The sequence below is a fragment of the Paenibacillus sp. sgz302191 genome (genome assembly GCF_057749925.1).
This window is the reverse complement of sequence record NZ_JBYLHY010000041.1, coordinates 1-57291: the sequence shown is the minus strand read 5'-3', so window position 1 is coordinate 57291 and position 57291 is coordinate 1. Positions and strand designations below refer to the sequence as shown.

General features: G+C 53.7%; 55 protein-coding genes, 1 pseudogene and 1 riboswitch (1 of these 57 only partly in view). Of the genes and pseudogenes, 16 read left to right on the top strand and 40 right to left on the bottom strand.

Annotation, left to right across the window (positions count from 1 at the left end):
- On the bottom strand, positions 1-177 hold the 5' portion of the coding sequence (locus AC3G2T_RS34815) for a CpaE/TadZ family protein (protein ID WP_488438322.1). Its footprint begins 1059 nt before the window's first position; only the first 177 of its 1236 coding nucleotides appear in the window; its start codon is at positions 175-177; the stop codon falls past the left edge of the window.
- A 10-nt stretch (positions 178-187) separates the two neighbouring features.
- Positions 188-892, bottom strand: coding sequence for a CpaB family protein (locus tag AC3G2T_RS34810; protein WP_488438321.1), 705 nt, complete (start codon positions 890-892; stop codon positions 188-190).
- 375 nt (positions 893-1267) lie between these two features.
- Between AC3G2T_RS34810 and AC3G2T_RS34805 the strand changes: the two genes are divergently transcribed.
- Entirely contained in the window at positions 1268-3151 is a 1884-nt protein-coding gene (locus AC3G2T_RS34805; protein ID WP_488438320.1) for a bifunctional metallophosphatase/5'-nucleotidase, read from the top strand.
- A gap of 141 nt (positions 3152-3292) precedes the next feature.
- Here AC3G2T_RS34805 and AC3G2T_RS34800 read toward each other — a convergent pair whose 3' ends face one another.
- From AC3G2T_RS34800 to AC3G2T_RS34785, 4 genes are all read right to left on the bottom strand, one after another.
- Positions 3293-4267 carry a PfkB family carbohydrate kinase gene (locus AC3G2T_RS34800; RefSeq protein ID WP_488438319.1) on the bottom strand — a complete coding sequence of 325 codons (975 nt, stop codon included), beginning with the start codon at positions 4265-4267 and terminating at the stop codon, positions 3293-3295.
- Positions 4268-4645: 378 nt separating this feature from the next.
- Positions 4646-5461, bottom strand: coding sequence for a hypothetical protein (locus AC3G2T_RS34795; protein WP_474685233.1), 816 nt, complete (start codon positions 5459-5461; stop codon positions 4646-4648).
- 309 nt (positions 5462-5770) lie between these two features.
- Complete coding sequence (locus AC3G2T_RS34790) at positions 5771-6520, bottom strand: stalk domain-containing protein (RefSeq protein ID WP_488438318.1); 750 nt, start codon at positions 6518-6520, stop codon at positions 5771-5773.
- A gap of 171 nt (positions 6521-6691) precedes the next feature.
- Entirely contained in the window at positions 6692-6841 is a 150-nt protein-coding gene (locus tag AC3G2T_RS34785) for a hypothetical protein (RefSeq protein ID WP_474685231.1), read from the bottom strand.
- A 139-nt stretch (positions 6842-6980) separates the two neighbouring features.
- On the opposite strand from AC3G2T_RS34785, the gene AC3G2T_RS34780 reads away from it, so the two are divergent.
- A complete protein-coding gene (locus AC3G2T_RS34780) occupies positions 6981-7415 on the top strand; it encodes a hypothetical protein (protein WP_488438317.1) in 435 nt (144 codons plus the stop codon).
- 190 nt (positions 7416-7605) lie between these two features.
- Here the strand turns inward: AC3G2T_RS34780 and AC3G2T_RS34775 are convergent, their stop codons facing one another.
- The 4 genes from AC3G2T_RS34775 to uptA form a co-directional block, all read right to left on the bottom strand.
- Positions 7606-7950: a hypothetical protein gene (locus AC3G2T_RS34775; protein ID WP_488438316.1), complete on the bottom strand. Its 345-nt coding sequence runs from the start codon at positions 7948-7950 to the stop codon at positions 7606-7608.
- Positions 7951-8148: 198 nt separating this feature from the next.
- The gene (locus tag AC3G2T_RS34770; RefSeq protein WP_488438315.1) at positions 8149-8772 is read right to left on the bottom strand and encodes an MBL fold metallo-hydrolase; all 624 of its coding nucleotides are present in this window, start codon (positions 8770-8772) and stop codon (positions 8149-8151) included.
- Positions 8773-8808: 36 nt separating this feature from the next.
- A complete protein-coding gene (locus AC3G2T_RS34765; protein WP_474685227.1) occupies positions 8809-9375 on the bottom strand; it encodes a thioredoxin family protein in 567 nt (188 codons plus the stop codon).
- Between the two features lie 118 nt (positions 9376-9493).
- Complete coding sequence (gene uptA, locus AC3G2T_RS34760; RefSeq protein ID WP_474685226.1) at positions 9494-10099, bottom strand: undecaprenyl phosphate transporter UptA; 606 nt, start codon at positions 10097-10099, stop codon at positions 9494-9496.
- A 200-nt stretch (positions 10100-10299) separates the two neighbouring features.
- Here uptA and AC3G2T_RS34755 point away from each other — a divergent pair, with 200 nt between their 5' ends.
- The 3 genes from AC3G2T_RS34755 (at position 10300) to AC3G2T_RS34745 (ending at position 12168) form a co-directional block, all read left to right on the top strand.
- The gene (locus AC3G2T_RS34755; RefSeq protein ID WP_474685225.1) at positions 10300-10749 is read left to right on the top strand and encodes a cupredoxin domain-containing protein; all 450 of its coding nucleotides are present in this window, start codon (positions 10300-10302) and stop codon (positions 10747-10749) included.
- A gap of 280 nt (positions 10750-11029) precedes the next feature.
- A complete protein-coding gene (locus AC3G2T_RS34750) occupies positions 11030-11344 on the top strand; it encodes a dehydrogenase (protein ID WP_474685224.1) in 315 nt (104 codons plus the stop codon).
- A gap of 584 nt (positions 11345-11928) precedes the next feature.
- Positions 11929-12168, top strand: a complete 240-nt coding sequence (locus AC3G2T_RS34745) for a hypothetical protein (protein WP_488438314.1) — start codon at positions 11929-11931, stop codon at positions 12166-12168.
- Positions 12169-12600: 432 nt separating this feature from the next.
- On the opposite strand, the gene melA is transcribed toward AC3G2T_RS34745, so the two are convergent.
- On the bottom strand, positions 12601-13899 hold the full coding sequence (gene melA, locus AC3G2T_RS34740) for an alpha-galactosidase (protein ID WP_488438313.1): 1299 nt from the start codon (positions 13897-13899) through the stop codon (positions 12601-12603).
- Positions 13900-14046: 147 nt separating this feature from the next.
- On the opposite strand from melA, the gene AC3G2T_RS34735 reads away from it, so the two are divergent.
- Positions 14047-14904 (top strand): helix-turn-helix transcriptional regulator, encoded by an 858-nt coding sequence (locus AC3G2T_RS34735; protein WP_488438312.1) that lies wholly within the window; start codon positions 14047-14049, stop codon positions 14902-14904.
- A gap of 41 nt (positions 14905-14945) precedes the next feature.
- On the opposite strand, the gene AC3G2T_RS34730 is transcribed toward AC3G2T_RS34735, so the two are convergent.
- The 4 genes from AC3G2T_RS34730 to AC3G2T_RS34715 form a co-directional block, all read right to left on the bottom strand.
- On the bottom strand, positions 14946-15932 hold the full coding sequence (locus tag AC3G2T_RS34730; protein ID WP_488438311.1) for a glycoside hydrolase family 43 protein: 987 nt from the start codon (positions 15930-15932) through the stop codon (positions 14946-14948).
- Positions 15933-15978: 46 nt separating this feature from the next.
- Positions 15979-16824, bottom strand: a complete 846-nt coding sequence (locus tag AC3G2T_RS34725) for a carbohydrate ABC transporter permease (protein ID WP_488438310.1) — start codon at positions 16822-16824, stop codon at positions 15979-15981.
- A 4-nt stretch (positions 16825-16828) separates the two neighbouring features.
- Positions 16829-17746: a carbohydrate ABC transporter permease gene (locus AC3G2T_RS34720; RefSeq protein WP_488438326.1), complete on the bottom strand. Its 918-nt coding sequence runs from the start codon at positions 17744-17746 to the stop codon at positions 16829-16831.
- Between the two features lie 121 nt (positions 17747-17867).
- Positions 17868-19184 (bottom strand): ABC transporter substrate-binding protein, encoded by a 1317-nt coding sequence (locus AC3G2T_RS34715; protein WP_488438309.1) that lies wholly within the window; start codon positions 19182-19184, stop codon positions 17868-17870.
- Positions 19185-19483: 299 nt separating this feature from the next.
- On the opposite strand from AC3G2T_RS34715, the gene AC3G2T_RS34710 reads away from it, so the two are divergent.
- Positions 19484-20401, top strand: a complete 918-nt coding sequence (locus AC3G2T_RS34710; protein ID WP_474685217.1) for an ArsR/SmtB family transcription factor — start codon at positions 19484-19486, stop codon at positions 20399-20401.
- A gap of 666 nt (positions 20402-21067) precedes the next feature.
- On the opposite strand, the gene AC3G2T_RS34705 is transcribed toward AC3G2T_RS34710, so the two are convergent.
- Both AC3G2T_RS34705 and AC3G2T_RS34700 read right to left on the bottom strand, forming a co-directional pair.
- Positions 21068-21742, bottom strand: a complete 675-nt coding sequence (locus tag AC3G2T_RS34705; protein WP_488438308.1) for an oxidoreductase — start codon at positions 21740-21742, stop codon at positions 21068-21070.
- Between the two features lie 14 nt (positions 21743-21756).
- Positions 21757-22554, bottom strand: coding sequence for an RDD family protein (locus tag AC3G2T_RS34700; protein WP_488438307.1), 798 nt, complete (start codon positions 22552-22554; stop codon positions 21757-21759).
- Between the two features lie 59 nt (positions 22555-22613).
- Here AC3G2T_RS34700 and AC3G2T_RS34695 point away from each other — a divergent pair, with 59 nt between their 5' ends.
- Positions 22614-23591, top strand: coding sequence for a stage II sporulation protein M (locus AC3G2T_RS34695; protein WP_488438306.1), 978 nt, complete (start codon positions 22614-22616; stop codon positions 23589-23591).
- Here AC3G2T_RS34695 and AC3G2T_RS34690 read toward each other — a convergent pair.
- The 10 genes from AC3G2T_RS34690 to AC3G2T_RS34645 form a co-directional block, all read right to left on the bottom strand.
- Positions 23588-24961 carry a DUF58 domain-containing protein gene (locus AC3G2T_RS34690; protein WP_474685213.1) on the bottom strand — a complete coding sequence of 458 codons (1374 nt, stop codon included), beginning with the start codon at positions 24959-24961 and terminating at the stop codon, positions 23588-23590. The genes AC3G2T_RS34695 and AC3G2T_RS34690 overlap by 4 nt on opposite strands.
- The gene (locus tag AC3G2T_RS34685; protein WP_474685212.1) at positions 24912-25832 is read right to left on the bottom strand and encodes an AAA family ATPase; all 921 of its coding nucleotides are present in this window, start codon (positions 25830-25832) and stop codon (positions 24912-24914) included. The genes AC3G2T_RS34690 and AC3G2T_RS34685 overlap by 50 nt, the downstream gene beginning before the upstream one ends.
- 5 nt (positions 25833-25837) lie before the next feature.
- The gene (locus AC3G2T_RS34680; protein WP_488438305.1) at positions 25838-27010 is read right to left on the bottom strand and encodes a DUF4350 domain-containing protein; all 1173 of its coding nucleotides are present in this window, start codon (positions 27008-27010) and stop codon (positions 25838-25840) included.
- Complete coding sequence (locus AC3G2T_RS34675; RefSeq protein ID WP_474685210.1) at positions 26994-27635, bottom strand: DUF4129 domain-containing protein; 642 nt, start codon at positions 27633-27635, stop codon at positions 26994-26996. The genes AC3G2T_RS34680 and AC3G2T_RS34675 overlap by 17 nt, the downstream gene beginning before the upstream one ends.
- Positions 27628-28716 (bottom strand): hypothetical protein, encoded by a 1089-nt coding sequence (locus AC3G2T_RS34670; RefSeq protein ID WP_488438304.1) that lies wholly within the window; start codon positions 28714-28716, stop codon positions 27628-27630. Before AC3G2T_RS34670 ends, AC3G2T_RS34675 begins: the two co-directional genes overlap by 8 nt.
- Positions 28717-28795: 79 nt before the next feature.
- Positions 28796-30397, bottom strand: a complete 1602-nt coding sequence (locus AC3G2T_RS34665) for a diguanylate cyclase (protein WP_488438303.1) — start codon at positions 30395-30397, stop codon at positions 28796-28798.
- A gap of 169 nt (positions 30398-30566) precedes the next feature.
- Positions 30567-31214: a ThuA domain-containing protein gene (locus AC3G2T_RS34660; protein WP_488438302.1), complete on the bottom strand. Its 648-nt coding sequence runs from the start codon at positions 31212-31214 to the stop codon at positions 30567-30569.
- A gap of 31 nt (positions 31215-31245) precedes the next feature.
- Positions 31246-31944, bottom strand: a complete 699-nt coding sequence (locus tag AC3G2T_RS34655; protein WP_488438301.1) for an SDR family NAD(P)-dependent oxidoreductase — start codon at positions 31942-31944, stop codon at positions 31246-31248.
- Between the two features lie 72 nt (positions 31945-32016).
- On the bottom strand, positions 32017-32475 hold the full coding sequence (locus AC3G2T_RS34650) for a VOC family protein (RefSeq protein WP_488438300.1): 459 nt from the start codon (positions 32473-32475) through the stop codon (positions 32017-32019).
- Positions 32476-32516: 41 nt separating this feature from the next.
- The gene (locus tag AC3G2T_RS34645; protein ID WP_488438299.1) at positions 32517-33557 is read right to left on the bottom strand and encodes a LacI family DNA-binding transcriptional regulator; all 1041 of its coding nucleotides are present in this window, start codon (positions 33555-33557) and stop codon (positions 32517-32519) included.
- Positions 33558-33704: 147 nt separating this feature from the next.
- Between AC3G2T_RS34645 and AC3G2T_RS34640 the strand changes: the two genes are divergently transcribed.
- Together AC3G2T_RS34640 and AC3G2T_RS34635 are read left to right on the top strand one after the other, a co-directional pair.
- The gene (locus AC3G2T_RS34640; protein ID WP_488438325.1) at positions 33705-34475 is read left to right on the top strand and encodes a sulfite exporter TauE/SafE family protein; all 771 of its coding nucleotides are present in this window, start codon (positions 33705-33707) and stop codon (positions 34473-34475) included.
- Between the two features lie 39 nt (positions 34476-34514).
- Positions 34515-36662 carry a DNA topoisomerase III gene (locus AC3G2T_RS34635; RefSeq protein ID WP_488438298.1) on the top strand — a complete coding sequence of 716 codons (2148 nt, stop codon included), beginning with the start codon at positions 34515-34517 and terminating at the stop codon, positions 36660-36662.
- A 67-nt stretch (positions 36663-36729) separates the two neighbouring features.
- On the opposite strand, the gene AC3G2T_RS34630 is transcribed toward AC3G2T_RS34635, so the two are convergent.
- Positions 36730-37089 carry a hypothetical protein gene (locus AC3G2T_RS34630; protein ID WP_474685202.1) on the bottom strand — a complete coding sequence of 120 codons (360 nt, stop codon included), beginning with the start codon at positions 37087-37089 and terminating at the stop codon, positions 36730-36732.
- Positions 37090-37260: 171 nt separating this feature from the next.
- On the opposite strand from AC3G2T_RS34630, the gene AC3G2T_RS34625 reads away from it, so the two are divergent.
- Positions 37261-38142 (top strand): glycoside hydrolase family 43 protein, encoded by an 882-nt coding sequence (locus tag AC3G2T_RS34625; RefSeq protein ID WP_488438297.1) that lies wholly within the window; start codon positions 37261-37263, stop codon positions 38140-38142.
- A 149-nt stretch (positions 38143-38291) separates the two neighbouring features.
- Here AC3G2T_RS34625 and AC3G2T_RS34620 read toward each other — a convergent pair whose 3' ends face one another.
- The 6 genes from AC3G2T_RS34620 to AC3G2T_RS34595 all read right to left on the bottom strand — a co-directional run bounded on the left by AC3G2T_RS34620 (position 38292) and on the right by AC3G2T_RS34595 (position 46188).
- Positions 38292-38549 (bottom strand): hypothetical protein, encoded by a 258-nt coding sequence (locus AC3G2T_RS34620; RefSeq protein ID WP_474685200.1) that lies wholly within the window; start codon positions 38547-38549, stop codon positions 38292-38294.
- A gap of 11 nt (positions 38550-38560) precedes the next feature.
- Positions 38561-40252, bottom strand: coding sequence for a WXG100 family type VII secretion target (locus AC3G2T_RS34615; RefSeq protein WP_488438296.1), 1692 nt, complete (start codon positions 40250-40252; stop codon positions 38561-38563).
- A gap of 53 nt (positions 40253-40305) precedes the next feature.
- Positions 40306-40415, bottom strand: a riboswitch (cyclic di-GMP riboswitch).
- A gap of 558 nt (positions 40416-40973) precedes the next feature.
- Complete coding sequence (locus AC3G2T_RS34610; protein WP_488438295.1) at positions 40974-42338, bottom strand: MATE family efflux transporter; 1365 nt, start codon at positions 42336-42338, stop codon at positions 40974-40976.
- Positions 42339-42358: 20 nt separating this feature from the next.
- Entirely contained in the window at positions 42359-44725 is a 2367-nt protein-coding gene (locus AC3G2T_RS34605) for a beta-galactosidase (RefSeq protein ID WP_488438294.1), read from the bottom strand.
- Between the two features lie 131 nt (positions 44726-44856).
- A complete protein-coding gene (locus AC3G2T_RS34600) occupies positions 44857-45459 on the bottom strand; it encodes a methyltransferase domain-containing protein (RefSeq protein ID WP_474685196.1) in 603 nt (200 codons plus the stop codon).
- A gap of 108 nt (positions 45460-45567) precedes the next feature.
- Entirely contained in the window at positions 45568-46188 is a 621-nt protein-coding gene (locus AC3G2T_RS34595; protein WP_474685195.1) for an HAD-IA family hydrolase, read from the bottom strand.
- Between the two features lie 65 nt (positions 46189-46253).
- On the opposite strand from AC3G2T_RS34595, the gene AC3G2T_RS34590 reads away from it, so the two are divergent.
- From AC3G2T_RS34590 to AC3G2T_RS34580, 3 genes are all read left to right on the top strand, one after another.
- The gene (locus AC3G2T_RS34590) at positions 46254-46481 is read left to right on the top strand and encodes a hypothetical protein (protein ID WP_474685194.1); all 228 of its coding nucleotides are present in this window, start codon (positions 46254-46256) and stop codon (positions 46479-46481) included.
- A gap of 170 nt (positions 46482-46651) precedes the next feature.
- Complete coding sequence (locus AC3G2T_RS34585; RefSeq protein ID WP_474685193.1) at positions 46652-47200, top strand: CcdC protein domain-containing protein; 549 nt, start codon at positions 46652-46654, stop codon at positions 47198-47200.
- A 1307-nt stretch (positions 47201-48507) separates the two neighbouring features.
- Positions 48508-49968 (top strand): CoA-acylating methylmalonate-semialdehyde dehydrogenase, encoded by a 1461-nt coding sequence (locus tag AC3G2T_RS34580; RefSeq protein WP_474685192.1) that lies wholly within the window; start codon positions 48508-48510, stop codon positions 49966-49968.
- 26 nt (positions 49969-49994) lie between these two features.
- Here AC3G2T_RS34580 and AC3G2T_RS34575 read toward each other — a convergent pair whose 3' ends face one another.
- Positions 49995-51824 carry an ABC transporter ATP-binding protein gene (locus AC3G2T_RS34575; RefSeq protein ID WP_474685191.1) on the bottom strand — a complete coding sequence of 610 codons (1830 nt, stop codon included), beginning with the start codon at positions 51822-51824 and terminating at the stop codon, positions 49995-49997.
- 32 nt (positions 51825-51856) lie between these two features.
- Positions 51857-52402 carry a spore protease YyaC gene (gene yyaC, locus AC3G2T_RS34570; protein WP_488438293.1) on the bottom strand — a complete coding sequence of 182 codons (546 nt, stop codon included), beginning with the start codon at positions 52400-52402 and terminating at the stop codon, positions 51857-51859.
- A 73-nt stretch (positions 52403-52475) separates the two neighbouring features.
- Between yyaC and AC3G2T_RS34565 the strand changes: the two genes are divergently transcribed.
- Positions 52476-53663, top strand: coding sequence for a glycosyltransferase family 2 protein (locus AC3G2T_RS34565; protein WP_488438292.1), 1188 nt, complete (start codon positions 52476-52478; stop codon positions 53661-53663).
- A 310-nt stretch (positions 53664-53973) separates the two neighbouring features.
- Here the strand turns inward: AC3G2T_RS34565 and AC3G2T_RS34560 are convergent, their stop codons facing one another.
- On the bottom strand, positions 53974-54219 hold the full coding sequence (locus AC3G2T_RS34560; RefSeq protein ID WP_474685188.1) for a hypothetical protein: 246 nt from the start codon (positions 54217-54219) through the stop codon (positions 53974-53976).
- A gap of 12 nt (positions 54220-54231) precedes the next feature.
- Complete coding sequence (locus tag AC3G2T_RS34555; protein WP_488438291.1) at positions 54232-54513, bottom strand: recombinase family protein; 282 nt, start codon at positions 54511-54513, stop codon at positions 54232-54234.
- Positions 54514-54674: 161 nt separating this feature from the next.
- Between AC3G2T_RS34555 and AC3G2T_RS34550 the strand changes: the two genes are divergently transcribed.
- A complete protein-coding gene (locus AC3G2T_RS34550; RefSeq protein WP_488438290.1) occupies positions 54675-54881 on the top strand; it encodes a helix-turn-helix domain-containing protein in 207 nt (68 codons plus the stop codon).
- 325 nt (positions 54882-55206) lie between these two features.
- Here AC3G2T_RS34550 and AC3G2T_RS34545 read toward each other — a convergent pair whose 3' ends face one another.
- Both AC3G2T_RS34545 and AC3G2T_RS34540 read right to left on the bottom strand, forming a co-directional pair.
- Positions 55207-55830 carry a pentapeptide repeat-containing protein gene (locus AC3G2T_RS34545; protein WP_474685185.1) on the bottom strand — a complete coding sequence of 208 codons (624 nt, stop codon included), beginning with the start codon at positions 55828-55830 and terminating at the stop codon, positions 55207-55209.
- Positions 55831-55852: 22 nt separating this feature from the next.
- Positions 55853-57291: pseudogene (locus AC3G2T_RS34540) on the bottom strand (hypothetical protein); the annotation flags it as partial.

The following is a 57291-nucleotide window of genomic DNA, read 5'->3' as shown; positions in this document are numbered from 1 at the left end:
TCCGAAATCCATATGTCGGTCGGACACAATCAGGCGGGAGTAGGGCTGCTTAAGCAATTCCCGCTCCATCTCCTCCGCAGATGCGCATACCGTCCAGTCCAAATGCTCTTGAAACACCACATTCGTCAGTTCATCGATCAACCTTTCGTCCGTCGAATGCAAAATAGCTTGCATCATAATCCCCCCTTCATTCTACCGACAGAATCGAGGAGGAGCTGAACGCGATGACGAGCTTTGCTTTTTTGGTGCTGCAGAGCCGGTCCACTTCCAGCCACTCTTCCTCCGTCAAATTCAAATTAATTTGATCGATCGCCCCGTTGGCCTCAAGCCGGGACACGTACATTTTTTCCGCATCTCCCTCCGCTTTCGACAATAGATTGGAATTTTTGGGATTGTCGATTTCGACGTTAGCCGACGATTTCACGGAAGCGACAACGATTTCCTGATCAAAAAGCTTCCGCGGACTCCCGTCGGCAGACGACACAAAGAGGCGGACCAGATCCCCGGCCCGGATACCGTTGGAAACCGACAGCAAATATTCCTTCGGTATTTGAAAAGTCGCCTGACGCCGGGACGGCAGCAAATGATACCGGTTTACTTTCCATTTCAAAATCGGCTCGTGCGTACCTAGCGGGAGCAGCGATTCCTGACCGATCACCTCCTCCAAATCCGTAATCATATCGCTTGTAACACTTCCTTTCTGAACAGCTTTAAGCCCCACCATGTCACGGCTTATCAAAGTGCCTGTCCGGATAAAATCTTGAGGCACGACGACCTGAACAGTTTGCTGCAGCTCCACTTGATTCATTTGCAGCACATACACGGCATAGACAAGACAACCGGCGACAATCGCCGCCGTGAAACTGATGAACATGCTTCTCCTGCGATTCAATGCCGCTCCCCCTCTCCCTCTCAAGCAGTTAAAAAGCAAAAAAGAACGCAAACCCCGGACTCATGTCCGAAATCTGCGTTCTTCGCAAATCTAGCGATGTTTGTTGTGTTCATTCCAAATATTACACTAAATACACATATATGTAAATACCTTTTTTCTTTGCGAATGACAAACCGCCTGTCCATCCGTTTGGGAGACGAATGAAACAGGCGGTTCTTCCGCACCATGCTCAAGTAATTCTAAAGTACCATACTCTTTTAAAAGTTTCAACATATTCTTACAAATCCTTTATAAAAACTTTATAACAAGTTAACTCTATTAAAATGTGCATCCGTTATACTGATATGAAACAGAATTGAGAGGAGAATTTCTACGATGAAAAAGTTGAAATTATGCGGCGCCGTTATTTCAGGGGTTTTGATTTCGGTGCTAACCGCAGGCTCCGTTTTCGCTGCGCCGGTCAAACCGGTCTCTCACGTGGAGTGGATGCAAAAGAAATCGTGGGTAGAAGGAGATCTCGGCGGAAACCTGGCGCTGGATCGCCCGGTCACGCTGGCCGAAGTTGTTACCGTACTGGAAAGAGTACAGGGCTTGACCGGCATTACGACAGACAGCGCCGTCGCCAAGCGTCATTGGGCTGGGGGCCAGCTTTCTTTGGCTCAGTCCAAAGGTCTGATTACCGCCGACGAAGCCGCGTCTCCCGATCAACGGCCCACAGCTGCGCAAATCAAACAAATCGCGGCCAAATTAAACTACGACCTGACCCTTCCCGAGGAATCCACGGTGACACGCGGAAGCTTTCTGAACGCTCTTGGAGATGCGGTTACGCTCCACATCACAATCGGACATACGAACGACGTGCACGGGCACATCGAAGAAAACAAAAGCAACAAAGAATTCGGTTATGCGAAAATAGCGACGCTGATCAAACAGTGGCGCGGTGAGAATCCGAATTTCCTGCTGATGGACGCCGGCGATACGTTTCAAGGCACCGTTTTTGTCAATCAATTCAAAGGAGAATCCATCCTGCCTATCCTGAACGGGCTGAAATACAATGCGATGGCCGCAGGAAACCACGAGTTCGACTTCGGCTACAAGCAGCTGCTCAACCTTCGCGATCAGTTGAAATACCCGATAATTAACGCCAACGTCTTTACAAGCGACGGCAACAACCTGCTGGAACCGGTGTACTATGCGGAAATCGGCGGCAAAAAGTTTGCCTTCCTCGGCTTCGTAACGGAAGAAACGCCGATACTGACCCACCCGGACAACGTGCAGGGACTGACTTTCAAAAGTCCTGTCGAAATCGCCAAAAAAGTAGTGCCCGAATTGAAAAAGAAAGTGGACCGGGTCGTCGTCGTCTCCCACGTAGGCATCGAAACGGACCGGGAAATCGCCAAGCAAGTGCCCGGAATCGACCTGATTATCGGAGGCCACTCCCACACCCCGCTCCGCGATCCGGAAGTCGTTAACGGAACTTACATCGTGCAGGATTGGGAATACGGCAAATCGCTCGGACGCGCTGACTTATACTATTATAAAAACGAGCTGGTCAACTTTACCGGCGGCCTGCTGGAATATGACGAGAACGTCCAGCCCGATCCGGACGTCGCCAAACAAGTGGAAACGATTGTGAAACAAATCGATACCGCGTTAAACGTAGTCATCGCCAAAACCGATGTCGATCTGGACGGCGACCGCAACTTCGTCCGCAAACGCGAAACGAATCTGGGCGACTTCATCACAGACGTGATGGTGGAGCGCACCCAATCCATTCAAGGAAACAATGCCGATGTGGCGCTGACTAACGGCGGAGGCATCCGGACGCAGGTAAAAGCGGGCGACATCACGAAAAAAGCGCTCTACGACGTGCTGCCGTTCCCGAACACCGTCGTCATTCTCGATGCCAAAGGCAGCGAGCTGAAAGCAGCCCTTGAAAACGGCGTCAGTCAGGTGGAAAACGGCGCAGGCCGGTTCCCGCAAATCAGCGGCATGTCCTTCACCTACAATCCGGCCAAACCTGCCGGCCAGCGCGTCCTCGAAGTCAAAGTAGGCGGCCAGCCGCTTGACCCGGACAAAACATACAAGCTGGCAACCAACGATTTTATCGCAGCCGGCGGCGACGGGTACGAAATGTTCAAAGGCAAAAAGGCGCTGAACACCGGCATTACCCTCTATGAACTGGTAGAGGAAGCGCTCGGCAAACGCAAATCGATCAGCCCCAAAACAGACGGCCGCATCACGGAAGTGAAAGAATAACCGCTTGTATCGCTAAAATACAAAGGGGCTGTACGAAAAGAGGACCTCAATTCCACTTAGTAGTGGAATTTGAGGTCCTTTTGCCTGATTTTCGGGCTGTCCCGTACATTGCGAACGGGACAGCATCTTTGCGCGCCGCGGCTACGCCTGCACCTCGGCGAGCGTCGGCAGCGCCGGGATCGCGCCCCGGCGTGTCGTCGTGATCGCGCCCACGCGGTTCGCGAACGCGAATACCCGCTCCGCGGCTCCGGCTTCGCCGAGCGCGTCCGCGATCCCAGCCGGCGAAGCGCCGAGCGCCGCCAGCTGCAGCAGCATGGCGCCGACGAAGCTGTCGCCGGCGCCGGTCGTATCCACGGCCGCCGCAGGCTGGCCGGGGAAGGTCACATCCTGCCGTGCGGTCACGACACGGCAGCCCTGGGCGCCCAAAGTGATGACGATCACTTTGGGGCCTTGCGCCAGCAGCTGCTGCGCCCCTGTGGTCGCGTCGGTGCCGAGGAGGAATTCGATTTCCTCCTCGCTCACCTTGACCACATCGGCCAGCGGCAGCTGCGCGAGTATTTCCCGCCGAGCGGCGTCGGCGCTCGGCCACAGCGCGAGGCGCACATTGGGGTCGTACGACACCAATGCGCCAAGCTCGCGCGCGCGGCGCGCCGCATCGAGCGTCGCGGTGCGGCAGGGCTCGGCGATCAGCGACACCGAGCCGAAGTGATACACGGCCGCGTCCGCCAGCCACTGCGCCTCGACTTCGTCGGCGCGCAGCAGCATGTCCGCCGCCGGGTCGCGGAAAAACAAAAAGTCGCGCTCGCCGCCCGCCCGCAGCGACACAAAAGCCAGACCGGTCTTCGCCTCATCGGTCTGGATTACAGCCGCCTGCACGCCGACTTCCTCAAGCGTGCGCTTCAAATAATCGCCGAACGGGTCGCGGCCGATTTTGCCGATAAACCGCGCCTCGCCGCCCAGTTTGGCGACGGCTGCCGCCACATTGGCCGGCGCTCCGCCTGCCGCCCGCTGGAAGGCGGCCACATCCGCCAGTGCCTGCCCGTTCACGTCCGGCACAAAATCGATCAGCAGCTCGCCCAAACAAACAATGGTTTTATTTTCCTTTATTAACATCATAAAACATCTCCTTAGTAACCTAAACCATTCATCATGTAGCACTTAGCTTGACCAAAGCATCGGAATGCCAATACTATTTCGGTCCGAAAAGGCAAAATTCCTTTCAAATCCTTGCATAATTTTATGGCAGTGACCCGCTAATAAACGGTTTTCCTGGACATCCATCGACCGCTACAGCTTCGGAAAACCTGCGAAAGTGCAGGCTTTTTTTGCGAATATGACTCATTTTGGGAAAAGCCTGCGATTGCGCAGGAATTTCGGGTAAAAATGGGTCAGATCCCCTGTACCCACTGAAAAAGCTGCACTTTTGCAGGAATTTCCCGCACCAGGCTTCTCAACAGGCAAAAAGCTGCACTTTTGCAGGTTTTCTCCGCGTTGTCAAACAGATGTGCCGCCGGCTCTAGCGAGCGGCCACGCTTTTCGCAGCGCTTGCGCCCCTGCCGCTAACGAAATCAAAAAGCATCCGAGAACAACAAACGGAAGCGTCGACCATTCAAAAACGGAGCGGCCCAGATACGTTTGCCAGCCGAGCGCCAATAAGCCGAGCACGTAGGCGGTGCCTGCGGTATGAAGCAAACTGCTGCGGGCCTTGGCCGTCAGCGGGGTTCGTTTGGTCAGCCAGGCGACAATCGGCATGGCTTGCAGAGCGTGGAAGCCGAGACCGTGCAGCCAAATTATATTGCCATGAAGGCCAACGGTTCGGCCCATATTGAGAGAAATCCAGATACCGGCCGCAAACGAAAGCATGATTGCGACCATCGCATAGCGGATGCCCAGCACCAGCTCCGGTTGGAGCGCGATTGCTTTTCGGCGGAAATATTGAACTGCCAGGAATAGATAACTCAGAATCAACAGCAAAGCGACAAAAGCAAAAATAGAACCGACCATTGCATCAAAATGTGTGCCGCCCTTTACAAATCTCGGGTTGACCCCGCGGAAATTTTGAACGGTTTCAGCAAAGTAAGAATAAAGCGCCAGAATAATATAAAACCATCGAAAGAAAGCTCTGCCTCTGGTACCCAACTCGGAAAAAGGAGCGATTGCCGCCGTCGAAATCAAAAACATACCCAACGCAGCATTGAAGGAGAACGCATTTAGAACGTTGCCTTTAGGGGAAACGGGCCCTCCGTACAACAACACCCATACTGCACATATCCCTGCAAGCAGAAAGCCAAGCATTCCTGTAAGAACCAACCACTTTTCCCCTTGGAAAATTTTGCGATTTAAATTCGTTGTTTCAACCGAACTCCTCATTTTTGTATTACCCATCATATTCACTCCCCATCACCATCATCTTTGACTTTTCCATTATATGGTTCGGAGAATTTTTCAAAAACTTGCTCAAGTCCAGTCTTTTTCCCGGCCCCCAGACGGATACTTCCTCCGACTTAAGAAGTGAGATAAACCTCTATCGATGTCTTTCGAAGATGTGAGGGCCGCGTTTAGAGGCAGGTTTATTCGCTGGTAAAAAACCACTGACCCGCACGGTCAGTGGTTTTCATGTTATTTCACCTGTATTTGCATTTCTGCGCTTTCATCCCGGTCGTTTTCGACACCTTCGCCCTTCAAAAAGCTTGCGTACACTTTAATTGTATAAGTTCCGGGCGGCAAATACGCCGGGTTGGAGTCCGGATTTTCCAGGAACTTTTGGTAATCTGGCTTGCCGCTTTTCCGGAAATTAAATTCCAATATCGTGCTTAGGGGAAAGTTATGAGCGATCTCATTTCCCGGGTTCAACTCCACTTTGATTCCGGATGCTGCAACATAACCGCCCTCTCTAATCCCGTCTTGATCTGTAATAGAGAAGGTGAGCGACGGCAGTCCGTGTATAAAATCTGTTTTCTCAGCGCCCTGATAAGACAGCGTGGACCATACGTTTATTACTTCGTCCCGGGCGTAGACGCTTTTGCCTGAATGAAGCGCCAGTGTAAAGTCATCGAATTTTTTTATCGAGCTAACCGATGCGTATTTTTCGGAATTTTGGGGCTGATTGATTTCAATAGCTGCAGATTTTTGATCGTAATAGACGGCTCCGCCCAATTGATCCGCCACATACCTGAGGGGCACGTAAGTGCGGCCGTTAATGTTAAAAATCTGAAGTTCCCCGGGTAGATCTTTCTTAACGCCATTGACCTTTAGCGCTGCGGATGATTTGGTTATTTGCTCCGGGTTATCCGCATTTGTCGTTGAAATCATGGCAACGAACAAACCGCTTGCGATAAGTAAAATTTTACTGATCCTTGACTTCTGCACGCTTGCTCCTCCTTCAATTACAGCTAAGGCTTGACACGTCCCGAAAATTCCAATCAAATCATAAGATTGATGATATTTTCCATATTTTATTAATACACGCTGCATAACCAAACGTCAAGAAGAGGCCTTGCAAGGGCCGCACGCAAGCGCCCCCACAGGCCTCTTCTCTATTCAATCAACGAGCTTAAATGTTAACCCCGATAATTGCGCCTCCTCTTCCATCCCTTCGATCAAAAGAGCCACCCGATTCCCGCTTTCTTTGAACCAAGGCTTCGGAAGATAGAACAAGTTTTGGGCTCCGCCGGTCATATGAGGTCGCAAGCCGTCCCCCTAAACGGGGATCGGCAATTGAAAGACGCTCCGCCGGGCTCAGGGGCGAACACAAGCGTTCCGACGAGCCGACCGAGCAGCTTATTTGCGCCTTCGCTCCGCGGGGCACCGAAGGTCGGCGCAGCCGTTTGTGAAGCAGCCGGCCGGGCGGCAAAACTGCAACTGCGAGGCCGCTCGCTTACCCCGCGCAGCTCCCAGCGCGCGGGTTGCGCTGCATGACGGCGGGCGGGTAGCCGCACCCGCTGGCAACGCGGAAAAGCCTGCAAAAGTGCAGGCTTTTTTCGCAAAAATGGTTCATTTCGGCGAAAAGCCTGCGATTGTGCAGGAATTTTCAAGGAAAATGAACCTGAGCTCCTGTTCGCGGCAAAAAGCCTGCACAATTGCAGGAATTTGTCGTGGCCAGCGCATCCATCGGGCAAAAACTGTACTTTTGCAGGCTTTTTCCGCCCGCATTGCCGAGCAATTGCTGCCTCCTATCGCGCGAATTCCTGACTTTTGCAGGCTTTCTCCGCGCAAACAGGCAGATTGTGCGACTGGCTCCGGCGTACGGGTTTCTGGGACCTGATTATTTTCATTCTGTGGGGTCACGTTTTGTCCACGGCGCCATGAGAGTTTTTGCAGGTTTTCCGGCCTGCCAAGCCGCGGCTACATGAACAGTTGCGCAAGTTGCGGCGATAAAGCGAAAAGGGTCTGGCCCTCCGGCAGCCAACGCTGCGTTTGGGTCAGACCCTTTCCCATTCAGCTTGCAAATATGACTAGCATTTATGATGATGGAAAAAACCGCGGGTAATAATGATTAGCAGGATGAAGAGAACAAGAATGCTTCCGACGTTGTTGTAAGGAGCGACTGCTACCGGCTTCACATGATGCACGGGTTTCGGATACACTACAGCAGTTTGCTGGATCGCGTGCAAATGAATGTTATGATGAATCGGTTTAGGCGCGACAGGCGGCGCGTAGGCGGCCGGCATCACGTTCGGCATTGCATTCGGCATGGTGTAGGCCGGCATTACGTTTGGCATCATGTTTGGTCCCGTATGAATCGGCATCGTATAAGTCGGGAATACGGGAGCTGCGTTATTTGGTCTTAGATATTCCATGGAAAAGCACCTCCTTTATTTCGTTAGCTGAAGTTGGTGACGTGGTTGTTTAGGTGGTTAACTTACAACATCAGTCTATGGGAGCGCACCTATTCAGAACACGGTAAATACCCAGAAGAAATAAAATTGGTTTCCTGTCATGGATGACGAGCCGTCGCAAACGAAAAGACTGTCCGCTAATCGGACAGTCCCTCTCGGTTACACATATGGATTATTGTCGCGTTCGAAGCCGATCGTCGTTTTTGCGCCGTGTCCGGGGTACACGACGACATCGTCTTCCAGGACGAACAGCTTGTCCTGAATCGAGTCCAGCAGCGTGTTCGTGTCCCCGCCCGGAAGGTCGGTACGGCCTACCGAAAGCTTAAACAGCACGTCGCCGCCGAACAGGTGCTTGTCGTAGAGGAAGCTCACGCTTCCCGGCGAATGGCCCGGCGTGTGGAAAACTTTCAGCCGGATGCCGAGAAACTCCAGCACCTGGCCTTCGTCCAGCGCGTATTCCGCCGGATCGGTCACAATCTCCGCGCCCAGCTCCGGCCAGCGCGCAGAGCCGTTCTTCTTCGGATTGGTCAGCCAATCCGCTTCCAGGTCGTGTATGTATACCGGACAGCCTTTGAGCTTGCGGATCGCGTCCACGCCGCCGATATGGTCAAAATGCGCATGCGTCAGCAAAATCGCCTCGATGTCCAGATCGCCGATTTTGTTGATCAGCGGCTGCGGGTTCATGCCGGGATCGATAATGATCCCTTTTTTCGTATCCGGGTCGGACAGCAAGTATGCGTTGGTGCTGAGCGGACCCAGAGGGAACGTATCTATTTTGATCATCTTTATTCGCTCTCAATCTTTTAGAGATGCTTGCCCTTAAAACGTAGAAATCAAATCGCGAAGCTCTTTGACGATCACGGCGTGATAACCGTTGCCTTCGCCGTATTGACGGCCCATTTCCGCCCGGGCAACTTGAATTTTCTCGTTGTAATCCGCAGCCTCGCGGTCGGGGTTTTCCTGCTTGAATTTCGCCATTACCGCCTGTACATTTTGCGGACGAGGTCCCCATTGGCCTAATACGAAACCGCCTGTATCCGTGAAAATAACGATCGGAATCGCGCGGCCGCCCATCGTCAGGAATTGGTCCATCACGTCCATATTTTGCTCCTGGATCAGCACTTCCACAGGAATTCCGCTGTTTTCCAGCGCTTTGAACACGACCGGAACGTTGCGCACAACGTCTCCGCACCAGTCCGCGCACAGAATGAGGCAGCGCAGGTCGTCGCGGTTGTTCAAGGATTCGAAATACTCCTTGTCCTCGGCGTCAGCCCATTCGAAGCTTTCGTAGTAGGCGAGGAACTGCTCTTTATTTTTCTCCATACCGTCGATAAATTGCTGGGGCTTAATGCCTGTCCGCAGCTTGCTTGCGAGATTGATGCTCATCAATGCTCAGCCTCCTGTTACATATTTTTTATAAATGCGAGTAATGTTTCAGCTCTGCCTATATTGTAGCAAATGCTTGCGAAAGCTCCAACAGAATTGACTTCCAAGATTCAAGCGATTATTTGGCGCTTTTGTTTTTTCTTTTGATATAAAATTGATAGCCGACATACAGCACGGTCAGCACTACGGCTGCAATTATGAGAGGCTTAATATACGGGCCGGCAACCTGATCGATCGTTTCCCAGTTGTCTTTAAGCGCCATGCCGAGATACACGTACAGGAACGAATACGGTATTAACGCCAGACCGGTGTACAGGGTGAATTTGCCCAGAGGCATTTTCGCCATTCCGCCGGGAAGAGAAATCGCGTGACGGACAATCGGAATAAAACGGGCCGTGAAAATCATCCCGGTGCCGTACCGGTTGAACCAGGACTCGGCAACGTCGATGTGATGCTTGCTGATCAGCAAATATTTGCCGTATTTCTCCAAAAAGGGTCTTCCGCCGTAACGGCCGATCCAATACAGCACGATTTGGGCCAACGTCCCTCCGATGACTGCACATATGATCGCCCCGATAAAGCTGATTTCTCCTTTGGAAACAAGGTAGCCCGCGTAGGCCAAAAGCAATTCGTTAGGAATTACTTCCAGCATAAGGCCGAGGAATATGCCCCAGTAACCCAGTCCTTCCAAATACAGCAAAACATTGTGAATGAACTCACCCATTTCATAGACCTCTCTCCGCAAATAGTAGCCGGACCGCTTCTTTGTCTTGCTATTTTCGGCTCGATCCTAACCTCTCCCTATTCTACCATAGACGTGCATATGTCACCAATTTCGGTTACGGCGGCAGCATTCCGCATACATGCACAGACAAGCTCCTGCATAGGATGTACAAAAACGAATGTACAGGAGGCGGACTTTTGATGTCGAAAGTATGGATCATTCAGCGCAAACACCTAATCCTTGCAGCAGCGGCGCTCCTGATCATTGCAGCCGGATTGTTATACGCGAACCGGGAGCGGATCGTCCCCGCCATGGCGGAGCCTGCTGCCGAGCGGACCATTCATATGGTGACCGGGGAATTCAAAGCCAATACAGAGGATGGATCGACAATCGAGGCTTACCGCTGGGACCCCGGAACCGTTGTCGTACGCAAAGGCGAAAAAATAAAGCTCAACATCTTGGGCGTCAACGGCGCCAGCCACCCTTTTCTGATCGAAGGACTGAACATTAAAGGGGAAGTCAAAAAAGGCAAGGAAACCGTCGTTTCATTCACGCCGGAGCAAGCGGGCACTTACAGGTTGATCTGCATGACGCATGCCGATAAAAACCATAACGGCCCCATGATCGGCTACATCGTCGTCACGGAGTAAGCCTCCCTGGAGTCTGTCCGATGAACCACGTAGAAGGTATATGTATGCACAATGACGGTATTCATGCAGCGTGAGCGGCATATATACAGTCATTATTCAGTGGGTAAGCACAAACGCAACTCCGTCGGACAGACTCCCAAGAGCCCGGCAGGCGAAATCCGCAGAAGGCGCCGCCGCCCGCCGGACGACTCCCAACTTGGGCTTCGGGCTGCCGCCGCGCCAGTAGCTATCCGTCCTCGCTGCGCATACACATAGCAGAGAGAGGAGTGTTGAGGCGGCAATGAAAAATAACACCAATGAAAAGCACAAACAGCAGCTCCCGACTGCGCGCGGAATAAGACGGGCTTGCGGCAAGGAGCTGTACCGGACGGCCAAACGGCTGAAAACGTGGATTTCTCCGGAGCAAATGCGGCAGGCCGAGGAGCTTTACGTCAAAAAAGTAATGCTGAACCTGCCGTTCATCGTCGAGCATGGCAGCAACCGCAAACTGCTTGCCGACTGGTTCGGCGAACACGTAGGCCCGGAAATCGCTCCGCTCTGGAACGTGGAGCTTGCCGCTTTGAATCACGCATTCCGCGAAGCGTTCGGCGGATGACCGGGCCGGCCGCCGGCGGCTAGCGCCGGGTCTCGCAACGGCGCGCCGGGGGCTGCGCGCAGGGCGGCGCTTGCATGATGGCGGCCGGTCGACAGCATGCACGGCCGCGGAAAAGCCCGCCCGCCGGCGCCTCACCGGCACGGCCGCCGTGCGACGCCGCGACGCGCGCCGGGAACCGCGCGCGCGGGGTAAGCAAAACACCTGCTGCGAAAGCTCGACTGCAGCAGTTCTGCCCTCCGTGCTGCCGCTACATTGGCAGCACGCTCAGAGAACCTGCAAAAGCCCCCCATGCCGTCGACGGCATACGGCCAAACAAACTGTAACCGATCAATCGGATCGTTCTAGTAGTAATCTTATTGCACCCAAGCGTGCTTGTTTCGAAATATTTCTGCAAATCTCAGGCTGCTGAGAAAACGTACATTGGTGAGGCGTAGCTCTAACTCTATAAACGCACAGAAAACCTACGAAAATTAGATTGCCGATAAAACGACAGGGTAGCGAAACCAGAGGGGTCACAGCCGCTCTTCCCCAACCCGTGCCTCCCCTGTACGAGTTGCGGTGCTGAAGTGGGGGGACAAAGCGGCTTGGCAGGAGAAAACGGTAAGGGAAAGCCTGCGAAAGTGCAGGTTTTTTTTATAAAAGTGGTTCATTTTGGCGAAAAGCCTGCAATTGTGCAGGAATTTTCGTTGAAAATGAACCTGAGCCCATGTTCGCGGCGAAAAGCCTGCACTTTTGCAGGAATATGTCGTGGTCAGCACATCCATCGGGTAAAAACTGTACTTTTGCAGGCTTTCTTCGTATTGCCGAGCAGTTACCACCTCTAGCGTGCGAGCTCCTGACTTTTGCAGGCTTTCTTCGTATTGCCGAGCAGTTGCCGCTTCTAGCGTGCGAGCTCCTGACTTTTGCAGGCTTTCTTCGTATTGCCGAGCAGTTACCGCCTCTAGCGTGCGTGCTCCTGACTTTTGCAGGCTTTCTTCGCATTGCCGAACAGTTACCGCCTCTAGCGTGCGAGCTCACGCAACCAGGCGGATTGTGCGACCGCCTTCTGGCGTGCGGGTTTCTGGGCAGCCTGAAATCTGCAGGTTTTTCGGCTAAAATGCGAGCTCAGCCCCATCGCGAACGGAAATGCCTGCACTTTCGCAGACCTTGGGGCGCCAAGCTGCCCAGCAAGCTAGCTGCACCCAGCCGCCCTCTGGCAGGGAGCCCGCAAAAAAAGCCGAAGGGAACGCATTCCCCTCGGCTTTCTCGTTTCCGGCTTACTTGTACTCGGGCAGCCAGCTCCCGTGCGCTTCGATCAAATCGTCGCACATCGCGATGATATCGTCCATCGACAGCTCGGCCGATGTGTGCGGATCCAGCATCGCGGCGTGATAAATGTGCTCGCGCTTGCGCGTAATCGCCGCCTCGATCGTCAGCAGTTGGGTGTTGATATTGGTGCGGTTAAGCGCCGCGCACTGCGGAGGCAGGTCGCCTACATAAGTCGGCGTAACGCCGTTCCGGTCAACCAGGCAAGGCACTTCCACGCAAGCCTCGCGCGGCAAATTCGTAATAAGGCCGGTGTTCATCACGTTGCCGCCGATTTTGAACGGCACATTCGTCTCCATCGCTTCGAAAATATAAGAAGCATACTCGTGGGAGCGCTCGTGCGTCAGATTCGCGTTGTTCACGATATCTTCGCGCATCTTTTTCCAGTTCGAGATCTGCCCGATGCAGCGGCGCGGATACTCGTCCAGCGGAATGTTGAAGCGGTCGATCAGCTCCGGGTAATTGCGTTTGATGAAATAAGGGTGATATTCCGCGTTATGCTCGGAAGACTCCGTAATGTAATAGCCGAATTTCAGCATCATTTCGTAGCGGACCATGTCCCCGTGCTTTTCCAGCTGCTTTTCGGCTGCGCGCCGCTTGATTTCCGGGTACAGGTCGACGCCGTCCTTGCTCACTTCCAGCAGCCAGGCCATATGATTGATTCCGGCGATTTTCGCCTGAACCCCGTCCTGCTCCATGCCCAGATGTTCGAATAGATGAGGGACGCACACTTGAACGCTGTGGCACAAGCCTACCGTGCGCACTCCGCCGTACGTGTTCATCACGTTGGTAAGCACCGCCATCGGATTCGTGTAGTTCAGGAACCACGCGTCCGGGCAAACTTCGCGGATATCCGCGGCAAAATCCAGCATAACGGGAATCGTGCGCAGATTGCGGAAAATGCCCCCGATGCCGACCGTGTCGGCGATCGTCTGGCGCAGGCCGTATTTTTTCGGTATTTCAAAATCGGTGATCGTGCACGGATCGTAGCCGCCGACCTGAATCGCGTTGACGACGTATTTGGCGCCGCGCAAAGCTTCCTTCCGGTCCGAATACGCTTTCACTTCGCAGGTGCTGCCGCTTGTTTTTTTCAAATTATTCAGCATGTTCTCCGAGTCCAGCAGCCGCTCGCGGTCAATGTCGAAGAGCGCCAGCTCAAAGCCTTGAAGCGCGGGCGTCAGCATGCAATCACCCAGTACATTTTTAGCAAAAACGGTACTTCCCGCACCTAAAAAAGTAATTTTTGACATGTTCGTTTCGCCTCCAAATCGTTGTTCCCTGCTTTCTTTTACTATAAGCGACGGCGATTCGGTTGAGTATGGAACGAACGAACAGGAATATGGACATTTGTAGTTTCTTCCGCTACTCTTATGATAAAAACACAAAAAGGTGCCCCTATGAATCCGGACCACTCCTACTTCTATGTCACTATTAATCCGTTCACCGGCAGCGGCGAATTGCCTGTGCTTTTCAGCGGCGAAGGCAAGCCGAATCCCCGGCACAAAATGGGGCCGGCCGTGCACGATTATTATTTGATCCATACGGTACTGTCCGGCGAAGGGGTTTTTGAAATCCATGGCCGGACTTACCGCTGCGGGGCGGGCGACAGCTTCGTCATTTTCCCGGGCGAGCTGTTCAGCTACGTAGCGGACGCGCATCGGCCGTGGCATTATGTCTGGGTCGCTTTCGCCGGCCGTGCGGCGGGTACCGTGCTGTCCTCGATGGGAATCGTCCCGGACAATCCGGTGATCCCGAACAGCGGCACGAAAAAAGTCCGCCATCTGTACCGGCGGCTGCGCGCTTGCTTCGCCCAGAACGCTATCCCCGCCCTGGAGGATACGGAGTCCGGAGGCTGGCTGCGGCTTCTGCTCAGCGAGCTCGGCCTCGCCAACCGCCGCCGCTGGCCGGCAAAGCCGGCCGCCGAATCGGACGCGCACCGTCAGGTCGGACAGGCGATCCGCTATTTGGAGCTGCAATATACGCAGCCCGTATCTATTGAGCAGTTGGCCCGCATGATCGGGTACCACCGGACTCATTTGTGCAAGATGTTCAAACAAATAACTGGACTTTCCCCCATGCAGTATTTATTGAAAATACGCATGGAACGCGCCGAGCAGCTGCTCGAAACGCCGATGACGATCGACCAGGTCGCTTCGTCGGTCGGTTTTAACGACGCGCTTTATTTTTCCAAGCAATTCCGCAAATGGAGCGGCTGCGCGCCTACGTCTTACCGCAAAACGCTGCGGCATCTTTAAAGCAGCGGGACCGCGCAAGGCGTACGAAGTACGAGGCTAGCCTAAACAGTCACGCCGTCCGCCGCCGGAATGCCGAAGTTCGGCGTGCCGTCGCTGTTCCAGCCCAACCTCTGCGCGCGGGCATGGCGGTTCGGATCGTACAGCGGATCGCCGTTGATTTCTTTATAATTGCGGGCGTGATAGACGAGTATATCCTCCGATCCGTCGGCGGAAACGGTGAAGCAATTGTGACCGGGGCCGTATTGTCCTGTCGCTTCGCTCGTGGCGAACACCGGAACAGGACTTTTGCTCCATGAGGCCGGGTCCAGCAGATCGCTGTCTTCCGATGCCGTCAGAAGCCCCATGCAATAGTTATAATCGGTAGCGCTGGCCGAATAACTGATGAAAATTTTGCCGTTCTTGCGGATCACGGCCGGCCCTTCATTCACATGGAATCCGATAATTTCCCAATCGTATTCGGGCTTCGTAATCATCACCTGGCGGCCTCGAATCGTCCAGGGATTTTCCAGCGGGGCGATGTACAGGTTGGAATTCCCGGCAATCGCCGGGTCCCGCTGCGCCCATACGAGGTACCGGACTCCACGGTGCTCAAACGTAGTCGCATCCAGCGAGAACGATTCCCAGTTCGCCTTCAGCTGGCCTTTTTCCACCCATCCGCCCTCCAGCGGATTGGCGGATTCGTTCTCCAGCACGAACATGCGGTGATCGAACAAGCCGTTATCCGTCTCCGCCGTTCTCGCCGCAGCGAAGTAAATGTACCATTTTCCGCTAATAAAATGGATTTCCGGCGCCCAAATGTTGGCGCTCATCGAACCGCTTTCGTACTTTCTCCATGCGACGACGGGCTCGGCCTGCGCCAGCGCCTGAATCGTCTTCGCTCTTCTAACCTCGATCCGGTCGTACTCCGGCACGGACGCCGTAAAATAATAATACCCGTCCGTATGGTTGAACACCCAGGGATCGGCCCGCTGCTCGATCATCGGATTTACGAATTGCTCTTTTTGTGCGCTTTTGTTTTGTTCAGTCATGGTGGGTCCCTCTCTCCTCTTTGCTTATATGCTTCATTGTGCAGCGCTATCCCTTGACCCCGCCGATCGTCAGGCCGGATACGAAATAACGTTGGAAGAACACGAACAAAATTAAAATCGGCAGTATAGCCAGCACAGATCCCGCGATCAGGACATCATAGTTGTTGCCGTACGGCGTCAGCAGCGTGGAAAGGCCGATCGGCAGCGTAAACTTGTCGTTCGTGCGCAGGACGATCAAAGGCCACAGGAAATTGTTCCAACTGCCCATCGCCTGCAAAATCGTCATGGCGCCGAAAGCCGGGGCCATAAGCGGCACCATGATGCGGAAGAAAATGCCGTATTCCGAGCAGCCGTCCATGCGTCCCGCATCGAGAAAATCTTTGGGCAAGTCGGCCGCATACTGGCGGAAGAAAAAAATCGGCAGCGGAGCGACCGCAAAAGGCAAAATAACGCCGGCGACCGTGTTGATCAACCCGAGGCTGATCGTTAATTTGTACAGCGGGAGCATAATGATTTCGACCGGAATCATCATCACCAGCAAAACCATCGTGAATACCAAATTTTTGCCTTTAAAATTGTACTTGGCCAGCCCGTAACCGACCATCGAAGAAAAAAGCAGGCTCGCTGCGGTAAAAATGACCGTAATCAGCAGGCTGTTTTTGTACCAGTTAAAGTAGTTTTTGGCCGAGCCGGACAAAATGAACGAATAATTGCTGAGCCCCATGACGTCCCACTGCAGCTTAATGTTCAGCCCGTACCTGAGCAGCTCCTTGGAAGGCTTGAGCGACGCCAGCAAAAGCGCGTACAGCGGAAACAGCGAGGCAATGGCCAGAACGATAAAAAGAAGGAGCATCAGCACGGACGGAAACGACCAGGAACTGCGTTCTTTCATACGTTTACTCCTCCTTTTTGAACAATCCGAAAGATTTGAGCTGCACCAGATTCACCAGCAAAGTGATGACGAGCAGCGTCAGGCCGATCGCCGAACCGAATCCGAGATTGTTGGACTCCAGCCCTTGCTTGTAAATGTAGCCGATCATCGTCAGACCGATCTGATTGGGTGAATTGTTGCCGCCGAACATTGTGTAGCTCTCCACAAACATCGCATATCCGCCGTAAATGCTGATCGTGAGCACATAAATCGTGACCGGCTTCAGCAAAGGCAGCGTAATATTGCGGAACTTGTCCCAAACGCCCGCTCCGTCGATTTCGGCGGATTCGTACAGCTCCCCGGGAATGCTCTGCAGAGCGGACAAGAAGTACAAAATATTAATGCCGGTCCAGCGCCAAGCCGCCAGAACGATGAGCGCGAACATCGCCGTCCCCGAGCTTCTCAGCCATTTTTCGCTTTCAAGCCCGATCAGATGCATGAAGGAGTTGAGCAGCGAGCCGTCCAGTTCGCCAAAAATAAGCCGGAAAATCGTGCCCGCGACGACTACCGAAGTGAGCGCAGGAACAAACAGCGAGGCCCGGAAAAAATTGCGAGCCTTCATCATTTTCGAGTTCAAAAATACGGCGAGCACCAGCGGTCCCGGGATCAAAACGACCAGCGTCCAGAACGTATACTTCGTATTATTGAGCAGCGCTTTGAAAAAATCGGGATTCAGCAGCTTTTTGTAGTTTTCAAATCCGATGAACCGGGTGCTGCCCGGAAGCACCTCTTGAAAGCTCATCGTAATTGTAGATATGACAGGATAAGCGAAAAATATAATAAAAGACAGAACGAACGGCAGCACGAACACGTAAGGCGCCATTTTTTGCGAGTACAGCAGCTTGCTTCCGGCAGTGCGCCCGCGCTCGGCCGTCACGGTCATTTGACTGGTTTCCACAGCGGCCCACCTCCCTAACCAAGGATAATCACCGGCTTTGCCGGAGCAAGCAGGAGCCTGCGCGCGCAAAGCCAGTGATCTTGAACATTCGTAAAGCCAGGAAGCGTTACTTGCGCAGCTCGCCGGCTACATCTTTCAAAGTTTGGGCGGCATCTTTGCCGTCCTGCAGCACGCTCGGCATGATTTTCGTCTTCACCGCGTCGGATGCGGCCGGAATTTTTTCGCCGACATGGACCGGATAGATTTCGTCTTTTACCGATTCAAGCACTTTGAAAATGTCTTTGCCGAAAAACTGGGTGAATTTGTTGTCCTCTTTCAGCTCCGGCATGCTCCATACTTCTATGCGGATCGGGTCAAAGCCAAGCTGCTTCCAAATTTGGATGTTGCCTTCCTTGGACAGCTTCGCGTAGGACAGGAACTGCATCGCCAGCTGCTGGTTTTTCGACTGCTTGGTGACCGCCGTACCCGTACCGCCCATGCCTGCGGAGCGGAATTGGCCTTTTTCCCATACAGGCATCGGCTTGATGATGATTTTGCCTTTCAAATCCGGCATATAGTCGGTGAACCGTCCCATGTACCACATCGGCATCCAGACCGAAGCCGCCCCGCCTTTGTTCATGAAGCCGTAGTATTCTTCGGCATGATGGCCGCCGCCCGGCGCGGGAACCGCGATTTTGTCTTTCACCAGCTGCTGCAAGTACTGCAGCGTTTTTGTGTTCACTTCGTTGTCGAGAATGACTTTGCCGTCTTTATCGAGGTAGTCGGACTTTTGCTGGGAAATCAGCGGCCAGAACGACCACTGGTCGGCCGTTTCGACCGTCGTCATCGGCTTGCCGGTGGCGGCCAGAACTTTTTTGCCCGCTTCCGCGTAGTCGGCCCAGGTGACGATCGAATCCGGGTTGACGCCGGCTTTATCGAGAATTTCTTTATTGTAATAAATAACGGCTGCGCCTACGTGGAAGTCGATGCCGTAATATTTGCCGTCTTTGGCGTAAATTTCGACCCTGGATTTCACGATGTTTTTCAGCTCGGGTTCCACGATTTCGTTGAGCTCTGCAAGTTGCGGAGTTCCTTTCAGGTAGTTGGGAAATTTGCTGATCTCAATGTCGGCCAAGTCCGGTGCTCCCGTGCCCGATTGCAGGGCGACCAGCAGCTTGTTGTGCATATCGTCGTACGGCAGCGTATCCGCCTGCAATTCGATCTGCTTGTCGGGATTCGCCTTGTTCCACGTCTCCGCCATACTTTGATAAAACTTGGCATGCAGCTCGTTAAACGTCCAAAGCACCAATTTCGTTGATCCGCCCGGTTTGGAACCCCCGGATTCGCCGGTGCCCGCACTGCTACTGCTACTGCTGCTGCACCCCGATAAAACTGTGACCATACAGAGAACCAACAATGCCGCAATCATAAACGCCTTCCTCATTCGATCCTTCCCCCTTTTCATGGATAAAAACGAAAGCTGCATGGTGTGTGCTCATGATGTTTTAATTTAGTCAAACTTAAATCATTTCAAATTTATATTATTTTTACTTTATATTTTTGTCAAGAAAAATTTGAATACGCTTTCTTTCTCGCTTTATATGACATCAACTATTCGAATAGCGCATGTTTAACGACATGAAATCGCTTATATGATTATCCGCATAAAATATTTAACGGATAGCTTTCTTTATTTTCGGCCATCAATTATAATAAATCTAAAATAAAAAAGGGGATTATTGGATGATATATATAAAAGAATTGCGATCTGGTTTAAATATATTTAAAGCATTAAGCTCTGAAATCCGGATCGAGATTCTGGAACTGCTGGCGAAAAATCAGAGCTTGAACCTGAACGACCTGGCCGGCAAGCTTAAATTGACGAACGGCGCGATCACGATGCATATCAAAAAGCTGGAAGAAAGCGGATTGATCGAAATCAACACCGCGGTCGGCAAGCACGGCATTCAGAAAATCTGCTATCTGAACGAAGAAAAGCTGATGGTCGACCTGCGCAGTAAAGAAATCGACAACCTGTACGAAGTGAACATCAAGGTCGGCCACTACAGCAACTATCAGGTGCTCCCGACCTGCGGTCTGGCGACCAAGGACAGCATCATCGGCGATTTCGACGACCCGCGGTATTTTGCCGATCCGCAGCGGATCGACTCCCAGATCATTTGGCTCTCGGAAGGGTTTCTGGAGTACCGGATACCGAACTATTTGAAACCGAATCAAAGCTTCAAAGAGATTCAGTTTTCCATGGAATTAGGCTCGGAAGCGCCGGGCTACTGCAACAACTATCCGTCCGACATTTATTTTTACGTCAACGGCCGCGAGATCGGCTTCTGGACCAGTCCCGGCGACTTCGGAGACACCCGCGGAACGTTCAACCCGGACTGGTGGCCGCCGCACCTGAACCAATACGGCATGCTCAAGCTGATCCGCATCAACGAGGAAGGAAGCTTTATCGACGGCTGCCGCATTTCCGACGTCACGCTGGCGGACATTCAACTCGATTACAAAAGCGAGCTCAACTTCAAAATGGCAGTCGACGAGAAGTCCAAAAACAAGCGCGGCCTCACCATTTTCGGGCAAAACTTCGGCAACTATAACCAGGATCTGCTCGCGCGGGTGCTTTACACGAACCACGAAGAGTAAGGCTTTCCGCAAACGCAGCAGGCGCCCCGTACGGCTCGTACAGGGCCGGCGGGTACAGCTTGCCAGGCCGCAAAACCTGCGAAAGCCCCCCATGCCGCTGGGCGGTACTTCTCCTTCACGGGTTGCTGAAGTGGGGGGCTCTACTCTTCTGCTCGGGTTGCGGAGCTGAAGTGGGGGGCACAAGGCGGCTTGGCAGGGAAAAACCTGCGAAAGTGCAGTTTTTTTCCGTAAAAGTGTTCATTTTGGCGAAAAGCCTGCAATTGTGCAGGAATTTTCGCTGAAAATGAATCTGAGCCCATAATCACGGCGAAAAGCCTGCACAATTGCAGGAATTTTTCGTAGCCAGCGTTTCAACCGAGCAAAAACTGTATTTTTGCAGGTTTTTTTTCGCGCAAACAGGCAGATTGGCTACCAGCACTGGCACGTGGGGTTCTAGGCAGCCTGCAATTGTGCAGGAATTCCCGTTCACGATGGGGCTTGGCTTGCATTTTAGCGGAAAAGACTGCACTGCAGATTTGCAGGAACCATTCGGGGCAAGCGCATCTAAGAGTAGAAAGATGCACTTCTGCAGACTTTCTGCAGCTTTCCGCTCGTATGGCAGAGCCTCGCAAATAAAAATAGGACGAAGCAGCCCTCTTTGCTTCGTCCTATTTTTAACTCGGCTCCTTACGGATTGGCGGCATGAAAGCTCGCGATTTCGTCGGAGCTGTACACGATGTGACTCCGGCTTTGGCGGAGAGCCGACTTCATCATCGCGCCGGCGATAGAAGCCGCCGGGATCGGTCTGTACGGCCGCAGCGCGCCGACCATAAGCGGGGTCAGCAGCTTCGATGCAGCCGCTGCGAACTTCTCGCCCGGACGGCGCTCCGCGCGCTCCCCGAGAATTAAAGAAGGCCGCAAAATGTGGAGCGCCTTCAAGCCAAGCTGCCGCAGCCCCTCTTCCACCTCGCCCTTGACCCGGTTGTAAAAAAAGGCGGAGCCGCGGTCGGCCCCCATCGCGGTCACGATGACGAAAACCGCAGCTCCGTACTTCTGCGCCAGCTCTCCCAGCCTCATGGGATAGTCCTGGTCAACTTTGCGGAACTGCTCCTGGCTCCCCGCAACTTTGATCGTGGTCCCGAGCGCGCAAAAAATATGCGCTCCCTGCACCTCGTCCTCGGCGAGCGCGCTGTCCAAACGATCATAATCGACGATCCGCTGGATCAGCTTGTCATGCTGCAGCTCAACGCGCCTTCTCACAAGCGCAATGACCTTGTCATACGCTTCGCTCGCGAGCAGCAGCCGGACAAGCTCCCGTCCGACCAGTCCCGTTGCTCCGGCGACGACAGCCGTATATCCCATACCAAAGCCCCCTTTTACACTTCCCAATCGTCACGAAGCAGTTCGTACAAAGCGATCAAATACGCGGACAGATCAAAATAAAGCAGAAGATCATGCTCCAATTTGGCGGCAAAATGCCGGGCTATCGGCTCACTGAGCTCCCGGAGCCTCGTTTCGTGCATAGTGGGCAAGCTTTCGATCCAACTGTTCAGCAGCCTCCAATCATCGACCGTGATCGTCCGCTTCAAGGATTCGTCCAATACAAGATGGGGGATGGCGCTTCTTCTTTTGGCAATTTCCTTATCGATGACGGATCTGCGTTTGGACCGTTCTTTCCCGGCTTCAACCACGACGATCGTGCCTGCGACCATATCCCCGATCCGCTTGTCGCGGGAACTGAAGAGCATCGCTACGCCCCCCAGGAAATAGCCGCTTGGCAGCATGTCAAGAAGCCGGAACAAGTTGCGTATAAGAATGGACAGGAAAGTCGGGGATTGCCCGTTATTTTGCAGGACGCGCAGTCCGCATATCCGTTTTCCCGGGGTCTGGCCGCCCATGAAAGCTTCAGTGCAAACTAAATATCCCAAGTTGATGACGACAAAAAATATGATGCAAAAAGCCAGCACATAATCGTTCATTTCCGGGAACCATTGCCCTTTATACATCCGGCTCCCGCCGATCACAAACAAGACAAGAAGCGTATTGACCGCGCCAAGTATAAGGCTGTCGAGCAAGTGCGCCAGCGCCCTGCTGCCCAGCCCGGCGGTTTGAAATTGCAGCTGCACCTGTTCGGGAGTCGTAATCGTCAATTTTTTATCCGTGGCCTCGTTCATAGCATCTCCTCGCGGTTCCGAAATTATGGTAAAATAAAGTACAAATCAAGGGGGTACTCATGGAACTTTCACGTTTTATAAAAGAAAACAAGTCGCTGTGGACAGAGCTTGAAGAGCTGCTGAACCAGCTCGGCAAACGCAAAAAGTCGCTTCAGGCGAGTCAATTGGACCGTTTTGCCGAATTGTACAAAGCGGTTTCGTCCCATTTGGCGACGATGCAGACTTATCGGCCGGACGGTGAAACGGCGGTGTATTTGAACCACCTCGTCTCCCGGGCCCACAACGCCATGTATAAGGAAAACAACAAAAGCAGCACACAGTTGAAAGAGTTTTTCCTGCATTACTTTCCTTCGCTCATTCAAGCCAGGAGCTGGTTTGTCGCCGCAGCGCTGCTGCTGTTCGTGATTGGGGGTCTGCTCGGCTTTTTGTCGGTCCGCAGCGATCCGCTGAATTTGTATCTGATCATGCCCGGACAGATGGCCGACAGCATCGATCCTTCCAAAACGGCCGATCCGCGCGGCGATCTGCACAGCCCGCTCGTTTCGACGACCATTATGACCAACAACATCCGCGTCGCCGTTCTTGCCTTCATCAGCGGCGTTACGCTTGGCATCGGAACCGTCTATCTGATGATCAGCAACGGGCTGCTCGTCGGCGCGCTGGCCGCCGTATTCATGCAATCCGGCAAAAGCTACGTGTTTTGGGCGTATATTTTGCCCCATGGCATCATCGAGCTTACGGCTATCTTTATCGCAGGCGGAGCAGGCCTGTATATGGGCTACCGCTTCTTCGTCCCGGGCCCGTTTCCGCGCAAGCACCGGTTCCTCGAATCGGCCAAGGAATCGGCGCAGCTGCTGATCGGAACGATTCCGCTATTCGTCATTGCCGGCATTATCGAAGGCTATATCACGCCGTCCACGCTTTCTCTGGAGGTCAAGTACATCATAGCCGGCGGAACTTTGCTGATCCTCGCGCTCTATTACGTGTACGGCATTGGCAAACGGAACGCTTCGAAGCACGCAGAAGTGCAAATTTAAAGAGCGTCCGAGGACTTCAGATCCAGATACGCGTTTACCGCGCCAAGCGTCAATTGGTCGGCCGGGACATCCATCACAGGGATGCCCCGGGCGGCCATTTTCGTTGCATACTCCTGCCGGTCCGACGTAAATTTGTGGGCGATGCTCTGAATGTAAGCCTGCCGGCTGCTTTCCGCCCGGATGCGGGCCCAATCATGCAGCAGCGGATCGCTGAGCGACAGCAGCAGCACATGATGCACTCTGCGAAGCCGAAGCGCGTAAGGCATCAGCTCCCTGTCGTACAAATAGCTCTCCATATCGGAAAATAGCACGACCAGCGAGCGTTTTTTCAAATACCGCAGCAAATAAGCCATCGCCGTCTGATAAGACGACTCGACAAAATCGGTCCGCAGGTCGTACACCGCGCGCGTCAGCTCCTGCAAATGAGGCAATCCTTTGCCCGGCGGAACGTACACCTTGACGCGGCTTGAAAAAGCGAGCAGCGATACTTGATCCCCCTGCTTGAGAGCTACCGCCGCAAGGGTCAAAGCGGCCTCCAGCGTGCGGTCCAGCTTTACCTGGCCGTCCAGCTCGATGCCCATCTGCCTGCCGCAATCGAGCACGAGCGTGACGATCTTCCCTCTTTCCGGCTGGTACAGGTTCGTCATCAGCTTCGCTGCGCGGGCGGACGCCTTCCAGTTCATATGCCGCACATCGTCTCCCTGCACGTAATCGCGGATATAGTGAAACTCCGAGCCGCTTCGCTGTCTTTTATAAATCCGCTGCCCTTCCAAAATGAGCGTATCCTGCGCTGCGCCCAATACGCCTCTGACCCCTGACAGATCGGGATAAATCTCGATCGTATCCGGGCATTCCAACCGAACTTGCTTTTTCCAAAGACCAAGACCGCCCCAATAGCGGAGATAGACGTGTTCCAGCGTATATTTACCGCGTTCGAGCGCCATGGCCGTATACAAAAACGAAGCTTCCGCTCCGTCCATCCGGCCGCTCAAACAATTGCGCACTGCGCTAAACACAGCGGGCAAATCGTCGTTCAGTTCGATATGTACCGATTGCGGCTGCGCAGCGCGCAGCTCCAGCCCCACTTCAAAACCCTGTCTGACATCCATCCGTTCCGGCAGCCGCCTGTTCACGTTCCAGACGCTTCGTCCGGGCAGCAGCAGCAAATCCACGGCGCTCAGGACGATCAACAGCGCATTGAAGCTCAAAAATACAGGCATTCCCTGGCCGAATATGTACCCCGCTATCGTCACCGCCGCTCCGGCCGATGCGAAAGCGATCATCCGCCCGGTCGGGAGGATGAAGTCCTTAAGCAGAAATTTATCGAGGAACCGGAATAGAGCCGAGCGTTTCTTGGATAATCTGGTCACTGCTGCCGCCCTCCAATTCCGCCTGCGGCGTCAGGAGCAGCCTGTGCCTCAGCGCCGGCCGCGCCACAAGCTTGATGTCATCGGGCGTTACATAGGTTCTGCCGTCCAGCAGCGCCCATGCTTTGCTCGCCATCAGCACCGCGATGCCCGCCCGCGGACTTGCGCCCAGTTGAACCCGTTGGGATTCGCGCGTTTTGCGGATCAGCGTCGATATGTACGCATACAAAGAATCCTCTACGACAACGTCGGCAAGCTGCCTTTGCAAAGCCTGAATCCGCTCCGGCGTGAAAACCGGCTGCAGCGTCTGCTCTGTCTCCACGCGGAAAGGCACGTGGCTGCGCAAAATGTCCACTTCCGCTTCTTCGCCGGGATAGTCCAGCACTAGCTTGAACAGAAAGCGGTCCAGCTGCGCTTCCGGCAAAGGATACGTTCCCTCGTACTCGACCGGATTTTGAGTCGCGATGACGAAGAACGGGTCAGGCAGCTTGTAGGTAGTCCCTTGGATCGTCACCTGCCGCTCCTCCATCGCTTCCAGCAGCGCGGCCTGCGTCTTCGGCCCCGAACGGTTGATCTCGTCGGCAAGCAGCACATTCGTGAAGACAGGCCCCTGGATCGTCGAAAACGTATTGTCCTGCATATGATAAATGACGCTTCCGGTAATATCCCCGGGCATCAAATCCGGCGTAAATTGTATGCGGCGGTAGTCGGCTCCCGACAATTGCGCCAAAGTCCGGGCCATCTTCGTTTTGCCGAGTCCCGGCACACCTTCCAGCAGCACATGTCCGCCGGCCACCAGCGCCGTCACCAGCAGCCGGATATTGAGCTTTTGTCCGTACAGCCGCTGCTCCATCGCTTCCACTAATTGTTTCATCTCGCTCACTCCTTCTCCAGGCAGGCGATCATTTCGCCCATCTCACGCGTTCGCTCTACGAACGCTTTTGCGTTCCGGCCCGGGCTTTGATTCGCCCGGGACTCATCCTCCAGCAGGCGGACAAGCCGCGCCGCCTGCGCTTCAGGCAGGCGGGCGCGCGCAGCGGCTTCCGCCTGCCGGGTGTCGGCGCCGGGGCTCAGCCCCCAGCGCCGGGCCAGCAGCAGCCGCAGGAAGCGCTGCTGGTGGCGCAGCGCCTCGTCGCGGTAGCCGAGGCGCTCATACCAGGCGGCGACGGCTTGCAAGCCCTCGTCGCCGCGCCGTACCGTCCACGCCCGCGGCGTGTGGACGGGGCCGAAGCGCTTGCCGCGCAGCCAGAGCCACAGCAGCAGCGCGAGGCCGAGCTGCGCGCTGGCGAGCACGAGCCACGCGGGGTAGACGGCCAGCAGCCCGGGATTCGTCCCGTAGCCGTGGTGGGTCTCGTCGACCCACACGGCGTTCCACGACTTCCCGAACAGCGGCCACATCAACTCAAAATGGGAATGTTCCAAAATCTTCCCATTGAACAACCACTCCGGCGTCAGCACGACGGTCATGCTGCCGGCTCCCACCTGCATGCGGCCCGCCAGCGCGCCGGCGTCGTCGGAGAACAGCGCCGTCATGCCGCCGCCCGGCTTGATCCGGTACAGCGTACTCACCTCGCCGGACAAGCCGCCGCCTTGCGCATATTCCGGCGCCGCCGTCAAAGCGCGCACCGCTGCAGCGCCGCTGTCCGAGCCGCCGGATTTCGCAGCGGCCGTGTCCGCTTTCCCGTCGATCCGCAGCGTCTCAACGTCTTGCCAGCCTTGCGGCTGCCGGTCCACCAGCACGAAATCGTTCCCTTGGGCGACCCATTCCAGCACTTTTTCGCGATCCGCCTTCGTGATCGCTTCGGGTCCGATGGCGACGAGCAGCATCCCGCTCCCGGCGGGCAAATAGTTCCATCCGAGCCGCCATTCCTTGACGGCCGGCTGCTTTTGCTCCAGCAGCTCCCGCCATGCTTTCGTGCCGTCGCGGTCTGCCGAGAACGACAAATACGGCGGCTGATTGGGCGCTTGCGGCTTCACGATCCAGTATCCGAGCGCGAAGAAGAGAAGAACGCTGACGGCGAACCCCGCATACAGCTTATTCAGCCCTTTCATGCGAGCCCCCCTCTCTGTCCATCACTTGTGTGACCCGATCGTAGATGAAAGCGAACTGTTCCTCCGTCACATCCGCCTTGCCGTACCAGATCCGTTCGAAAACCAGGGAACTGTCCTGAAACAAAGGGACGAGCGCAGGCTCCGTACCCGCAAGCTCGTCGGCGTACTCCCAGTTCGTCTTCCATTTTTCCACGCGGATGCTGCGGCTCGCTTCCAAATAAAACAGCAGGGAAAGGAACGCCGCGCGCACGCCTTCCCGCCAATTCCCCGCAGCTCTGAACTCCGCCGCCTGCCGCCAATAATCCCGGTAGGAACGGTTCATTTCGCCTTCCGGCAAATAGGCCGCGGAACGGATGCGCTTTTGCCTGATAATCTGCCTGGAGAACCAGTAGATGGCGTAAGCGGCCACACCGAGCAAAATGAGCAGGAAACCGATCGTCAAGACATCCCCTGTGCCTTGCGAGAGATGGAACTCCGGAAAATAGCTCATCAGCTTGCGCAGCAGCGATTTCACCCAATCCCAGAACGAGCTGCTCTCCGGCCGGTTATAGACGGTGTATTCGTGTTTTTCCAATATTTCCCTCAATCGCTCTTTATCTTCGGAGACTTGAACGGCGCTATTCATGCTTTTTATCCGTATCCTCCGGCTGTCCGTCCTCGCCTTGTTCCGGTTCCTCGTTCCGCTTTTTGTCAAGCACGATCGGCGCAAGCGTAGCGGATGAATCCAACCAAGGGTCAGGCGGATGGATGACGCTCTCCATCATCGTTTCAACCCCTAAACCTTCGTTGCGGACTTTCAGGTCAAAAAAACTGACGGCATAAGGAAGCAGCCAAAGCGGCGAGACGAGCAGACTGAACAAGCTGGTCAGCAGTTGTGCGGTCAGTCCGACCCCGAGCAGGACAGTGATCAGCGCTTGAACGACGCCCACGAACAAGTACAAAATGAGAGAAAGCACGAAAAACATCCCGAACAGCCGCCAGAAGTTTTTGCGGGTAAGTCTCCAGCTTGCCTTCAAACCGAGTTCATCGTCGCCGCTTGCCACTACAGGCAAATAATAGATCCAACGGGTGAGGAAATAAATCAGCGTGAAAAAAAATCCGAGGAACACCACAACGAAAAAAACGATCAGCCAGACGGTCATACCGGCTCCCGAACCGCCAATAGCCCCGGAGACGCCTGCTCCTAACGTAAAGATAAGGACGAGAATAAGAAGAATAATAGCACAGCCGAAATAAATGCCGAAAATGATCAGGCCATAGAGAAATGTGCTTCCGACCATCGGCCAAAATCTGCGGAAAGCCTTCTTCAGAAGCGCTGTGGGTCCAGGCACTTCTTCCCCGAACAGCTCCGCCTTCACAAGATGAACGACAGATGCCACGGATGCCGGCATAAGCCCCAGTAAGAACAGCGGCAGCAGCAGCATGAGAAGCGACAACTTTTTCAACATTTCCGCAGGCGGCTCATTTTGCTGCATCGCAGCTGTGGACTGCAGGATGTCCTCCCAGGAAGCTCCGTCCATAAGCTGTTGGAACATGGAATTGGATACCGACGACTCCTGAGAAAGCAATAAACTTTGCAGCAAATAAATCGGCCCGTATAAAATCAACATAATCAATGTCAACTTCACAAAATGCTTACGGTACAATTGGAAGCTGCGATCCAATATTCTTCCGATACCGATTGGCCTCAGCGGCGTGCTTAACATGGAAATCCCCCTAAAAATGGTAATTGTGACGACTCTCTGCCTATTATACACGAAACTTCCGATATTCCGACCAACAAATTTACAGCGCCAGCTCCACCCGGTTGCGGCCGCCCGCTTTCGCCCTGTACAGCGCATGATCCGCGCGGGCCACCATATCCTCCAGCGCCGCCAAGGCGGTTTCCGGCTGCGCGGCATATCCGGCAATGCCCATGCTGGCCGTGATCGGAACAGCCAATCGGTCTTCCTCGAACGGCTCGTTCATGATGCGCATTCTCAAGCTTTCAGCCAGCTTTCGGCTGTCTTCCGTATTTCGATTCAGCGCCAGCACGATAAACTCCTCGCCGCCGTAGCGGGCGACAATCGTATCGTCGCCGGCGTACCGGCTTAGCAGCAGCGCTACATGGCGCAGCACGCGGTCTCCGACCGGATGTCCGTACGTGTCGTTTATTTTTTTGAAATGATCGATGTCGACCATAATGGCCGAGCAGTTTTGCCCCGACGCGATGCACGCGCTCAGCCGGTTGCCGCCCTCCAGCATCATATAGCGGCGATTGAAAATTTCCGTCAGCTGATCGACAAGCGCGGAATGCTCCAAAAGCGTGATATTGGCTTTGAGCTTGCTGGCCATCAAATTGTACGTATTGCAAAGCTGCCGTAGTTCGATCGGCGCCTCTTTGATATTGTCGGGATTGATGTAGTAATCGTAATTCCCGTTTTGTATGATTTTCGTGCCCTTCAGCAAGTAGCCGATCGGCCTCTCCAATCGGGATACGACGTTAACGGTTGCCGCGAAGCTGAGAACGAGAGCGATCAAGGTGATGCAGATGACGGTGATCAGGAGCTGGTCCAGCTTTTCAAACACTTCGTTTTCGGTAATTTCACTGACGACGATCCAGTTTTTGCCTGGCGTCCATTGATATTGGCCGTACACTTTTTGCCCGTGAAAGCCTGTATACGCCTCGGTCACTTGCCCGTTATTTTGAGCCTGGCGCAAAAGTTCCGTATCCATCAGCAGACTTGTTTCGGCTTTGTCCGTTTCTGAAGTCGTGACGATTCTGCTGCGGTTGTCCAAAATATAAACTTCCCCCGTCTGGCCGAAGCTTAGCTGCTTCATCAATGTATCCAGCAGTTCGATCGTCACGGTTCCGATGATGGCCCCGGCAAATTTCCCGTTCGCGTCAAGCACCGGCGATGAAAAAGTGATGATATCTTTTCCGTCCGCTTTCGACCTCAACACGCCGGTGATGAAATCTTTGTTCTCCAGCGCCGCCGCAAAATATTCCCGGTCCCCCAAATAGATCGATTGGCCCGGATTCGCCACCGACCTGAAGAAGCCGTCCTTGTCCACGTAAGCGATGTTTTCAAAATCGGTATGAACGCGTGCGTAAGCTAAAATCTCATTATTCAGTTGGGCAATTCGGTTATTTCTGGCGTTATCGGAAAGAGCGAACCTTTTGATCGTATCCATCCGCTCCTGGCTCCACTGTTCTATGTACAAACTTTGAAAAGCTACGATTTGCTTCAACTGGCTTCTGGTCTCGGACAGCCGGTCCTTTTTTTCGGTAAAATAAAAAGATAGAATGATAGCGAAGCCTAAAGCAACAATAACGGTTCCTATCCACAGCTGAAACCTTTGCTTAATGGTTTTATTTACAAAAAACGAATTCATTCGTCGGATCAAAGCGCTGTCCCTCTCTTTTGTCTTAATCCTTTCATTATAGCTCATTTCTTGGTGAAAAAAGGATACGTGTCTCCTAAATTCCGACAATTTACGCAAAAAAAATACCCCGCCAGAGAGAAGCGCTTCTGCTTCTTTCGGTATGGGGTTTGTTTTTCTTCGTTTTTCCCGGCTATTCGCCCCGGCACCATCCGATGCAGGCAGCCAGCAGCCGCAGCGCGGCAGGGTCGTTCAAGCCGGCTTCCGTATGGGCGGGAGTCAGGCAGCATACCCGGCCGCGGCCCGATTCGTGCTTCCAGCCGGCAACCGACGCGCCGTCCTTCGAGGCGGATAGCAAAAACACTTCGGTGCGCTCCCGGTCGCAGTGAACGAAATAATGCTCGTCGGCGAACGCAAAGGACGAATCCCGCTCGTCCCCGCCGCCTGTCCGGGTATATGTAACGGCGCTGTGCCGCTCCGGATGGTATTCGAAATAGCCGCGAAGCATGCGGACATAAGCGCCTTCGACCGGGTAGGAGGCCAGTCCGGAATGCCAGGCCAGCCAGCCTCCTCCCGCTTCCACGTAGCGAACGACGGCAGCGGCCGTCTCTTCCGTCATCCAGTTGTTCACCTCGTCGTCCTGCGGGTTCAGCCTGTCCTCTTTGAAAAGAACGACCGCATCCGGGTTATCCCGCAGGGCGCCGGCCAGCTCATCCTCGCCGCAAAAATCGATCTGCAGGGAACCGTCTTGCAGCTGCGGCTGCAAAGCGGACAGAAGTGCGCGCCTGATCGGCTCTTGCGGGTGATAGTAATCTCCTACGACGGCAACAATCCGACTCATATAGTCCTCCTCGTATGCGTATCCGTATTCCTTAGAGCGGCATGGGCCGTCCGGCATGATCGACGAACACGGCATCGTGCGCGACCGCTGTCGTGCCGTCCAGCAGGCCGAGAATGCCTGCGGCCGCGGCGGCCGGATCGCCCGGAGCGGACTCGCCGCCCATATCCGTCCGAATCCATCCCGGATGGACCGCGAATACCCGCACCCCATCCTCCTGCAAAGAGCGTCTCAACTGCAGCGAAAAATAATTGAGCGCGGCTTTCGACAGCGCATACGGGTAGTCGCCCCCGTAAGCTCCGGCCATGCTGCCCGCTTCGGAGCTGATGTTGACGACCCTCGCCTGCGCGCCTTTGGCGACAAGCGGCAAAAAGTGCTTGACCACAAGCAGCGGGCCGAACAAGTTAACGGCAAACGAGTCGGCAACGTCGGACAGCTCCAGCTCTTCGATCGCGGCGGAACGGCCCAGCAAAATCGCCGCGTTGTTGACAATCGCGTCGAGCGCCGCTCCGCTTTCGCGCAAAGCTTGCGCGGCGGCGGCCACGGACGCTTCCTCGGTGACATGAAGCGCGACCGGTATGACCCGTTCCGGGCATCGTCCATGAAGCGCTTTCAAATCAGCGGCCGATTCCGGATCGCGGACGCCTGCATACACCGTGTGCCCCCGCTCCGCACAAAGCTCCGCCAACGCGAAGCCCAGGCCGCGATTCGCGCCTGTAATGAAAATATTCAAAGGAATCCCCCCCCCCGCTTTGTCAGCCTGCTTTCTTCTCTAATGATACTTCCAGGTTCGGCGGTTTGACTATTATTTTTTATCGTTCTCCAGCAATTCGATCATCAGCTTCAGCTGCGGCACGCTGTCCAGGTAGGCATAGCGCCCGCCGGTGTACTCGCCTTTTTGCAGCAGCGGCATCCCGCTCCGCTCCATGAGCGCGATTTTCTCTTTCATGCCGTCGATAATAAAAGCGATGTGATGGAAGCCTTCGCCGTCTCTGTCGAGCCAGTCGCGCCATACGCTCGGCTTTTCATCCGGCTCGATCAGCTCAAGCTGCAGCGAGCCCATGTCGAAAAAAGCCAGCTTGCATCTTGCTTCCATCCGTTCTCCCCGATATTCGGCTTGCGTGACGTCGGCCGTATCCGTCCAAAACCACTTCGGCTTCTCTACGCCGAAAAAATCCGCATACGTCTGGCTCGTCTTGTCAATGTCGTGAACCAGCAGCCCGATTTGCGCGATAACTTTCGTTCCCAAAATGTTGTTGTCCATGTCCGATCTCCCTTTTGCGCGTTTTTTTGTAAACACGTATGTCAGAGCGGCTTGCACGAGTCCCTGACAACTAATTTGGATTGAATCAGCACCTTGTTGAAATCTTTGGCTCCATGCTCGATATTTTCAATCAGCAGCTGCGTCAATTTGAGCATCATCGACTCAAAATCCATGCGGAACGTCGTCAGTCCCGGCTGAAAACGGGCGCTCAGCGCATGGTCGTCAAAACCGATTACCGAGATATCCCCCGGCACATTGATCCCCGCCTGCTGCAACGCGCGTACGGCCCCGAACGCGACGCTGTCATTAGCGGCAACAAGCGCCGTAGGCAGCTCCGGCGTTTGCGCCAGCAGCTGCTGAACGGCCTGAAATCCGCTCGTTTCATTAAAATCGCCGGGCAGCACCCACCCGGCTTCAACGGTCAAACGGTGCCGGCTCATGGCGTTCAGAAAAGCCTGATATTTGGACGGGCCCGCATAGCGCCTCATATCTCCGTTGATAATGCCGATTTTCGTATGATTCAAACCGGCCAGATAATCGACCGCGGCATTGACGCTTTCATCGTAATCGAAGTTGACGACAACGCGGTTCGGTTCATTGCGTCCCGGCAGGTTTTGGTCGAAGATCGCTACCATGAATCCTTCCGCTATGAGCTCTTCGATAACCGGCTCATCATTGGCCGCGCCTATGAATATGCCGCCGTCGATGCGCCTCTGAAAGAACGTCTCTTTAATGCGCGACGCCTGCTTCGGGTCCTTCGGATTGCGGATAATATTCGTCAAAACGTAATAGTCGAACGACGAGGCGTATTCGATAATGCTCGCAATCATTAAATTGCTGAGCATGTCTCCCGCCACATGGCCGGAATCGATGAAAAACAAGCCGATCGTTCTCGTCTTCTTCCCGGCCAGCACCCGGGCCGACAAATTCGGGAAATAATTATGCTGCTCGATAATCTTCATGACTTTGGCGCGCGTCTTCTCGGGCACGTTGGAATAGTTATTAATGACTCTGCTGACTGTGCTCCGGGAAACGCCGGCCAGCTTCGCGATTTCTTCGCTATTGGTTTCCGTCTTTTTCAATGACTATTGCCTCCCTTTCGTGAACGCGCGTTTATAGCCCCATTGTACTTCCGCCCCCTTCCACTGTCAACGATACTCCATTGAAAATGGCCCCATTTTGGCTTATGCTAACTTGTATCGCACACTAAGGAGCTTGAATACTTTATGATGGATTATCCAACTTTGCACATGCTCTTGTTTCTTATTGTCGTCGGCTTTCTCGCCGCTTTCATCGATTCCGTCGTCGGCGGCGGCGGATTGATCTCCCTGCCTGCCCTGCTCTTCGCCGGGCTTCCGCCCGTTTTCGGCCTCGGAACCAACAAATTGGGCGGCACGATGTCCTCCCTGGCGAGCACAGGCTCTTTTTTAATGTCCAAAAAGATTCATATGCGGCTGACGCTGGCGCTATTCCCGCTATCTTTTGCCGGCGCCATATTAGGCAGCTACACCGTCAAGCAAATTCCGTCCGACTTTTTAAAACCGCTTGTCGTCGGCATGCTCATTGCCGTTACGCTGTATACGCTCTTCAAAAAAAATTGGGGCGCCGCCTCGACATTCGCCGGGCTGACGCCGAAAACAACGCTGCTGCTCACTGCCGGGGCTTTCGTCATCGGCTTTTACGACGGCTTTTTCGGTCCGGGCACGGGATCGTTCCTGATCTTCCTGTTCCTGATGGTCGGCTTTGATTTCGTCGGCGCGTCCGCGAACGCCAAGATGCTGAACCTGGCCAGCAATATCGCGAGCCTCGGCACTTTTTTCCTGATGAAATCCGTCAATATTTATTACGGTCTGCCGATGGGCATCGCCATGATCGCAGGAGCGCTCGTCGGCTCCCAGGTGGCCATTCGCAAGGGCAGCACCTTCGTCAAGCCGCTGTTCGTGCTGGTTACGGTACTGCTGATCGGCAAGCAGGTCTGGTCGCTCGTATTTCATGTCTAGTTTTGCCAGAATAAAAGTGAGATGAGGTCGCCTATTTATATGAAAATATTAGTATTGGCCGAAAAGCCCAGCGTAGCGAAGGAAATCGCCCGCGTGCTCGGCTGCAATCAAAAGCACAAACACCACCATGAAGGTCCCAAATACGTCGTAACGTGGGCGCTCGGACATTTGGTCACGCTCGCAGAGCCTGACGACTACGATCCGCGCTACAAAACGTGGAATCTGGAAGACCTGCCCATTATACCCGAGCGCATGAAGCTCAAGGTCATCAAGGAAACGTCGCACCAATACCGTGCGATCGAGCAGCTCAGCAAGCGGCCGGACCTCGCGGAGCTGGTCATCGCCACCGACGCGGGGCGCGAAGGCGAGCTCGTCGCCCGCTGGATTATGGAGCTGATCCGTTGGAAAAAGCCGTTCAAGCGGCTTTGGATTTCGTCGCAGACGGATCAGGCGATCCGCGAGGGCTTCGCCCGGCTGAAGCCCGGCACCGACTACAACCGGCTGTACCAATCAGCCGTGTGCCGTTCGGAGGCCGATTGGCTGATCGGCCTCAATGTGACCCGGGCGTTGACGAGCAAGTTCAACGCCTCTTTGTCGGCCGGCCGCGTGCAGACGCCGACGCTCGCGACGCTGATGCGCCGCGAAACGGAGATTCGCGAGTTCCGCTCCGTCGATTACTGGCTGATCGAGGCCGATTTCGGCTCTTTCCGCGCGCTGTGGAGGGATCCGAAGACCGGCGATACGCGCATTTTTGACCGCGAGCGGGCGGACGCGCTGAAAGCGAAGCTGCAGGGCCAGAAGGCGACGATCGCCGCTGTCCAGCAAACCGAGAAGCAGATTCCGCATCCGCTCGCGTACGATTTGACGGAATTGCAGCGCGACGCCAACCGCAAATTCGGCTTTTCCGCCAAGCAGACTTCGAATGTGCTGCAAAGGCTGTACGAGCAGTACAAAATCGTCACTTATCCGCGGACGGACTCGCGTTACTTGACTTCCGACATGGCCGCTACGCTGCCGGGAAGGCTTAAGGGAACCGCCATCGGCCCGTATGCCGCTCTGGCCGCCCCGTTTATCCGGAAGCCGCTGAAAATAACGAAACGGATCGTCGACGACAGCAAGGTCAGCGACCATCACGCGATCATTCCTACCGGAGAAACGATCTCGCTGGCAGCGCTGAGCGCGGACGAAAGGCGTCTCTACGACCTGATCGTGCGAAGATTTCTGGCGCTGTTCCACGAGCCGTGCAAATATGACGAAACCCGGCTGACTCTGGAAATCGCCGGCGAGAAGCTGTATGCTTCGGGCAAAGTCATCAAGCAGGCGGGCTGGAAAGAAGTGTACGGCGCAGCGGACTTCTCCGACCCGGACCGCGATGACGCCGAGGCCGAGGAGGAGACGGCCCAACTGCTTCCGCAGGTCAAATCCGGCGACGTGCTGGACGTCAGGAGCAGCCGCCAGCTCGCCAGGCAGACGAAGCCGCCCGGCCGCTACACGGAAGCTGCGCTGCTGTCGCAGATGGAAAAGCACAATCTCGGAACGCCCGCTACGCGGGCCGATATTATAGAAAAGCTGGTGTCCTCGGACACCATCGAACGCCAAGGCTCGCTCCTGCTGCCGACGGGCAAAGGAGTCCAATTGATCGAGCTCGCCTCCGAAGAGCTGCGCTCCCCCGAGCTGACCGCCGGGTGGGAGCTGGAGCTGGAGCGGATCGCCAAAGGCCAGGGCAGCATGGACCAGTTCCTGAGCGGTATTCGCGCCAAAGCTGCCGAACTGGTCGGCGAAATCAAGCGGAGCTCCGCGGCTTACAAGCCGCACAATCTTACGCACAGCAAATGTCCCGATTGCGGCGAGCTGCTGCAGGAAATCAAGGGCAAACGCGGGCGCTATCTCGCCTGCTCCAGCCGGGAATGCTCCTACAGGCGCGAGGCTGACGGGCAGTTGTCCAACCGGCGCTGCCCGCAGTGCCACAAAAAGATGGAAATTCATACGGGCAAGGCCGGCAAATATTTTCAATGCCGCCCCTGCAACGTGGTCGAGAAGCTGGAGAACGAAAACGGCGGCGGCGGCCGGCGGGCAGCGGCCAAGGCGAACCGCCAGCTGATCGAGCAGTACTCCGACAATTCGGGCGTAGGCAACAGCCTCGCCGATAAACTCCGGGCCGCCCTGCAGCAGCAAAACGGGGATTAAGGCAAAATAAAAAACCTCCAAACTCCACTCGCTTCAGTGGTTTTGGAGGTTTTTCATTGGATGACGGTTAAACGGCTCTACACGATTTCACCGACTTGGCGGACTTGCCCGAGCCCCTGACAGCCGTCTCGAGTTCTTCCACGGTGGTAATCCCCAAGCTGATCAGTGCTGCCCCGGCTTCCATATGGAGACCGGCCAGAATATGCATACTGGAGTTCGGCACCAGCGAAGTTTTAAATTCATGGAACAAAACGGCATTGTAATTTTTCAAAACCGTCATAAACTCAACGGTCGGAGGTACGAAGGAACGAAGCCCCGAAACTTTCCAGAAAAAGTCTCTGACATGATGAATATCTGTTCCCGTACGATTCAATTTGCGAATCATTTGGAAAAATTCATCAATTAACTCCTGTCTTGCGGCTGACATGAAATCCTCTCCCATTTCGGTCGTTCTTTCGACAAATATCTAGTTCTATATAATCATAGCATATGTAGTTCGAAAGTTCTATTCAGTTTCGATATAAATCCGCTCTTATTTTATCTCATATTTTTTACTATAATTAGCTAGACATATATTTGATTATGGAGGCCATAGCGCATGACTTCACTTCCACTTTCGCAAATCAATTTCAGAGATCCTTTTATTTTGCCCGTTCCGCAGGAAGGCGTTTATTACTTGTACGGAACCGCCGGCCTTACCGCCTGGTCGGGGAAGCCGCACGGCTTCGATGTTTACACCAGCTCCGACCTTGTTCATTGGGACGGGCCGAAGGCCGTTTTCCGCCCGGACGAAAGCTTCTGGTCCGATCATCATTACTGGGCCCCTGAAGTTCATATTTACGAGGGGCGCTTTTATATGTTCGCCTCGTTCAAAGCCGAAGGCCGGTGCCGCGCTACGCAAATTCTCGTATCGGACAGCCCGGAGGGGCCTTTTGTCCCACATGGGACAGATCCGGTGACGCCGGAGGACTGGGAATGTTTGGACGGGACTTTATTCCTGGATGAGCAGCGCGCGCCTTGGATGATTTTTTGCAGGGAATGGCTGCAGGTTACGGACGGAGAAATGTATGCCATAAGGCTGAAAGGGGATTTGACGGGAACTGTAGGCGAGCCTGTGCTGCTGTTCCGCGCCTCGGAGGCGCCATGGTCGGTCGGCGGCAAGGAGGGGCAATACGTGACGGACGGCCCTTTCCTCTACCGGATGAAAGACGGAGAGCTTGTCATGCTCTGGTCGAGCGGAGGCCGCCAAGGCTACGCGATGGGTCTCGCCCGGTCGCAGCCCGGGCTCGTTACGGGCCCATGGGTGCACGACGCAGCGCCCGTATTCGGCGAGGATGGCGGCCACGGCATGCTGTTCCGCGATTTTGCGGGCAGGCTGCTGCTCACCATCCACGCCCCGAACGTGAACCCCGAGGAGCGCCCGATCATCCTCGAGCTGGAAGAGCACGACGGCACCTTGGCGCCGCTGCGACGGGTGTAAAGTCAGGCGGAGCGATCGCCAAAGCGCCTGCCCGCGCAAGCTGAAGCAAAAGACCCCCCATTTCCACTCGCAACGTGGAGAAGGGGGGCTTTTATTGGTTGAAATCACTCTTGTAATTTCTCTTAGGCCTTATTCTCTAAAGTATGACTCTAATTATTTTGAGTCAAATAGTTATGTCTACTTAATAGCAACTCATAAAAATAATCAAACGCTTCATTTTCATTATCTATTTCCTTGATGATATAATGACCTCCACGTTCCCTTGTCTCATAAATTTTCCACATACCTTTATCAAAGACACAGCCCATTACAAGCGGTTCATCTGTTATGCTATCAAGTACCATGATATACTCACCAATATTGATTTTTTCAGACTCCAGTTTCATTAGAAGCTCTTCCTTAGTCATTACAAACACCCCTAATATTTTGGTATAATCCCCATTCTCTCCAGTATTTCTCCATTCAACGGTGTTACAATTTGCTCTGCCCCACCATTCATTAATACCTCACCTGTAGAGCTACTAGTCCATGGTGCAGCAGTGCCTTTCAATCCATAAGTTGCATCCACATTTCCAACGGCTTGTTTTACATTTTCCTGGAAACTTGTGTATTGTGCCTTAAATCTGTCAAACTCAATATTAGAAACAGGCTTCTTTTCATTTGCACTTACAATTCGATTCAACTCTTCAAGATTTCCACTCTTGATAGCATCAATGGCATCAAAATACGAATCCTTTAAGAAAGTTCCTTCATGCCTTGCTGTTAAATTTTCCACATAAGGAATTGCACGTTGATCATAAGTGAATGGTACACCGTTATTAGGTAAAGTAGTGAAATTCTCCCCAGCCTTCCCCCCAACTCTATCCCATTGTTCTGGCAAAGGATTTTTTCTGTTGATAGATTGGATTGAATCTTCTACAAATCCCAGATTATCTGGCCAATCTACAATCATTCTGCCGTTTGGTCCAAATCCTTCAGGCTTCAGGAATTTCATGTCAGAGACAACTGTAACATCACCTTTAACTTCTAACGCAGCATACGCTTCATGAATCTTTTCAAACTTCTGTTCAGCAGTTAAATCCGTTCGTTTTCCTATTTCACTGATATATTCAAAGTATTCCCCTACATTTTTAAATTTAAGATTTCCTCGTCCCTCACCCTCTGGCAGCTTCTCATTTGGTCTCTCATGTGGCTTCTCAGGCGGTTTGATCGTTTGCGGAGGAGTTCCCTGGTCTGCTTCGCCGATTCCTCTGGCCGTATTCCCTAAAGCATGCTTCCCCTTCGAAATAAGCGCCGATGTCCCTCCCGTGATCATGGAAGCCAGCCCAAAGCTCGCCATCCAATGCTCCTTGGAGAGCGCTTCTTTCGGATCCAATGCCTCCTTGACCGTTTCGACGGCCCCCATGCTCAGCCAATTGGCAAAATCGTAGGGAGAATCCATCATTTTGTTTGCCCTATTTTGTAGACCGTCGTTGATGCCTTTTGGAATACCCATGGTTACATAATTCAAAAAATCAGCAGGGGAGTCCAGGGAGTGGGCGGCGCGTTCTTCGAATCCTTTTATCATGTCCTTCCCGATTTCCTGGAAGCTATCCAGCGATTTCGTGACAAAAGTGCTCGGGACCTCCAAATAATCCATCAGCTTGGCGTTCTTATTCACCATTGTCGCGTAGGCTTCTAAGGCTGTCAATCCCAGTTCCTTGAAGTTGGATTGCTTCCCGGCGGCTTGGCCGCTGCCAAATAACGCCGACATCAACCTTGCGGTGTTGCTAATCGGAGAAAGAAAACTAAACCCTTTGTTGACGGCATTCTTCACAAAAGAAAGAGCGCCGCTCATGCTGAACCCCTTGCTCTTCCCGTCCGCCTCATCGAATTGATTCGCTTTTTTCGTAGTGAAGTCCTGGATTTGCTGCAGTTCGTAGCGCAGTTCTTGCAGCATCCGGTCAATCGATTGGTAGCCGCTATCCACATCGGATCGATGCCGGCTGGACATCGCGAGCCCGTTCATCGCGCTGCGGAGCTGGCTTTGGATGCGCTCCAGCGTCCCGATCGTCGTGCGAAGCTCGCTGGCCGTGGCTCGCAGCGTCGACGTTTCAACACGTATTTGCACCTAGCTTCCTCCTCGCATTACACTACTTGCCGCAATACAAAAAACCAACTGCTGTTGGCGGCCCGGCTGCCGTTTCCTGAGGATGTCTGACGACTTGCACCCCATAGAAGTAGACCCGTGGCTTTGCGTCCCTGTCTTTCGGTCAGGTTTGCCTTTTCAATTTCACTTGGTTATTAGGTATTTAAAACTATGAAAATAGTACATTAGTTTCAATACAAGTTCCATATCAACCCATAATCTAACATATTTCCACAAAAAAGTTTTTACGCGGGTGATCCATGGGTTATACGTATTAGGCTTAGAGGAACTGAAGAAGCGCCAATGTTCGGCACAGCCGTGCTCTCCATCTCGCGCCTGTCCTGGTGCTGGTGCCGCTGCATGGCGGGGGGGCATGAGGCGGTTTGACAAACCGGGACAGGAAAAAACCTGCGAAAGTGCAGGTTTTCCCTCCGAAATTGGCTTATTTTGGCGAAAATCCTGCAAAAGTGCAGGAATTTTCGCTGAAAGCGGACCTGAGCCCATGTCCCCGCTGAAAAGCCTGTACAATTGCAGGAATTGTTCGCGTCCAGCGGATCAAGGGCGCAAATTCATGTATTTTTGCAGGTTTTCTTCACACTGCACTGCACCACACCACACCGCACCGGCAGCACCACCATCGCCAGGAAGATTGTGGCTATCGGCTCTGGGCACGCCCTTAAGGCATGCTCCGTCGCTCCCTCCCCTATGTTCCAACCGCCGGGGCAGCACCCTGCTCCTTCGGCTGGGCTATGCCGCGTTTCCAACGGCGCCAAGCCAATACGGCCCGGAACGTTTCGTCGATCATATAGGCGGCAAATATGCCGTAGATCCCCCAGCCAGCCGTAATCCCGAACAAATATGCGCCTCCGGTTGTCGTCAACCACATGCCCAGCACGCTGATGACAGCCACAAACCTGGCATGGCCGACGGCATTCAAAGCGTTGGTCAGACAGAAGGTCCAGATGCGCAGCGGCTGCCACACAAGGCAAAATGTGAAAACAGGCAGCGCAGCCGCAATCACCTCTTCATCCCGGGTGAACCACCCCAAAGCTGTGCGCGCGAAGTACCAGGCGAGCAGAGCGGCGCAGAGCGTTGCGGCCATACCGGCTCTGGCGCCCAGGTAAGGACTGCGTCTCACAAGGTCATGCCGCCCGGCTCCGAACAATTGTCCCACTTGAATGGACACGGCAGCGCCGACAGCGGAACCGATAACCCACGGAAACTGCTGAATCACGTTCAAATACGTGAAGGAGGCAAGCTGCGTCTCACCCAACGAGGACACAATGGAAAGCACAACAACCTGCGACAATCCCCAGGATACCGATGTAAAAATCGAAGGTACGCCAATCGACAGCATTTCCCTCATTAACGGTCTGTCATAGCCTTTCCAGTCCAGCCGGCGCATACCGTGCCTGAACGCCTGATACAGCAGCCACATGCAGCATAGCAATGCAGCGGAACGGCTTGCCAGGGTCGAGATCGACACGCCCAGAATGCCGAGCGTCGGAAAGCCGAGCAAACCGAATATCAATACGGAATTCGACGCCGCATGGATCAGATTCATACCGATGGAAACGACCATCGGCCCCCGCGTGTTCCCCGTGCTGCGGATGAAAGACGAGATGCTGAGGTGGAGCACCGTCACGAACATCCCGGCGCCGACGATTCTTAGGTACGTAACGGCGTAATCGTGCACTTCGCCGGGGGCGTTCATCAGCCGAACGATAGGTTCCGCCAACATGCAGAGGAGCATGCTGAGCGCCAGACCGCCGATGAGGTTTATTTTTATCGCCATAAATGCCGTCCTGCGCGCCTCAGCGGTTTTTCCCGCTCCCCATTTCCGGGCGACTACGACACCCGCTCCTGAATTGATAAGAAAAAATACCGTCATTATGGATTGAATAACTTGATTGGAAAGCCCAACCGCCGAAACCGCGTTATCCCCGATACTACTGACCATCAGCGAATCGACGGTTCCCATCAAAAACTGAAGAAGCATTTCGACCGCGATCGGCCAGGATAAGCTCCACAGCGAAATTCGTTTGAGATCTAGTTGCGATTGCTCCATAGCTGAAAATAGCCCTCCGTCTACCCCTTGGCAACCGTTAGGCAAACCTCCGGGATGAGGCGAACGGAGCGGATTTGGGCTACTTCCTGGCCGACGAACGTCTGCTGGATGGCCATGGCCGAATCGCTGGTTACGATTGTCCCCCGGCGGGCCGGAACGACGACTACGTCAAGCGGCTGAGCATGCAGCTGCGCTTCCAGGCGGGTCAATCCAAGCTCCCATGCATCGCCGTTCCAGAAATGGTCGCCGACAAGCTTGCCGCCTATAAAAGCGCTGCCGATGTCGCCTTCGTATTCGACGGATAGGAACCATTCATGCAGGTTAGGCAGACTCCATGCAGATTCGGGAATTCGCACCACCGCTTTGCGGCCGCCGATCAACTGCACCTCCGCTTCCAGCCGATTCGGCGGAAGCTCCAGGCGGTAGCGTGCGAATCCCGCTTCCGCCTCCCCTGTCGGCGTCAGCGTTCCCGCGCCGGCAGAGCAGGAAAGTGTCAGCCGTTCCGCTGCAAACACGCCGAATTCAACAGTTCCCCCGTCACGGTGAAACAGTCGAAGCTGATCGTCAAGCACGGCGACCGGGCTTTCCGACAAAATCAATCTGTGCTCGCCCCAGACGCTCACGTCATACAACCGCAGCGACTGCTCATGGGTGAGCAGCCTGATCTGCACGGCGGTTCCGTCCGTTTTTTTCAAACGGATCACGCCCTGGCCGTCCGGACCAAACCGAACTAACGTCCGCGCCCCCGCACGCTGCACCGAGCCGCCATCGGCTTCCACGCCCGCCAAATCCGGACCGGCGAAAGCAAACTCCGCCTCCATGCCTTCAGGCGTGAAGAAGAAATAAACGGTCTCATCTCCCGCCCCGATTTTCGTAAGCGGCTGAGCGGTCGCATATTTCAAAAGAATGCCGTCCAGGTCCATATGAAAAGGAAGCATAGCCGAAACATTCCGCCGCAGCGTGAATCCGCCCGATTCGGGTACCCGCAGCGTCTCGCCGTCCAGCTCCAGCGCAATCGACACGTCGTGATGATCTTTCATCTCCACATGATCCTGAAAGTTGTTCAGGAACAAATACCCCGCTCCGTCGCGCGCGCGGGCCGCATAACGCACATGCTCCGTATCGGCCGGGGTCAGCAGCGCGGCATTGTCAGGCAGCACTGTGGCCGTATCGCAGAGCGTTTCACCGAAGCTGCGCAGGAAGGTGAACAGCCCCTTCAGCCTGCGGTACGACTCGCGGACTTGACCGAATTCGCCGATCGGCGCCTGATAGTCATAGGATATTTTCGGACACGTTTTCTCGTTCATGTAAGCATGCTTGCCTACGGGCTGGGTACCGCCATGGAAGACGTAGTAGCCGATAAAATTGCAGCCTCCGGCGATTTTTTGCAGCGTCATCGCCTGCACGCTTTCCGGTTCCACCTGAAACCGCGCCAAATACCAGGCCTGCATCCCTCCGCCCATCTCGCAGCAGGCATAGGGATAGTTTTCCGGCTCGTAAGGCGGCTCAAACCCGTGAGCCTGGCGCGCATTGTTATGATAGTCCGCAAACAAAAACTCGGTCGTCGGCGGCTGCTCAGGCTGATTTTCGTTGACATTCCAGGGCGTGTACGCATAACCTCCATAGAGTGGCAGCACTTCGTCCTCCAGCACAGGCGCCCCGCCCCAACCGGTAGACGTATAAATCGGCGCAACCAATCCAGCTTCCAAAGCGAGCCGCTTCAGTTCTTTCATATGCGCAGCCCCGTCTCCGCCGGCCGGTACGAATTCGTTGCTCTGCCCGTTCGTATGCTCCCAAGGCGCGCCTGCATGCATATATTCATTTTCCAGCTGGATGCCGATAACCGGACCGCCGTCCTTGAACATCAGGCCTTCGGCTTGCTTGCCGATTTCTTTGTAGAGCCGGGTCACATAAGCCAGATAAGCCTCATCGTTGGAACGGACCTCGAACGGCCTGCCGTACAGCCAATCGGGAATCCCTCCATTACGGCACTCCCCATGGCAAAATGGCCCGACCCGCAAAATCAGATGCAGCCCGTGCTTGCCGCACAATTCAATAAATTTGCGCAGCTGCAAATTGCCGTCCCAGCAAAACCGCCCTTCCTCTTCTTCGTGATGAATCCAAAAAATGTAGGTAGCGACGATATTCACGCCCGCCGCCTTCATTTTTAACAGAGCTTCCTCCCATCCCTCATCGGGATAACGGGAGTAATGAAACTCGCCCGCAATGCCGAAAAACGGCCTGCCGTTCCATTCCATGTAATAATTGGTAAAAGAAATCCGATCCCCTTGCGGGTTTTGACCGCCTAACCGCAGCGTGCCCGGCCGCACTCGCTTCGTTATCCCTTGCAAATTCAAGGCAAGACGCTTGCCGCCTGCTGTGTCCATTCCATCATTCCCTTTCGGTTCCCATGGACGCGTTGCCCGTCCAAATCCGGTTTTCTTCTACTGTATCAGCAATCGCCTGAAATACATACAAGACAAAGTTACGCTTTTCAGGAAAATCCTCAACAGTTTCGTTATTCCGGCTTGCGGGCGATCACAATCGTTGCGGCATGGCAGTGCGGGACCCCGGAGGAATTGCAGTCAAATATGTACTCTTCGACGTACGGCTGCTCCCAATCCGCGTAATGATCCTGCAGTTCGCCGGGTTTGTACAAATATTCGTTCACTCCCCAGTCCGGCGCTATCTCCACATCCGGGTGCTCGTTAAAAGCAAACAAGACGTGCAGCCCGCCCGCTCGGGTATTGGATTTCCACTGGGCAAACTGCTTCAGCCGCCTTTCGGGGCGGATATATTGGAGCGCTCCTATCGAATAAAGAAGATCGACCGGCTGTTCAAGCTGAAAGGTATTGATATCCCCTTCAAGCGTATCCACATGCACCCCAGCTTCCCCGGCAAGCCGGACCGCTTTGGCCAGCCCAGCCGGGGAGGTATCGACGGCCAGCACCCTGTAACCGTGCTGCGCCAAAAATACGCTGTCGCGCCCTTCGCCCGCCCCCAAATCGACGGCATAGCCGCCATGACCGTAGCGCGGTACCATCAGCGCCATCCGGTTGGGCTCTTTTCCCCAATAATACGATTCTTGCGTGTAAAGCTCCTGAAGCTGTTCTTTGTCCATAAAGCATCCTCTCTTACGAAAACATTTTGAGGAGTCTGGCGGGCTGAGTTCACCCTCCAGACTCCGAGCTTGCGCGCGCTGCTCTTATATGCAAAATAGACCTTAACGTTACGTCAAGGTCAAGAGAATTTTCAAAAGCTCGGACGGTTCGCCGACCACATAGTCGGGTCTTCCGCGGCGAAGCAGCACGGGAGCGTCGTAACCCCACGTCACGGCGATTATGGGCACGCCCAGCTTCCTGCAAGCTTCAATATCCCGCAGCTCGTCGCCCACATACGCGATTTGCGAAGGCGAAACCCCCCACCGCTTCAAAATTTTTCGAATCGATTGATGCTTCCCGTCCAAATGCTTCGCCGATACGATCTCGTAGAACGCATGTTCCAGCTTGTTGTTCCGCAAAATCTGGCGGATATTGCTCGTCGAATTGGAAGACAGGATGGAAAGCTTGTGGCCTTCGGCGATAAGTCTGCCGATTACTTCTTTCATACCGGGAACGATATGCAAAAAGCGGATGTTTTCCTGGTAGCGCTGCCTGGCCGTCAAAATAAGCTTCGGAATTTGCAGCACAGGCACCCCCAGCCACTCCACACGTTCGGAAATGGATAGGGAGCGCAGCAGCATTAGATCCAGATTGCGGATTTTACGAAACCGGTGTTCGGCAGCCAGTTCATTATAAAGCTTCACAAGCAAAGCCCTGGAATCGACCAACGTCCCGTCAAAATCAAACAAGATGTGTTTCTTCATCAGCTATAAAATAATAATGGGGCCGGACCTTCCGGCGGCACTTGTCGAACTTGGTTGCTGGCAAATTCTTTGTTCGGGTCCAGCGCATAATGAGGATTGCTGATATCCCGAAGATCTTCCCAGTTGCAGGCGACACCGCCGCCATCGGCATCGCCGGCATGCATTTTGCAGCTGCTGCAAAAATGTTGATGCTGAGCGGCGTCCAGCTTTACAACCTTGTTACGCAGACAGCAATATATTTCGTTGTCGGCATTGCAAATATTGACATGAGTAATTAGAGCCATTGTTCAGCCAACTCCTTGCGGTACAATATGTGTGTAATAGTAAGTGTATCGACATACTATTAAGTGTATGACGGATTTTTGTAAACGGAATAATATTTTTAATGACAGACCGTCTAATTTTGCTACAATGGAATCACCTGATCATATAGTCTGGAGGAAAAACCGTGCAAACCTGGTCGCACTACGCAATTCCGATCCTTGTCGCGGGTTTGATCATTTACCGCCGCACCAAACGAACCATCGGATTTCAAAAATTATCGCGCGGCAGACTCAAGTTCCGGATCGTCATGTTCGGCATTATCGGACTTTTAATTCTATCGCTTGGCTTCGTCCATCCGGTTTATTTCATAGGCGATGCCGTCGGTGTGGCCGCCGGAGCCGCTCTGGGGCTTGCCGCGATCCGCCATACCCGCTTCGAGCACCGCGCCGACGGCTGGTATTACCGGACTCATATATGGATTGAGATCACGGTTTTAGTGCTGTTTTTAGGCCGTATCGCTTACCGGATCGTCGTTATGGCGACAATGCCCAATCCCGGCGCCGCGAACCCCGCCGATCCTTCCCAATTCGCCAAAGATCCGACGACGGCCGGCATTTTCTTTGTCATCGTAACGTATTACATCCTCTTTTTCGGCTATTTGCTTCGTGAGGAAGTAAAACTCGAAAAAGGCCCGCAGCCGAACGGCGAGGATTCCTATATCGAAAACAAATGAGCCTGATTCAACGAAACCGGCCCGCAAGTAAACCAAAAAACGCCTCCAATACCACTATACAAGTGGTGCGAGGCGTTTTTTTTGCGAGAGCGCACCGTTGCGGGGTGCTTGATGATCCGGGGCGCAGGCTGTCGTACGCAAGAGCCAGCGGCAATTCTGCCTGGCTACGCGAAGCCAGCGGGCACTTTCGCCTGGCTATGCAGAGCCAGCGGGCACTTTCGCCTGGCTATGCAGAGCCAGCGGCAATTCTGCCTGGCTACGCGAAGCCAGCGGGCACTTTCGCCTGGCTATGCAGAGCCGGCGGCAATTTATGCTCGGCTACGCGGAGCCAGCGGGCACTTTCGCCTGGCTATGCAGAGCCGGCGACAATTCTGCTCGGCTACGCGAAGCCAGCGGGCACTTCTGCACGACCACGCGAAGAAAACCTGCAATAGTGCAGGTTTTTGCGCATAGATACGCTGGCTACGAAAAATTCCTGCAAATGTGCAGGCTTTTCGCCGCGAATATGGGCTCAGACTCATATTCATCGAAAATTCCTGTACAATCGCAGGCTTTTTGCTAAAACGAGTCACTTTCCCGGAAAAAGCCTGCACTTTTGCAGTTTTTCGGGCTGACTAGCCGCTTCACAAATAGCCGCACCCCAATTTTTGCACCCCTTCCGGCTACCCCAACAAAGTATCGCAACTTATCCCACAGTCTGAGCATTGATAGTTTTTCGGGCTGACTAGCCGCTTCACAAATGGCCGCGACTCCAATTTGCACCCCTTCCAGCTGCCCTAACAAAAGTCTCGCGACTCTCCTAACAGTCTGAACATTTCAGTTTTTCGGACTGACTAACGACCATTGCAATTTTTCGAACTGACTAGCTACTTCCCAACCACCTACGCCAAGCCTTTGAGCAGCAAAAGTGCAGCGTCACCTAACTATTCCACAAGGAACTATGCATTCTCATCGTTGCGAGCTGGCGTGCGGGCTTTGGAGGCCCACCTTTGCTACGCAGGATTTCCGCTGCGTTGAACGCAGACCGGTCGGCTTCACCAACGCCGCATTATCGCAGACGTTCGGCTTCTCCTGGCGCTATTTGCCCCACCCTACGCGGGATGCCGCATGCCTAAACAGCAATGCCCGGAAATTCCCCATGTCAGGTTTTCTGCAAGAAATCACCGCTTTTACACAGGGGGATTTCCCTTCTCCGTTTCAATTTGTAAAAAAATTAACGCATCTTTTACACAATGTGTCTAATGTTTTAGGGTCTCGCAGTTTTTATACTAAATAAGAGAATGATACTGGCAAAAGGGAGATTTTCGATGACTACAGCGAGTGAAGCGGTAAAAATAAAAAATTTTATAGGCGGACGATGGGTAGAGGCGTCTGGCGGGCGTTACGAGGGTGTGCCGAATCCGGCGACAGGCGAAATCATTGCGCGCGTGCCCATCTCGACGGAGGAAGATGTGGATTTGGCGGCTCAGGCGGCAAGCAAAGCTTTTGAGTCATGGAAAAAAATAGCCGTACCGCGCCGCGCGAGAATATTGTTCAGCTATCAGCAGCTGCTGGTCCGGCATTGGGAGGAGCTTGCCCGGATTGTGACGATGGAGAACGGCAAAAGCTATGGCGAAGCTTACGGTGAAGTGCAGCGCGGCATCGAATGCGTCGAATTTGCCGCAGGCATCCCGACACTGATGATGGGCAGCCAGCTCCCGGACATCGCCACCGGCGTTGAATCCGGCATGTACCGCTATCCGCTTGGCGTCGTCGGCGGCATTTCCCCTTTCAACTTTCCGATGATGGTGCCTTGCTGGATGTTCCCGCTGGCGATCGCTTGCGGAAATGCTTTCGTGCTCAAGCCGTCCGAACGGACGCCGCTGCTGGCGAACCGCCTGGCCGAGCTGTTTCGAGAAGCGGGGCTGCCCGACGGCGTGCTCAACATTGTGCATGGCGCCCGCGAGGTCGTGAACGGCATGCTCGAACATCCCGACATCAAGGCCATCTCTTTTGTCGGGTCCCAGCCTGTCGCCGAGTTTGTATATCAAACAGGAACCGCTCACGGCAAAAGAGTGCAAGCGCTGGCAGGCGCCAAAAACCACTCAATCGTTATGCCAGACGCCGATTTGGACAACGCCGTGACCAACATTGTCAACGCCGCATTCGGCTCCGCCGGCGAACGCTGCATGGCTTGTGCCGTCGTCGTCGCAGTTGGCGATATCGCCGATGAGCTGGCGGAACGACTGCTGCAGGCGGCAAACGCGATTACGATCGGCAGCGGACTTGAAGAGGGCGTGTTCCTCGGCCCCGTCATTCGCGAAGAAAACAAGCAAAGAACGCTTCGTTACATCGAAATCGGCGAACAGGAAGGCGCCGCGCTGACGAGGGACGGCAGGCAGGATAGCGCTGCCCGGGGTCGGGGATTTTTCGTCGGCCCGACGATTTTCGATCACGTGCGGCCTGACATGACGATTTGGAAGGATGAAATCTTCGCTCCGGTGCTATCTATCGTCCGGGCCAAAGATTTGACCGAAGCGATCGAAATCAGCAACCGCTCGGAATTCGCCAATGGCGCCTGCCTCTACACGGACAGCGCCAAAGCTGTGCGCCAGTTCCGGGAAGATATCGACGCAGGGATGCTCGGCATCAATCTGGGAGTACCTGCGCCGATGGCTTTCTTCCCCTTCTCCGGCTACAAAAAGTCGTTCTACGGCGATCTGCACGCAAACGGCCGTGACGGCGTCGAATTTTACACCCGCAAAAAAATGGTGACCGCCCGATACTAAAAAACGGAAATCGGCACTCCCCTCATTCACGCTTCGGCCTCCTCAGCCGCTTCCGCCTTGGCGAACTGCGTGCGGTACAGGCGCGCATACAGCCCCTCCAGCGCCAGCAGCTCGCTGTGCGTGCCCCGCTCCACGACGCTGCCCGCCTCGATCACCAGAATGTGATCGGCGGCCAGCACCGTGGAGAGGCGGTGCGCGATCACGAGCGTCGTGCGCCCCTGCATCAGCTCCTCGAGCGCGGCCTGCACATAGGACTCGGACTCCGAGTCCAGGTGCGAGGTCGCTTCATCGAGGATCAGGATGCGCGGGCGCTTCAAAATCGCGCGGGCGATGGCGATCCGCTGCCGTTCGCCGCCGGAGAGCCTGTGGCCGCGCTCGCCCACCCTCGTGTCGTACCCTTGGGGCAGCGACACGATGAAGTCGTGAATGTAGGCCTGGCGGCACGCGGCCTCCATTTCCTCTTGCGTTGCGTCCGCCTTCGCAAACAGCAGGTTCTCGCGAATCGTCGCGTGAAACAGGAACGATTCCTGCGTCACGTACGCGATGCCGCTGCGCAGCGAAGCAAGCTGAACGCCGCGTACGTTCACGCCGTCAACCTCGACGGAGCCCTCCGTCGGGTCGTACAGCCGCGCGATCATGCCGATCAGCGTCGATTTGCCCGCGCCGCTCGGCCCGACGAGCGCGATCATCTCCCCTGGCTGCGCCTCGAACGAGACGCCGCGCAGCGCGTACTGCCCAGGCTTATAAGCAAAAGACACCTGCTTATAAGCCACATGCCCGCGGATCGGCGGCAGCGGCCGCGCATCCGGGCTTTCGAGGACATCGGGCTCCATGTCCTCGTATTCAAAAATGCGCTGGAACACGCCCAGCGCGGTCGCGACCTCCACCTGCAGGTTCAGCAGCGTGCCCACGGGCATGTACAGGCGGCCCAAATACGCCGCGAAAGCGACGATGCCGCCGAGCGTCATGCTTCCGGTAATGACCGAATAGCCGCCGTATAAATAAATGATCGCCGTGCCCAGCGGCCCCAGCGTGCCCGTCGCCATGTTGAACCAGCGGCCGACGAGGTTCAGCCGCAGCTCCAGGTCCATGACCTTCTGGTTCATGGACCGGTACTCCGCTTCCTGCTCCCGCTCCCTGCCGAAAATGCGCGTCAGCAGCGCCCCGGAGATGCCGAAGCTTTCGCTCAACTGCGAGGCGATGTCCCCTCGCACCTTTTGCGTCTCCAAGCGGAGCTGCTTGCGCATTTTGGACACTTTTCGCACCGGCAGCACGAACAGCGGTAAAATAAGCAGCGACACGATCGCCAGCTTCCAATCGAGGGCGAACAAGATGACGACCGTCGTCCCGACGATGACGATTTGCGTAATGGAAGATACGACCAGCGAAGTGACGACGTTTTGAATCGCCTGGACGTCGCCTGTCAGCCGCTGTACGATTTCGCCGGACTTGGCGTCCGTGAAGAAGGACATCGATTGCCGCTGCAAATTGCGATAGAGCGACTGCCCCAGGTCCCGCATCACCCCTTGGGTCACTTTCGTATTCAAATGATTTTGCCATACCCCCAGCACGCCGCTTCCGACCGGGAGCGCAATCATGAGCAGCGCCATTTCCGCGAGCAGCCGCAAACTGCCCTGCGGAATCGCTTTGTCGATAATTTCCCGCATGACGAGCGGAGGGATCAGCCCGATGACGGCGGACAGCAGCGCCAGCAGCAAAATGACGGCCAACTGCCCCCCATATCCGCGAAAAAGCCGCAAAATGCGGCGCAGCGACACATCTTTCAAACTGGCTTTGTCCGCTCTCCCCTTTTTCTCCAAATGATGGCTTACGCCTTCGCCGTACCCATTCCTCACCTGTCCTCACTCCGATCCGGTTTCAAACATTGTTATGATTCGCGCGGCGGCGGAACCGCCCGCAATATCGCGTCCGCCACTTCCTCCGCCATTCGGAGCACGCTGTACAGCGAGGTCGTCTGGAGGATCGCATACTGCTTCGGCCCCTCCGCGTTGACAATCGCCGCTATCGTGAAATCCCCTACCTGCGGAAGCGCCTTGCCCACCGATTTGCCGGGAACGATCGGCTGATTCGATACTTGATACAAGCCCACGGACTCCCTCCGGCCCAGGCATGCATCGATCGCAATGACGCTGCAGCCTTGCGGTATTTCCCGCAGCCGCTCAACCAGATTGCTTGCGTCGCATGGCGCCGCCAGCGTGCCGATCACATGCGGATAGCCCGCCTGCTCCAGCCGTGAGCCGACCAACGGCCCCAGCGCATCTCCCGTCGAACGATCGGTTCCGATACATACAAAAGCGAGAGTCTGCGGCTCCAGCCCGCACTCCCCGGCGATTTTTTGCAAAAAGGGGGCGAGTTCTTCTCCCTTTATTTTTTTCCAATAACGGTCCTCACGCACGACCGGCTCCTGTTTCATGGTCTCATTGCCCCCCGCTCTTTCCGAATGGTATAATGCAGTCAATTTCTATTCTTCCACATGGAGGTACACCATGTCCATACTTGGGTTTGCCGCTTCCCTGACCGTTCTGTACTGGCTGGCGATGAGCGCGGTCGTGCTCAGAGGCCTGAAACTGCTGCATACGCTTCCCCTTGGCGCCGCTCTTCCGGACAAGCCCCCGCTAGTATCGGTCATCATCGCGGCCAAAGAAGAAGAAGGCACCATCATGGAGACGGTCAGGCATCTGCTGTCGCAAAATTACCCGCGGCTTGAAATCATCGCCGTCAACGACCGCTCCAAAGACGCCACCGGCGTCCGGCTCGAAGAGCTGCGCGCATGGTCGGAGCGGAAAAGCGGCATTTCCGTCCCGCTGCGCATCATTCACATCACACAGCTGCCCGAAGGCTGGCTGGGCAAAAATCACGCCCTCTATCAAGGCTATTTGCAAGCGAGAGGGCAATATTTGCTGTTTACCGATGCCGACATTCTTTTTTCGCCAACCGCCGTCTCTGACGCTGTCGCTTATATGAAGCGGCACGGCGTCGAGCATCTGACCCTTGCCCCGAACATGATCGCGCGTCATACTCTGCTGCGGGGATTCGTTCATTTCTTTTTCTTTTCGTTCTCGCTGTTCGTCCGCCCCTGGAATGCGAACCGGGACGATACGAGACGCCATGGCATGGGAATCGGCGCCTTTAATATGGTGAGCCGTCAGGCGTACGAGGCCGTCGGCACCCATAAAGCGATTGCGCTCAGACCCGACGACGATCTTCAGTTAGGCGTTCAGCTGAAAGGAGCCGGATTCAAGCAGCGCGTTTTGTCGGCCAGGCATACGCTTCAGGTAGAGTGGTACCCGACGCTGCGCAATGCGGTGAAAGGGCTTGAGAAAAATCTTTTTTCCGGCTTCGGCTACAACTTGTCGTTCGCGCTGCTGGCCTGCATCGGGCAGCTGCTGTTTTTTATTTTCCCATGGATCGGCATGCTCCTCGCCGGAATCTGGCCCGCCGCCGCATATGCCCTGTGCGTAATCCTGCAAATCGTGCTGTACCGGAAGCTGATGTTCGGCTTGATGGGTGAGCGCGGCAAAGAAGCTTACCTGCTCCCCGTCAGCGCTGCGCTGCTGCTGTATACGATCATCCGGTCGGTCGGGCTGACGTTCAAGCAGGGCGGCATCTACTGGAGAGGAACATTTTACCCGCTCAGCGAACTTAAAAAGAAAAGAAGCTCAGGGCAGAATTGACTTCCTTGACGATTTGCTTCTTCTCCACCGGATGAACGGCTAACGTTCTGCCATTGCCGCCCGTATCTTCTAATTCATACACAGGGGTCAAGCCTTTTGCTGTTTACTTCTTGACGAACTTCATCAGGTCATCGAAGCTGCTTAGTTTGTTTTCGATTTGACTTTCATCCAGTTTCGTATTCCAACATGACGGGATATCGAATAGGGGCAACCTCAGTTCGAGCGTTAATCTTTCGGTTCGCAATAGGACGCAAGCCTCTCTATTTTATTCCTGTCATGTTGTCCATTTTTTAATAGTGCTGCTGTAAAATCACGTTCGTTCGTTATTAGTTTGACTCCATCCTGTCATGGCTAATTGAAGATGAAGCAGATTTTCCCGTTGTTCCATTTCCAGTTTAAAAATGCTCATAAGCAGGTCTTCTATAACAATGCCTTTTATACTTCCTTTTTGTTCCCTTACAAACTCAAAGACTAATTTCTTGCAAGATTCACACACTTCTATCATTCCGAGCAAGCTTTTTTCTTCTTGTTCATAGGCGGCATATTGATTTCTCATATCGCCCACCGCTTAAATAATGGCTTGGTGCTCGCCAATAGATTCAACTTGAAGCTGATACGCCAATTCGGATAATGACCATGTAGGAAATAGCTCCTTCAATTCGGATACTCGTTGAACGTCAAATGCTTGCTTCTCTACTTTTGCGCCGCTGATACCTTCATCACTGAATACATGCAGCAGGTTCCAGCCTTGCTGCTGGCAATAGGATTCAATTTCTTGCTGATTAGATAAATTGTAACCATCCTTGGCTTGTCCTGCTGTGGACACTCGAATATAGCCGATTACGTTCATTGAAATTGCCCTCCGTTATAGGAAATTGAGATTCATGTTACGCTTAAAACTACCATATACTAAATTATAGTACTTTTAAGACTACCACGCAATGAATTTCTTTGCGTAAAGTGGTATATTTATCGTAATAATTCAAATCTCTGTAATGAGAGGAATCACCCATGAAAATAAAAATTCGGCTCAGAGAAATTTTAGAAGAACGAAATATTTCCCAAAGAGAATTAGCACGAATGATGGGCATTCGTCATCCAACAATAAATCATTTATGTTCGGAGAATGTCGATAGAGTTTACATTAGAACCTTAGAACATATATGTGAGGTTCTTGATATTGATATCAGCAAGTTAATTGTTTCTGAAAAAGAATAATTCAATCGCTTCAACTTCTAACCATGATGCATGTAAGCATCAGATACGCAGTATACAGCCATTTTCAAGTCTTCAATTAATGTAAACTCCAATGTAGGGTCGAATCCAAAAGCAAATTCACTTTCCGATTCAATCATTTATTTTTCTTCTGATTTTGGGCATGCAAAAAAGGCTCATTCCTCCTTATCGTTCAAGTTAGAACAAGCCTTGAAAGTTTAACAAATGTTTGTTGTTGTTTAATGTTTGGTTTGTTGGTTGTATTGTACGATCTTGTTGTTGGGACTGTATACGGGTTTACACAAAATTTTTGACAGGGCCCAAATTGCTAATCCTTTTTGAAAATAGCTCCCATCTGTTCTAGACTTATATTTTCAGGCCAAATAGTCTTATGATTGTAAAAAGCCCCATTAAAAATAACATTGTTTATCTTTACGTTCGAAAAGTCTACTTCAGATAAATCAGCACTAGTAAAATCTACATCTTGAAGGATGGAATTCTTAAAAGATGCCCTTGATAAATCACAATTAATAAATTTTACATTTTTAAGGTTAGAGTACATAAATCCCACTTTCATCATGCTAGAATTGGAAAAATTCACTTCCTCTACTACTGATTCATAAAACGTAGATTTTATAACCTTAGAGTTAGATGCGTCACATTTTTTTAATAATGAGTAATCCAGATTTGACCTTGTTAAAATTACCCCATTCATACTGACCTCTATAAAATTTATTGATGCCAGATTCGAATAATAAAAATCAGTATTGGTTAATAAACATTTCTGCAATGTTGACCCTACCAATACCACATCTGTTAAGCTCCTACCAACTAAATCCAATTCTAATAAAGTAGCATCCTCTAAATACAATTGTGTGCCTTTAGATTTTGATTCAGTGATCCATAATTGGTGATCCTCAATCATTTTATTTAGTTCTTGTTGAGTTAACATCCACTATCCCCCCTCTTTCCATTTATGGCCACCAAAGGATTCTTTCCTTCCATTCCATAGTACTAATAGCATTTTTTAATTGCTCAATGTGATCTTGGGACAATTTGGTGGTGTCAAGAATAACATTTTCTCCCTTACGCAATTCATCTTCAATATCTGCCATTGACCTATCTAATCTAAACCCACCTTTCTTAGGTGGATATTTTGAATTAAATCCTTTTACATCCCACACTTGTCCATTTCTATCGATAAATTCACCTCGACCCGTAACTGGATCACGTACAATTGGCCCTGTGAGTTCTCCTCTAACCTCTAATTCAAGCCCAGCCTGTCGTTCTATTTTAGTTTTGTCATCAATGTCAAAATTATGGTCTGGGTCTTTTGCCAAATTTTCATACTCATCTGGTGTTCTAGCATGATAGGTTCCCTTGTCACCATACTTATCCATTAACTCCTGATAGTAATCTGGTGCATCCTTTCTGATTATATCTAAATCACTTTTACCCGTCCCCTTAGAGCCTGAACCACCTCCACCCTTTCCAGGGCCGACTGAATCTCCCTCGCTCTTCATATAATTCGATATTTTCCCCGTTGCTTCCTGGAAGAGTTCCCTTAACGTTGTTGTTTCAGGTATACCTCCAAGCACTCCTGCCTTCTGCGGAGCAAACGGGTTAATAAATTCTGCATCCAAAATCTTTTTCATATCCTGAGTAAGCTTCGCGTAACTTTTACCCAGGGTGGTGCCCTTTTTACTCAGCAATTGTACAAACTGATCGGATTTTGCGCTTATACTTGCAACCTCTGTCACCTGCACCGACTTCGTGCCACTCAGCACCAACTTTTCAGCTTGCATCGCCCTGGATGCTGCTCCTGCCTCGCCACCGACGAAAAAGGAGGCTATGGTAAGTACCAATTCCGTTCCATATTTGCTTCGACTATAGGTATCTCCATTGATGACGTCATCCTTGAAATCCCGCTTTACGCCTTCCCAGACTCCCGCCAGTGTTCTCAGTAGCTCATCCCGATGTTCCTTGTCGGCGTAGTATTTGCCTGTATAAACGATTGGGTTCGTAACAAACTCCAAGGCCTCTAGAGGATTCTTTACGGCAAAATCTAATTCCATCCATAACAAGTCTGCCAACCCCAGAACGGTTTCCTCTACAACCGTGCCGATGCCTGCCAGGATGCCAGCGCTCATCGGATCAAATTCTTTGTACGCTTCCCATGCTTGCTTGATAGGTCCGAAAAGCGCACCGGATGTCGCGCCGCTCATCAACTCCCGGAACGCATCGGCGGGGGAGTAATCGCTGAAGTCGCTCACTTCCCCTCGCTGAACATCCGAGGCGGCTTTCGCTCCTACTGCGACGGCTCCCGCTGCCATCACGCCGGCTGCCACGACCCCGATTACCACCGCTCCGGCTCCTAACGTCGCTACGGTAACTGCCGCAACTACCGCTACAA

Coding starts and splice junctions, on each gene's coding strand:
- AC3G2T_RS34805 (WP_488438320.1), top strand. CDS start 1,268: ATGAAAAAGTTGAAATTATGCGGCGCCGTTATTTCAGGGGTTTTGATT.
- AC3G2T_RS34800 (WP_488438319.1), bottom strand. CDS start 4,267: ATGATGTTAATAAAGGAAAATAAAACCATTGTTTGTTTGGGCGAGCTG.
- AC3G2T_RS34775 (WP_488438316.1), bottom strand. CDS start 7,950: ATGGAATATCTAAGACCAAATAACGCAGCTCCCGTATTCCCGACTTAT.
- AC3G2T_RS34770 (WP_488438315.1), bottom strand. CDS start 8,772: ATGATCAAAATAGATACGTTCCCTCTGGGTCCGCTCAGCACCAACGCA.
- AC3G2T_RS34765 (WP_474685227.1), bottom strand. CDS start 9,375: ATGAGCATCAATCTCGCAAGCAAGCTGCGGACAGGCATTAAGCCCCAG.
- uptA (WP_474685226.1), bottom strand. CDS start 10,099: ATGGGTGAGTTCATTCACAATGTTTTGCTGTATTTGGAAGGACTGGGT.
- AC3G2T_RS34755 (WP_474685225.1), top strand. CDS start 10,300: ATGTCGAAAGTATGGATCATTCAGCGCAAACACCTAATCCTTGCAGCA.
- AC3G2T_RS34750 (WP_474685224.1), top strand. CDS start 11,030: ATGAAAAATAACACCAATGAAAAGCACAAACAGCAGCTCCCGACTGCG.
- melA (WP_488438313.1), bottom strand. CDS start 13,899: ATGTCAAAAATTACTTTTTTAGGTGCGGGAAGTACCGTTTTTGCTAAA.
- AC3G2T_RS34735 (WP_488438312.1), top strand. CDS start 14,047: ATGAATCCGGACCACTCCTACTTCTATGTCACTATTAATCCGTTCACC.
- AC3G2T_RS34730 (WP_488438311.1), bottom strand. CDS start 15,932: ATGACTGAACAAAACAAAAGCGCACAAAAAGAGCAATTCGTAAATCCG.
- AC3G2T_RS34725 (WP_488438310.1), bottom strand. CDS start 16,824: ATGAAAGAACGCAGTTCCTGGTCGTTTCCGTCCGTGCTGATGCTCCTT.
- AC3G2T_RS34720 (WP_488438326.1), bottom strand. CDS start 17,746: ATGACCGTGACGGCCGAGCGCGGGCGCACTGCCGGAAGCAAGCTGCTG.
- AC3G2T_RS34715 (WP_488438309.1), bottom strand. CDS start 19,184: ATGAGGAAGGCGTTTATGATTGCGGCATTGTTGGTTCTCTGTATGGTC.
- AC3G2T_RS34710 (WP_474685217.1), top strand. CDS start 19,484: ATGATATATATAAAAGAATTGCGATCTGGTTTAAATATATTTAAAGCA.
- AC3G2T_RS34705 (WP_488438308.1), bottom strand. CDS start 21,742: ATGGGATATACGGCTGTCGTCGCCGGAGCAACGGGACTGGTCGGACGG.
- AC3G2T_RS34700 (WP_488438307.1), bottom strand. CDS start 22,554: ATGAACGAGGCCACGGATAAAAAATTGACGATTACGACTCCCGAACAG.
- AC3G2T_RS34695 (WP_488438306.1), top strand. CDS start 22,614: ATGGAACTTTCACGTTTTATAAAAGAAAACAAGTCGCTGTGGACAGAG.
- AC3G2T_RS34685 (WP_474685212.1), bottom strand. CDS start 25,832: ATGAAACAATTAGTGGAAGCGATGGAGCAGCGGCTGTACGGACAAAAG.
- AC3G2T_RS34680 (WP_488438305.1), bottom strand. CDS start 27,010: ATGAAAGGGCTGAATAAGCTGTATGCGGGGTTCGCCGTCAGCGTTCTT.
- AC3G2T_RS34675 (WP_474685210.1), bottom strand. CDS start 27,635: ATGAATAGCGCCGTTCAAGTCTCCGAAGATAAAGAGCGATTGAGGGAA.
- AC3G2T_RS34670 (WP_488438304.1), bottom strand. CDS start 28,716: ATGTTAAGCACGCCGCTGAGGCCAATCGGTATCGGAAGAATATTGGAT.
- AC3G2T_RS34660 (WP_488438302.1), bottom strand. CDS start 31,214: ATGAGTCGGATTGTTGCCGTCGTAGGAGATTACTATCACCCGCAAGAG.
- AC3G2T_RS34650 (WP_488438300.1), bottom strand. CDS start 32,475: ATGGACAACAACATTTTGGGAACGAAAGTTATCGCGCAAATCGGGCTG.
- AC3G2T_RS34640 (WP_488438325.1), top strand. CDS start 33,705: ATGGATTATCCAACTTTGCACATGCTCTTGTTTCTTATTGTCGTCGGC.
- AC3G2T_RS34635 (WP_488438298.1), top strand. CDS start 34,515: ATGAAAATATTAGTATTGGCCGAAAAGCCCAGCGTAGCGAAGGAAATC.
- AC3G2T_RS34630 (WP_474685202.1), bottom strand. CDS start 37,089: ATGTCAGCCGCAAGACAGGAGTTAATTGATGAATTTTTCCAAATGATT.
- AC3G2T_RS34625 (WP_488438297.1), top strand. CDS start 37,261: ATGACTTCACTTCCACTTTCGCAAATCAATTTCAGAGATCCTTTTATT.
- AC3G2T_RS34620 (WP_474685200.1), bottom strand. CDS start 38,549: ATGACTAAGGAAGAGCTTCTAATGAAACTGGAGTCTGAAAAAATCAAT.
- AC3G2T_RS34610 (WP_488438295.1), bottom strand. CDS start 42,338: ATGGAGCAATCGCAACTAGATCTCAAACGAATTTCGCTGTGGAGCTTA.
- AC3G2T_RS34605 (WP_488438294.1), bottom strand. CDS start 44,725: ATGGACACAGCAGGCGGCAAGCGTCTTGCCTTGAATTTGCAAGGGATA.
- AC3G2T_RS34600 (WP_474685196.1), bottom strand. CDS start 45,459: ATGGACAAAGAACAGCTTCAGGAGCTTTACACGCAAGAATCGTATTAT.
- AC3G2T_RS34580 (WP_474685192.1), top strand. CDS start 48,508: ATGACTACAGCGAGTGAAGCGGTAAAAATAAAAAATTTTATAGGCGGA.
- yyaC (WP_488438293.1), bottom strand. CDS start 52,402: ATGAAACAGGAGCCGGTCGTGCGTGAGGACCGTTATTGGAAAAAAATA.
- AC3G2T_RS34565 (WP_488438292.1), top strand. CDS start 52,476: ATGTCCATACTTGGGTTTGCCGCTTCCCTGACCGTTCTGTACTGGCTG.
- AC3G2T_RS34560 (WP_474685188.1), bottom strand. CDS start 54,219: ATGAGAAATCAATATGCCGCCTATGAACAAGAAGAAAAAAGCTTGCTC.
- AC3G2T_RS34555 (WP_488438291.1), bottom strand. CDS start 54,513: ATGAACGTAATCGGCTATATTCGAGTGTCCACAGCAGGACAAGCCAAG.
- AC3G2T_RS34550 (WP_488438290.1), top strand. CDS start 54,675: ATGAAAATAAAAATTCGGCTCAGAGAAATTTTAGAAGAACGAAATATT.
- AC3G2T_RS34545 (WP_474685185.1), bottom strand. CDS start 55,830: ATGTTAACTCAACAAGAACTAAATAAAATGATTGAGGATCACCAATTA.